Below are 41,399 nucleotides of genomic sequence, written 5' to 3'. Positions count from 1 at the left end.
TGCGTCTGGATGATGACCGGATACCCGCCCGCATTCAGCACAAACATCCGTATCAGACCGTCCGGGCGCTGTTCTCCCGTCAGCCGTCCGTCCGCATCGTGACTAAACCGGTAAAGCGCTCCGTTGCCGTTGCTCAGACTGGCAATCCATCCCTCCGCGGTATAATGCCAGCGCGTCTCCCGTTTCTCTTCATCTACGTGGAGCGCCAGCAGCCCGCGCGGCGTATACTGCCAGGACTGCACACTACCCGTGATGCGACGGTGGCTGCTCAATAACCCCAGCGCGTTCCACGTGTAACGGTCCTGCTGTTTACCGGGATGATTTACCGTCTCCGGCAGTCCCAGACGGTTATAGCGGATACGTACCGTTTTCCCCTCCGCGTCCGTCACCGCCGTCAGGTTGCCGTCTTCATCGTATTCATAACCCGTGGCACGCCCTGAACAGTCGGTGTAACGCCTCAGCTGGCCGCGCGCATCATGCGCCAGCGCAGCCTCGCCGCCCCGCGCATCCGTGCAGCTGACCGCTAGCCCCTGTTCATCATACCCGTAGCGCGTGACGCGCCCTTCCGGGTCCGTCTCCCGTATCACCTGGCCGTGTTCGTTGTAATCCGCCTTCCATACGTGGTCGTCATCCAGTGCCCGGCGCGTGATTTCAGCAAAACTGCCGTTCCACTGTGTATGTGTCACCCGGCCTGCCGCGTCCGTCTCTTTCACCACCCGGCTCAGGGTGTCGTATTCCAGCGTTACCCTGCGTTCGCCGGGGAGTTCCACCGCTACCGGAAAATGGTTTTCGTTGTACGTGAAGCGGTACATTCCGCCGCCCGGCGTCCGATGCGCAGTCACATACGTCTCTTCATCAAACCACCACTGCCACGTCTGCTCCGGCCTGCCGGTTACCACTGTCTGCCCGCCAGCAAAATCATAGTGGAATCGGTAATCCTCGCCGTCGCTGGTTGAGTGTTCCACCACGCGGGGGAAACCTTCAATCCCTTCCCAGCGGTAGGTACAGGTAAAACCCGTCGCGTTGCGGTGCTCTGTCATCAGGCCATTTTCATAGGCAAACTGGCGCACCGTCACACCAGCCCGGTTCACCACGCCAGTCAGTTGCCCGTTATCGTCGTAACGATATTCCACCAGGTTACCGGGACGCCCGCCCTTCACCAGTTCAATATGCGACAGGCGTTCCCCTGCTTGCGTCATCGTGCGGTGCAATAAAAGATGGTGTCCGCTGCTGGAGGCCACCCGTACCAGCCTGCCGTTCTCACGCCCGAAAGCAATACGCTGCAGGTACGGCGTCTCCATAAAAAGTAACGGCGCGACGCCGTGGTCATCAAATTCATCAAACACGTAATAGCTGCGGTCGGTGTAATGCAGCACATAGCGCCCGTCATGCAGACGGCTCAGGTAAAACTGCTCTTCCGGGTCGAATATCTGGTGGCCCGGTATCAGCATCTCTTTCGGATAACTCAGTTCCCGACCCTGTACACCGATGAAGGTGATATATGTTTCATCCTCACGCAGGTTTATCTCCCAGTTCAGCCGCCATCCTCTGCCCAGCAATCCTTCAGTTTCCAGGTGGCTGGCGTAAAAGCGCGAACAGGTGACGGGCAGGCGTCCTGGCAGGGTAAAATCCGTCTCCGGCAGCAAAATTTTTTGCCCAGTGGTGACATCTACCGGATTGCTGAACAACCCCATGACTGTGTCAGAGATGGCCATCCCGACCATTTCGCCACCAATAAATTTTGCCGCACATTTTGTACCAAATTTCGACCCCATCTTTGCCGCCTGACGCCAGGCGCCAGCCAGCCCGCCAAGCATTCCGGCGACCACATACAGCACATCCACCACCTGACGCAGCCAGTCAGGGATTTCCGGGCTGATTTCCAGTACCGTTTGTGTACCACCGCCGAGAAAGACATTGGGGGAGCCGTCCTCAATCACTGCATCACACTCAGTGTGGTCATCCTTGCGGGCAGCTGGCTGGCTGTTGATGTAGATGTTGCAGGAACCCTGGGCGATACGGATTTCCGGAGAATGGTCTTCGCATATCACCGTACTCAGTACGGCGCGGGCGGCCGGGCGACTGTTAGTGCTGACATTATCAGAACCGGTCAGAATTTTTCCCACTGTGGAATGTATCGAGCGCCCAATAGCCTCACCCAGTTGCAGGACTCCGGAAGCTATCTGATCAGCCAGAAAACTCAAAATCAGCCCGGCCAAGAAGCCGCAGGTAAAAAAAGCAAAGCTGGCGACGGCAATAATGGCGATACCTATGATGGCCCCTATCAAAAACCCGGCAAGGGCGCTGGTGTGGTAGATGGGGTCATCCACCCGTGCGGCTTCATACATGACAAAACCTCCCTGTTTTTTTAGCTTTTAGCAGGCTGAAAACTAGTCAACCATGCAGTCCATAGCTGGTCGGTGTGATCATCAAAAGGACGCTGAGTGGTCAGCGTCAACACCAGTACCTTTGCTGGCCCGGTGATAAACCCGGCCTGACGCTGGTACACTTCTGTTTTTCCAGAACGGTGGGTGGCGAGAATCTGCTCACCTGTGATGGCATCTTCGCCAGTTCCTGCCAGTGCCGTTCCCCGCGAAAGTACCCGGTGCTGGCTCAGGTTTTTTTTCATCAAGGCTATCTGGCGGTCAATATAGGTGGTCAGATTTTCATCTGGCCTGAGCGTATCGCGGGAAATATTCAGACTGGGAGTTGCCCTCTCATTGCCCGATGGGACGAAGATATTGACGGTGCGATCAAGAAAAGTTTCAGGCAGGGCAAAGCAGCCCTCCTGAATACGGTAAAGGCTGGTCATAGAAAAATTCCTTTTATATTTTTTTATTCAGAAACGTCCGGGGTAGGTAACGGGGCAATATCATCCGCAGTCATGGCTGTGCCGCCATCTGGATTCATATCAATGCCACTGCCAATGAGTTGCATAACATCGCTGGTGTGCAGTAAAAGTTGTTTTCCACAAAACTCAATCGAGCCATCCTTGTGTAATACAAGCGCTGCATTGCCGCAGCGAAGAGTTAATTGATCGCCAACATCCAGACGATAGGTCGTCCCGACATTGATGGTTTGAGCTAGTTTGACGGAAAGACCATCATTTTTTGTGATGGTGGCATTGCGGTCTTCTCCCACGCTGATGGTTTCATTTTTGACAATGGTTTTTGTGCGATCGACCATGATCGTGTGGGTTTCATTGTTTTTTACCGTAGTATTCAGGTCTTTTTCCGCGTGGAACTTCACTTCTTCCGCACCCGTTTTATCATCGAAGCGCAGCATATTTCCGTTAGCCGGCCCTCCCTGCAATGAGTGGCTGAATATCCCACTCTGCGACGCCATGCCCGGCAGCCCCCACGGCGGCATGGTGTCCTGGTTATAGGTGCGCCCCACGATGATGGGTAAATCCGGGTCGCCGTTTTTGAAATCAACCAGCACTTCCTGACCAATACGCGGGATCTGGATCATGCCGAATCCTTTCCCTGCCCACGGGTAGCTCACTCGGATCCAGCAGGAGCTGTTTTCGTCATTATTACCGTAACGGTCCCAGCCAAACTGCACCTTCACCCGGCCATATTTATCCGTCCAGATTTCCTGCCCTGCCGGGCCGGTGACGATGGCGCTCTGCGGGCCTTTGGTGTGGGGTTTGCTTAGGGTTCGCTGTGGGCGGTAAACTTCGCTGGTGGGGTGCAGTTCAAACGTGGTGACATAGGTAAAATGCTGCTCCTGACCGCTGTGCTGCGCATTATCCCGTAAAAACAGCGTGGTCTGTACCAGTAGGTATTCCTGGTTGACCTCTGCCGTTGGATGATTCATCAGCGTAAAGGTGTAACCCGTCATGAGGGTGCGGATATGACCTGCCCCATGTGCCCGGCTGCCGGGGCTGCGCTGCGCTTCCATACGAATGCGCGTCAGCATCTCGCCTTCGCCCGTAGTGAAGTAATCACCAGGCCATTCGTAATGCTCGTATTCAGCATGACCGGTATCACGCGGACTGGCCACGGTACTTTTCAGCAGCGAACGTGGCTTCATAAAATCAAAATCGTCCATCACCCACTTTCCAGTACGCAGCCTCTCACTGGCCGTAATGGTGTGGATAAATTCCTTGTCCAGTTTCAGCCCTTCCTGGTGCCACTCCACCAGTGGCGAGTCAGGGCACGCTTTATGACCATTGATGGCATCCGCCAGCACCAGCGTATGGCTGTTCTCGCTGTGCTCAAACCACCAGTAAATTCCCCACTCCTGCATCAGGCGCTGGATGAAATCAAAATCCGTTTCACCGTACTGCACCTGCCAGGCGCGGGGCGGATAATTTTCCACCAGCCGCTTTTCCACCGGAAAGGAATATTCATCCAGTACTTCATCGAGAATATCCACCACGGTTTTATTCTGGAACGCTTTGTAGTCGCTGGTATGGGTCAGCAGTTTCAGCCACGGCTCAAGGCGTAATTCATACGTTACCGAGCGGCCCTCATGGCCCACCACCCGCGCCGCTGTCACCAGCCCGCTGATATGCCGTTTGCCGCCGCCGTCCAGTTCGATACTGACGCACAGGTCTTTGCCCACCATCGGCTTGAGCGGCAGGTTGGCTGCGGGGGAGACATATCCGAGGTTCAGGGTATCCGGGGTTTTAAGCTGTACTGTGTAGGAAAACAGGTTTCCAAGCCCTTCCGAACCATTCATGCCTGCAAACAAAAGCAGCTGCGGCGGCACCGCACTACCACTTACTGTGACGCTATGCGCCCCCGGACCACCGGCTGCAAGCGACGCCGCCGAATCCTGAACTGCACCAGCCATATCCGAGATCCCTGCTGCTGCAGCGGCGGCCTGCGCTGCAGCTACCGCCGCTTTCACCAGTCCCGATGGTTCCGGCAGCGCACCAAACAGGTCCGCCGCTGCCTGTTCTGCCATCGGCTCGGCGGCACCAGATACATCGGTTGCGGCTGAACCTGTGCTCATACCGCCACTTTCGCCAGCTATTGGTGGTGTGGTGATGACGGGTCCACCGTTTCCAACTGGTTTATTACCCGTAGATACAAAACTCATGATATTTACTCCTTGTAATACCGGATTAAAATTTAGCCCCTGGTGGCCAAAAAATATAAGTAATAACTCGCCATTGCCCGTCTTTATAATGAAACCAACATGTCAGATTCAAATCTCCCTGCAAATTCCAGAACATTTCCTTAATAGGAATATCCTGAAATTCAGGATCTGTTATGCGATAAGTTTGATTCAATCCGATATAATACTCACCAACAAATTTATATCGTGGCCTCACGAATTCATGAGCAGGCGGTCCATATTTCTTCATAAAAAAGATATCATTACTCCCATCATGTATATCATTTTCTTCATAATATTTTGTGGATTGAGCAACTGCAGAAGGCTTGAAAACATTTACTGTAGTTATGTAACTTATTGAAAGGAGAATCACTATAATACAGAAAAATTTCATTTTGTTACATTCAATAAAGTAAATTTAGTTTCAGGCATTATGACATTCAACGTAATAGTTGCGTTTTTAAGGTATCGTTCCCGAAGTTCCATTCCCACATTCATCAACCCACTAATATCTCCAACATACGGAGACGAAGAATCATAATCATCATCTAAGTAACCAAGTACATGTCCGGCCTCATGAGGTATATTTACTTGCAACGTATTGTTACAGTTAATACATTTCGCTACTTTTTCCAGGTCCGCTGAATCAACATGAACCGTACTGTTTTTAAAATCAACATATGTTCTTAAATCAGCACCAGGCAAAACCTTTGTTGCAATAACCAACCAGTCTTCATTCTGAGATGCAGAAATTATTCTTACATCAAAAGGCAAAGCTTTACCCTGAAATTTTTTAGCGAACTCAGATTCACCGGAAACAGAATAAGTTATTTTCCCATTCCATGCCTGCTGAACAGATACATATATTGCTCGCATAAAAATAGCTTTTTCCCATATGGTCCAGTCATCTGTAACGGTATTATCCTTATACCACTCATACTTCCATCTTATCACAGCCGTAATCGAACCAGTATTTTGATTTAATAAATACGCCCTCCTACCATCCTTATGTATAATGATATCGCCATCAATATTTGTTTTTTCGTAGTATTCGGCCAGAAAACTATTCTCATCATATTTAAGCTTGGTCATTTTACTCTCATTAAATACTAATTGTTTGTATTGGAAATATTTTCGGGAAAAATATAATTTTATATATTATGAGTATTGCCCCATCAGCCGCAGCGCATCCACATTCCGTCCTTCACTGCAGGGCAAGATTACGAAAGCCCGCTCCCCGCAAGGACTGACGCCAGGTAGTTTCTGTCCATGGCTGCTTTTCGCATCTTACGTCTTAACCCTGCCTTGAATACCTTATCATTCGTCAAAATATTAATAGCGATGTGCTGTATCCCTGAGAATAATTCTGCTGCGTTTCCTCTTCTTATTTTGCAGTCGTCTTCATTCATTGCCACGTCCAGACGCCAGTGCATCTTATTCTCCACGTGCCAGTGGTTTCGGATTGCTGTGGCGAACTTCTCTGCGGTTAAATCAGCAGAATTGATATAATATCTGACCGTCATTTCTGGTTCTTTCTTTTGTTCTGCTATTATTGACCGAAAGGAGACTGCCACGCATAATTTCTTCAGCCCTTTCCATTCAAACGTGAAATCAATAAGTTCATCATTGGCATCGCAAACAATGTGAAGACGGATTTCTTCTCTGCCGTGACTCTTTTCACTAATTGCGTCACTGTCATGCTCTGGATTATTTAATTCTTTCAGCGGAAATTTTTCCTCAAAGGCTTTATTTAGCCGCCCCTGGTTTCCTTTTACAGCGAATAAATAATCACCTCCCTGTTTTTGTATCTTCTCTGCAATATCTTTCTGGCAACCCATCGCATCAGTTGTGATATTTTTTCCTTTAATATCCAACATGTTAAGAAGTTCAAGGATAGCTGTAATCTCATTAAATTTCTCATCCTTCTTGATCTGTCCGATGACCAGACTGTGCATTGTTGAGAACGCACTAATGACATGAATCGCTCCCCTGCGACGACTCTTGTCATAAGAGTGCCGGAGTGTTTTTCCATCAATTGCGATGACGCCTTTATCATCTGAAGAATGGCAGTCACGCATCCAGTTAATAAAGCACTCGTGAAATTTTGCAGGACTGATACAGGATACAACTCTGGCAATGGTATCGTGAACAGGAATACCATTTTCAAAATCACCATATTGTTTTAAAAAATCGAGATGTGTTTCCCCAAAATCCCCTATATCTTCCCAACCTTCTGCACCAGAAATAACGGCACAAATAGTCAACAGTAGAATATCTGACAATTTATGTTCCACTTTCAAAGCTTGTCTTTAATCGGGGATAATAGAAATATGCCCCATCAGTTTTTTAAGTTTCATTTTGTTCTCCTTAATTATGTAAGGAATATTTGATCATGTATAAAAAATAGCTTTAGGTAATGAGGAATATCTCAATTATTGAACATAAAATGTGAATTATTTAGTACAAAAAAGCAGCGTTACGTAATCTTTCCCTGCACCGCACTACCACTTACTGTGACGTTATGCGCCCCCGGACCACCGGCTGCAAGCGACGCCGCCGCATCCTGAACTGCACCAGCCATATCCGAGATCTCTGCCGCCACTTTCGCCAGCTATTGGTGGTGTGGTGATGACGGGTCCACCGTTTCCAACTGGTTTATTACCCGTAGATACAAAACTCATGATATTTGCTCCTTTAATACCAGATTAAAATTTGGATCCTGGCGGCCAATAAACTCGGGATATAACTATCCATTTACCATTTTTATAATGAAGCCAACATGTTAAATTTAGATCTTTATTGACATTCCAAAACATCTCCTTAATAGGAACATCTTTAAATTCAGGATTATTTGAAGGGTAAGTCCGTTCTATGCCACCATAATAAATACCCACAAAATCATGCCTTGGGTTTATGAAATAATGTTCAGGAGAACCATATTTTCTCACTAGTGAATCTTCATCATCCCCCCACTGAACATCTTTGTTATGCATCTCACTGGCAAAAATATCTAGAGTTACAAGTAATATCAATAACGTAAAAAATAGAGCAATTTTCTTCTGGATCATTTTATTACACTCGCAACAGAAAACGTAGTTAAGGGATATACTCAATTCAAGTCAATACAGACACCTTCCAGGTAGCGTTCCCGAAGTTCCATCCCAACATTCATTAACGCGGCAGTATCTGTTTTATATTTAGACACAGGCTTACCAAACTTATCAAGTTCATACTCATCTTCCAGATAACGAATCATATGTCCAATTTCATGAACTATATTTACCTGATAAAAACCACATATTGACTGATTCTCTGGAGCACATTTTTCTGATAACGAAGTATCTTTAAAATAAAAATGAGCAAACCGATTTTTCCAGTTAACATAAGGTCTGCCATCATCATTACCAGGAACGGTTCTTAATACGTCTACATTCCAGTGTTCTTTTTGATGGACCGGAATCATATTTATGCTGAAAGGCAATCGTTTACTCTTGAATTTCTCAGCAAAATCAGAGTCCCCTGAGACAGATAAAAATATCTTTTCATTCCATCCATAACAGATTGCAGAAAATGATTCATATATAAAACTAACTTCATCCAGGTATGTCCAGTTACCTCCTACATTGTTCTGATTCACCCAGTTAAATTTCCATCTCATTAATAATGCAATGTCGCCTGTGTCACTATTCAGTGATATATTCGCCATGTTCTGTATTCATCCTGATATACTTCCCATCTTCTACGGTATCAGGGCAAAGTTCATGCATGAGTTTAATCAAGAATTCATGCGATAGATTTATTTTACTCTCTCCAACAACACCATCCACATGTGTTGTGAGCGAACCAGATTTATTCCCTGAAGATACAGAACTCATGCTATTGACTCCTTTAATACTGAGGTAGAGATTTAGCCCACGACAGTCGTATTCCTGTTTTTTCACATCCAACAAAATAGAATATTAATAAATTAGGATAATATTTGTACTTTACTCACTCTACTTTCCATCTGAGTTCTCCGTACAATCGGGTTCTGACATTGAACCATCCTACTGAAATACACCACTTCCCCCTCTATCCAGTCGCAACGCATCCACATACCGCCCCTCGCTGTTCTGCTGCCAGAACCATCCATGCCCCTGCTGCGCCTGCGTTAACATTTTTGCTAGCCAGCACGGTCACGGCAGGCAATTCCATGACATGTACTACTCATCCGTACACCCCAGTCCCCGGCGCTGAACCACTTCACTGGCAAATGTTGCCCCGGTTTTTTTCATTATTCCTTTTTGTATTTTTTGCAGTGCGGGAAATGAGATTCTCCTGCATGAATCCTCTTCCCATATATCACCAGTTACAGGGCTAACTGAAAATAGCCCCCATACATCTGTTGCACCGGCGGAAGGAGAATCATAACCTACCCCAAAACTAAAATACCCAGGATGAAACGGGTTGCCTTGTTTATCTTTCAAATCGCCATCAAGAAAAACCCCAGGCAATTCCACATTGTATTTTTCAATTCTTAGTGAAAAAACTAATAATGACTGAGCCTGTATTACAGTAAGACCTGACTGGTTGACGTTCGTTAAATCAAACTCCGGTACATTCCTGATAAGAATTTCAGCGCAACAATTCACGGACACAACCATGAAAAGCAATGTTGATATTAATTTACAGGACACGTTATTCTCCGCTTAACCATATTAATCACCCCCACTAACTCACTAGCATAACCGGTATGACCGCCATTACTGTTTTTACCTGAATTAAAACCAGAATCAATCAATGCCTGCGCAAATTGCTCCGGGGATTTTTTACTTTTGACCGCATTACCAAATCGGATTGCAAAGGACTTTCCGCTAGTTGAAAAAGAGGTATAAGTGGCAACCCACACTTGATTACTCCCCAGCGGGTGAACCTGTCCTGACTGTAAAGGTGCCGGACCATGCATGGAAAAGTAGTTATTGTATTCTGTCGCGATTCTACCCTGCCCGTAAAAGGACTCCTTTGCAGCAAGCCCCAGGATATTTTCCACAGGCACATCAAGTTGCTTAGCGATTAATTCACATTCTTTCAGATATTGCTGTACAAACCTTACTGCACCAGTGTTATTACAGGCTTTATCATAAGACCCCATGATTCACTACTCCTTGTCTGATTATTTTTAATGCGGCCGGATATCCAGCCGAAGCGCATCCACATACCGCCCTTCACTGTTCTGCTGCCAGAACCAGCCTTGCCCTTGTTGTGCCTGCGTCAGTATTTTCTCTGGCCATCTCGGCCACGGCAGGTGGCGCACACCGGGCAGTTCCACTACTGGTGCGTCCGGCAAGCCGGTGAGTTCCCGGCTACGCTGCGGAACACGTCGTAAGCCGCGTAGCCACTGCGCCCAGCGCGGCCCCGGTCGCCATAGCGCCCACAACTGGTCGGTCTGCTCCACCAGTCGTCCGCAGCGTTCTGTCTGTGGTGAGACATGAGCTGCCGTCAACTGCGCCAGCCAGTACAGCCAGCCCTGTGTGTCATCCAGGCTCTCTTCCAGCCATTCCCGCCCGGCACGCTGGTAAATCACCAGCGGCCACGGTCTGCCCGTGCTGTCACGCGAGGCGGTCAGTACCCCGGTTAACCACTCATCGCGCCCACCAATGGGTAGAAATCCCGGCGACAGCGCAAAACTCCACGGCAATGGGTGGTGCTCCGGTAGTGCCGTTTTCTCACGTGGTGACAGGTGCATCCAGCCGTCATTTGTTCCGGCCTTCTCGGCATCCGCTCCTTCCGGCAGAACAATATGCCGCCCCTGCCCAAGCCACGTCTGCTGGTTCAGCCACGCCTGCCACACCTGCCCTTCGTTCGCGCTCACCCGCCAGCGCACGTAGTCCCGCTGATCCGGTAGTCTGCCAAACATCGCCGGAGCCGATACTGCCGTAGCGCGGCGCATCAGAGAATCCTCGTAGGGCAACTGAAGTTTTGCAGCAGCTCGCGATCCACCGGGTCAAAATCCCGTCCGGCGGTGATTTCCAGCACCACCCGCCGCCCGTCGAAGCTATACTCCACCTGCTGTGTTCCCCGTACCGCCGTTTCTTGCGCTCTCCCCGCATCCAGCAGGTGAAACAGCGCCCACGGTCCGTTAGTCAGTAGCGTCGAGGTATCCTGGCGGATGCGCGGGCTGGCGGTGATTTCTGCCATTGAGCCGTTGCGCGGCCCCGGCCAGTTCACTTTTAGCGGCCTGACCGGGCCATGAGCGTAACGCAGCACCTGACCGTCGATATCAATCACCAGTTCAGTGATGGCGGGGTCCATATCCACGACGCGGACCTGCATCGCCCAGGAAAACTTTTTCCCGCCGTCACCGTTAAAAAAAACGCTGCGGATCTGTTTTGCCTCCTGAAACGGCGTCAGGTCCGGCCCGAGCAATGTCATGTTGCCTTCGGTCGGTTTGTAGCGCCACGGGTTGCTGGCAGTGTCCGCCAGCGGGGCCAATTGTTTCGACCAGAATGCATCCAGCACACCGCCACTGGCAAAGATACGATTAAAATCGTCCGCACTGACTTCCTGCGGGCTGTCGGCAAAGGGGTAGCGCCCGTCAATGGCGTCACGGCATTCATCGCCGATCACCGCTTCCATTTGCGCGTTCAGCACTTCACCAGTTCCCGCGTTGATTTTGCGCGTTCCCTGCTGCGTGAGATCCAGCAGAATATTTTTCAGCGGCGCGGGCAGTTTTGCCGCTTCAAGCTGTAATTTATCCGCCGCCGAAATGCGCCCCGGTAATGTACTCGCCGCCAGCGCGCTGTCGGCGATGGTGAGCTGGGTGTAATACTCATTGAGCATCGTTAGCAGCGAATTAAGCTGCGGCGCGCTACCACCCTGCCCACTGTCTGTCCGCCCGGAAACCACTTCCCGTAGGGCGGCAAAACGGTCATCCACCAGCGATTTTTCCAGCCGCTCTTCCGGGTGGATGTCCTGCAGCAACTTTGCCGTCTGCACCGCTTTTCCTGCATTGCCAGAGAGCCGATCCTGCGCGCGCTGGGCCATCTGCTTTTGTCTGGCCTGCGCATCCAGCGGTGGCACCAACGTAGTCTGCTCCACCACCGCTTTACTCAGGCGCATCAGAGGTGAGTCAGGCGAGGCCAGTGTACGAAGCACCTGAAGGTCATACGCCAGTCCGGGGCTACCGTCTTCCCCGGCACTGTTGATGCTGTGAATACTGGCCAGAAAATCCTGCCAGCGGCGGGCATATTCAGCCAGGTACAGGCGGCGTACCTCACGGGTAACCGGGAGTTCCTGTCCCGGCAACTGGCTCATCACAATATCAGTCGTTTTTTTTTGCACGTTTTCCCGGCCCATTACCCAGGCGTCGTCAGTTGATGCAGCTGCCACAAACTCCGACAGCCGTTTGTCGAACAGTTCCCGGTAGCCTTCACGGGTAAAGATGCCGGGCACGCCCCTATCCAGCGGCGCGCCATCCGTGCGGACAAAAACCGTTCCCGCATCTGCGCCTACCGCACGAACCAGCGAAAACTCCTGCGGCGCTTCGCTCTCCATAGAAGCCAGTGCACGAGTGTAGATACGCTCAGTGCTGGTATGGCCGTCAAGGAAAGCCCGTGCCAGGCGGATCAGCCCCTCATCTTTTTCATAAGGCGAATGCACTACGCGGCTGCCGTCAAACAGGGCGTCGATATGTTCCAGCACCGCTGCGCGACCGCCGAACTCCGCCACGCTATCGCGGTTGTCCAGATCGCTCAGTACCCAGGAGTGGATCTCCGCTGCGTTGTATTTGCCCTCGTGGTCTTTATCGAGATTTAGCAGCAGATAAACATGCAGGGCGTCATAGGCGGCTTTACTGTCCTGACGGGCAATGGCATCCGAAAGCACATATTCCATGCGCTTCACCAGCGGCGGTAACAGGAGTTGGTCCAGCAGGCGGTCATACAGGGATGCCACGCTCTCCATCACTGGCGGAAGACTGTAAAGACCATAACGCCAGGCCAGCGGCGGTGAGTCCGGGTCCAGCCCCGGCCAGGCAGAGAGCGCCCGCGCCTGGTTCAGCAGGGCCGGAACAGGCTGCATAGCGGGCTTTCCGGTATAGGCTTTGACGTCACCATCCAGTTGAGTCGTACGGCTGGCGATTTCATTCAGATAACCGCTGTTGCCTTGCTGGCTGCCCTGCATTCCCTGCCACAACCAGAAAGCCAGCGCCAGTACCAGCAGATGCCCGCCAGTACGCAGCAGGCGATAACGCCAGGCCCATTGAAGATTCGGCTCCACCAGGTGTGCTTCACGGAAGATAAACTGGGTCAGCAGGTCATGAAGAAAATAGCTGCGATTGCCGTCCGGTAAGGTATGAGACGGTGAATCAGCCTTCCCTTTTATCGCCCGGACAAAACGCTGCCAGATGCCCGCCTGATCGGCCACGGCATCAGCCTGCGCCTGCGCGGCGCTGGTGAAAAATACGCCGCGCAGCGTGTTGTTAAGCTGGGTGGCGTCAAATTTTGAATCGAGAAAAATTTGTTCAATGGCTTCCAGTAGCGGTGCGCCCAGCGCGGCAAATTCACGCGGGAAGCGGTAGAGCCGTTGGCGGCTTTTAAGGTCGTACTCTTCCTGCAACCGGGTATCCAGCCCTTGATCCAGCCGGAGCGTCAGATTTGCCAGTTCCTGGCCACAGAGCGCATGCAGCGACTGCGGATCGCTGGCGTGACGCCTGCGGTTGTAGGGCAGGGTGAAGCCCCAGACCTGAGCGCGCAGGTGACTGGTCAGCCCACGGAAATACTCCGTAAAGCCCGGCAGCAGATCCATCTTAGTGACAACCAGATAGACCGGGAAACGAATGCCCAGCGTCTCACGCAATTCAGCCAACCGTGCACGCAGAGCCGCACAGGCGGCCAGCCGTTCCGCCGGGGACTGCGCGGTCAGATCTGCCACGTTTAGCGTCAGGATCACGCCGTTCAGCGGCGCGCCTGGCCGATGTTTACGCAGCAGCCCCAGAAACCCCTGCCATTCTCCGGCGTTACGTTGGGTCGTACTGCTTTCGCCACCGTCATCGTGACGGGCATAGCGCCCGGCGGTATCAATGAGCACCGCCTCATTTGTGAACCACCAGTCGCAATGCAGTGTGCCGCCACCTGGCACGGTGAGGATATGCGCGGTTTGCTCCATCTGCTCCGCCAGCGGAAACTGTAGCCCGGTATTAAGCAGCGCGGTGGTTTTACCATCGCCGGGGCTGCCGATAACCATAAACCACGGTAGCTCGTACAGAAAACGCTTTCCTTCCAGAACATTACGCCATCCAGGTAGGTCTACGCGCAGTTGCTTCAGTTGCCGTATAGCACGAGTGACAATATGACTGACGGTGCGCAGGTCAGCTTTAATTTCCCCTGCAACCGGCACGTCTTCCCCGCGCGGATGCAGGAAACGGCGCAGCAGTTGTTCATCCAGACGCAGCGCCCGCCACAGCCGGTACAGGCCATAAAGCGCATAAGACAGAAGGATCAGGCCGATAAGCGTCAGACGCAGCCACAGCGGCGCAAATGGATGAACATCACCGAAGGCCAGCAACGGTGAGACAAAGCCGATAACCAGGCACAGAACCGTAACGCCAATAATGCTCATCGACCAGTTAACCAGCCACAATACAAGGAACATCAGTAACAGAACGATAGTGACTACCCGGCTACCCACGGACGCAAGCGGATGCAAGGTGTCAAACGCCACCAACGGCCCGATAAACCAGACCAGCAACGCCAGCAGCACCACGCCGACAACGCACAGTGCGCGGCGGGAAAATAGCAGACTGAGAAATTTTTGCATTATATTTCGATTCGCCATCCTGTAATCAATAACAGCGGAATATTCGGACCAGAAGATAATTTTCCACTAAACTTTTCTAAAACTAAAAATATTCTTAATTACATGGCATTGCGATTGATATTATTTATCAATAATGCTGTAAAAAAATGCTTCATATTCAGCGCAGCTCCCAGAACCAGATCTCTTTACAATTGAAAGAACAGTGTGAATGACATACTGGTCCGGCACTGGTCGGCTCAATGAGATCGATATGACTGCCACTACCGCCGTTGTACCCATCAATTTTCCAGAAGAATACTACGCCTCTTTTGCCACCCAGTTCTGCCTGGAACTTAGCAGGATCGCGCCAAATCTGTGGTTTACCGAAAACGGATGCACGCGAAAGTTCATCTGCCAGATTTTTAGCCCCCGTTTCAAGACGCTTGCCTTTCCATTTCCCTTCTTTTATAGGAAGGAGACGCCCGTGAAATTTTATTCCTGATTTAATAAGTGCCACGCTCATTCGGGCAGCACAGGTATTCTCAAATTGCCCTCCAAGTTTTCCTTGATCGTAACCAATACCTGCATAAAAATCTTTAGACTCAACAAAGTCAGGGTTACTAAAATCTGCTGAGTTATGATTTGCCTTTAGCGTTGAGAATGAGGGTTTCATTTTCTTGTTCCTGCATCACACGGATATTCCATTAATTTTTCCACAATAACATCTGCTGCACGGACATTAAGTTCCTCACGCGTTTTATTTTTGAGAAAGGAGTATATGATTTCATTTAATGTCAGAGACTTAAACAAATCATACCCGCACCATAGTTTATTTTCCGTTGCATCTTCGATGCCGAGCAAATAGATCCCAGCCCTGAGCTTATCCTGTTTATTACTCGATACCCAAAACCGGAAAAATTCATTACCGGAAAGGTTGTACGTCTCTGGTGTCAGAGATAAAACCGGAGATACTGTGGAAATATCTTTTGTTGAGGTTTGTTTTCTCTGGCAGGGATATTTTTTAGCTAATGCCTCCTCAATCAGAGTTGAGGCTCTTACATTAGCCTTTGCCATAGACTGCTGCTCAATCCAGTCAAAAATAGTCTGATTTATTGTTACACGATCAACCTGCTCATAACGACACCATGTTTTACCTTCAGTTGCCTCCTGTACTCCCAACGCATACATCAGGGTATTTTCTTTTTCCTGTGAGTTATTAATGGCATAAAACCGCAGAAAATCATGAACATTCAAGTTAACGTTGTCAGGGGATATTAATCCAGCAACAAACCGGGATTCAGCAAAAGAACCATCTGAGAACAAACAACATAAAATAGTCAAAAATATATGCAAAGGCTGTTTTACATTACATCGTTCTAACATTGAGTAATTAAATCTGATCATTTTACGTATTGATGAATGATCAGGTGAATTGCACTCCAGACTTTTCATTTTTCTCACTCCACCACCAGAATTTCCACACGACGATTCTGCGCCCGTCCAGTTTTAGTGCTGTTATCGGCCACCGGTACGGTATCTCCTTTCCCAACGACCCGAATTCGGCTGGCCGGAACACCACCGGATGTCAGCAGCGAAGCTACTTCTGCCGCACGTTTTTCCGACAACACCTGGTTGGACGGGAACTCAGCGGAGTGGATCGGTTGGCTGTCGGTGTGACCGGTCACCGTCACAGCACCTCCCACACGCGCAATCTCCCGCGCGGCCTTATCAATCACCGGGCGCAATGTGTCATTCACGGTTTTCTGCCCCGGTACAAACATCGTGTCGCCACGGAAAACCACCCGGCTGTGGTGGTCATCTTCCTCAACCGTTAGCAGGCCATGCGCGATTTCGTTCGCCAGCAGGATTTTCAGCCGCAGTTTGTGCACCGGAACGGGCGGCGGCGGCAGATGTTTACCGATGGCGTCGATACGCTGCTGTACAGTTTCGGTGACGAGATTCATCCGGTGGCTATAAAGGCCAAACACCGTCAGCATCACCAGCAGCGCTATCCCGGCACTCAGCCAGACCGGCACCCGGCGCATCCGCCGCATCCGTCCGCTGACGGCACCGGTAAACCCCGGTGAGAGCGTCGGCGTTATCGGATCGCGGCGCTGGACCAATTGGGTCAACAGTTGCTGACGGATATCGTCCAGTTGCTTACGCCCGTCGGGCCGAACGCTATAGCGGCCTTCAAAACCCAGCCCCAGGATGTGGTATATGATTTCCAGCACATCGCTGTGCTCCTGGAAGCTGGCGGCGAGTCGGCCAATTATCTGAAACAGTTTGATGCCGCCTTCACTTTCACCATGAAAAGTGACCAGCAGGCTTTTTCCGGCCCAGACACCACGTCGCCCCCAGGTGGTGTTGTTGGCGGCTTCGTCAAGCGACGTACACAGGCAATAGCGCACCGCCAGCACATGTTCGCGGCGCAGGTTTGCCTGATCACACAACGTCTGGTATCGACGAACTTCACGCTCCAGTAGAACACGGTAATGTTCGACAAAGCCTGGGGAAAGTTCGCGGGGCATTTGTGCCAGTGCACATAGCAACGGACTGGCCGCCGCCAGTAAAGGATTCACAGCAGCAGTAATTTCGGCCAGACGAAGCTTCATATCCGGGCCATCTTCAACCACCACCTTTATATCTTCCCTGCGAAGGCTGTCCTGGATGTCATTATCAGGCGGCTTTATGCCACCCATTGAGGGCTGGAATGACTGGGTATTCACCGCAGGTGGCGTCAGAATCTCGTCGGTCATTTATCGCGAACTCCCCACAACTCCAACTCCAGCCCCGGAAATTCTCCGGCGGTATGCATCGCCATGCCACCATAGCGGGCGATATGTTCCCACAGCACACCGTCGCGGCGGATATCGTAATAGATGTAACCAGCCTGGAACGGGATCTGACGCGGCGGCACCGGCAATACCTGTAAAGCAAGACCCGGCAGGTGCGAGCGAATCAATTCCGGCAGGCGTTCGGACGGCCCTATTTTGGTCTGGGCCGAAAAATGTTGCAGTAAGGTGTCTGCGGACATATGCGCCTTCACCGCCAACACTAATGAGCTGAAATCTGACAGTTCGGAAGGCTCAACCACCGCATTGAGAATGCCGTACGTTCCCTCTTCCAGAGTGATTCGCTGCGCTCCGCGGATCAGCACAGCATTCAGCAGGTACTGCACCTCATCCACTACCGATTTCAGCCCGGCGTAGGGCGTCAGGTGCTTATATTCTTTATATTCTTCCGGACGGCGCGTCTGTGGCCGCACGTAGGTAGAGAGTTCCCCAGCCAGTTCACACAGGTTCCGATAGAGCACTTCCGGCGACAGCGGCGTTCTCGCCATATGTATCAGTAAGGGTCCAAAACGATTGAGAACTTGCAGGAGCAGGTAATCCGACACCTCTGCCGCCTCATGGCCGTGTTTATCACTGCCCGTCAACCGTTGCGCCAGTGAATCTGCGCGCATTTTGATCAGATCGTTGATCCACGATAGCCAGGTGCATATCAGCGCGCTTGCCTGGTAGTTCGCCACTGGGGGGATCAAATCGTTGTCAAGTTCGATTCGTCCATCAGGATGGAGCGTCGTAATGCGTGTCAGGGGCAAACCTATCCACGCGTCTGTCACCGCCTTTTCCGGCAACAGTCGCAGGCGCAGGTGGCTAAGTTGCAACAGCTGTGCGCCGCGCCCCAGCGAGTTGGCATCACGGATTTCATTTTCATGTACCGAAAAGCGTGCCAGTGATTCCGGATTATTGTCGAAGCTGGTTTCTTCACTGTTCGGCGTACGTATTGGCACTGCCAGGTAAATCAACTGGTTAAGGTGCTCTGGTAGGATGGTCAGAGGCGGCGGGAGTGGTGTGTGACCCGGCGCATTAAACGGCGTACCGTCGGCAAATACTCCGGAAGCCTTTGTGAGTACCAGCTTTCCAATGTTCAGCGCCTCACTGTCAATGCCGTATTCACTGAAGCCCCAGAAAAAGGGTGAAAGAGGCAAACTGCGATAATGAATGACATGTTCCAGATAGCGTTCCTGCTGCTGAAACATCTGTGGCAGCAAAAATTGTCCTTCACTCCAGACCACCCGGTTATTCCAACTCATAATTTACTCATCCCGTTCTTTAATCACTATGGCGCTTTGCTCTATACCGGCATCCAGTTCGACTTTTTTCTTTGGCATAAAGCGGCTGTACCAGCTTTTTTCCGGGGGATCAGGAATTTTATACGTGACCCGCCAGACTGATTTTCCCAGATTGCGATAGCCGGCGAGGATCCCCAGTGCCGTGGTTTCTTTATTGAGAGCGCGACGCAGTTTTTTCTCCTCGCCCGGGCGCAAGATAAAGCTGTCGCGGTGGAGTAAATCATCGGCGAGAACAGCTTTGTCATTGTCCTGAAGGGACCACCAGTCCGCCGCCGTGAAAGCTGCATCATTTTTCAGTTCATAAACGCGTATCTCTATGGGCGCGGCTTTTTTCTGATTGTCAGGATTCACCTTATCGGAAGCATTAATCACCAGATCGAGCCGCTGTGACATCAGGTCCGGCACATCGTCACTGTCAATGCTGCACCCGGAAAGCAGGCAGACAAAAGACAAAGCTACCGCACATAACCACCCGCCGGGGTTACGCCATTTATTCACTCTAATTTCCTTTAAAATCAAACAATAAAAACCGGCCAGGCTATTTACCTGGCCGGGAAAGTACCGCTTAAATTTCTTTATTGGCCTTGAAGTCGTAGCCTGCGGTGATGGTGCCGCCGCTGCCACCCTGCTGGTTTTGCACCACGTATTCCTGCTTCACGGTGCTGAAAGAGAGTTCGACTGTTTCACGGGAAGCAATTTCACCTTCTTTACTACCGCTGGGCGAAACAACAGCCACAATCAGGTCTGTGAAGGTATATTTGAGGTATTCCAGCGGATTGCCGCCTGCTTTACGCATGGTCAGCACGGCTTTAGGAATATGTTTGCCGGAGGCGCAGTATTTGAACAGGTTAGGGCTGGCGCGATCGATATAGTGATCAAAGTCCAGGTTAGTCACGGAGACTTTACCGGATCCCAGACCGCTACCTGCGTGCATGGTGGACTCCTGGTGGATATTCCAGCGCCAGCTCAGCACCTCAATTTCATTTTTATGCTTGTCATCCATTGACTCACCGTCAATGCCGTCAATTTTCAGAAAAATGTCATAAGCCATTTTCATTTCCTTATTAAGAATTACTTAAAAATAATCTCTGATTTATCTGTACATCTGGATACAGGTAAATCATTGCCGTACAGCCCCCCTCTCCTTAATTTCAGAAGAACAGAAGACTATATAATTTCCGGTAATAAGATACCGGCACGTCATTAATTTACGAACTGAATGTATTACATCTATTTACACATCACAGATACCGATGACTCTCCGGGTGCCCACTGACCCGGCAAAGAATATACCTGACACTTTGTCGCCAATGCAGGGACCGGTTGTGATAACCAAACCTGTCCATGGTTATAAATACAGGAAACCCAGTAACGTTCACTATTCTGATTACTGGTCATTGTGGTATCCCATTTTTGCCTGGTTTCACCCTTTATTGTCTCTGTCTCTGGTTTTAGATCCACCCGGTTTTCAGGTTTTCCCTGCGACATCCCTACACCGTCCAACCACAGACGGGGTTCATAGCGGGAAGATCTCTGCCACGATGCAGATATATCTGACTCCAGTACTGTTGTTGAGGATTTTATATTGATAAACACGGGGCAACTGACTTCCCACGCTGCAACAAATTGTGAATAAAACAATATAAAACCCAATGACAGAGAAAAAATAAAACGTGTTACCATTGAATCTATCCTCTACTCAATAATATAAAAAGCTTCCACATTATTACTGGCATCAGGATATGTTCCATCGCTGCGCATTCCACCTTTTCGGGAAATAGGGCGTGCAGAGACTTTCGTGGTTTTACCTGTCCACTGGTCCATAACATAAATATACTGACTATCCTGTTCCAGATAGAAAGCGGCATGCTTATGCTCATTCTGCCTCGAGGGATACTTTCCGTTAACAAAAGTGGCAATTGCTGTTCCTCTGGGAATAGATTTATCCCCAAGAACCTTTCGCCCCTGCTTCCAGGCTCCAGTATTCCCCACATGTGCATATACCTGAACTAAGAACCCACATTCCTTTCTGTCTCCTGCCCCGCCATTCCCACCATGTCAGTGCCCTGCAATGAATCTACCAGTCCATAAACATATGCCATATATCCCCCTGAGTATTACCCGGCATCATTCATTAAAATATCCATAAAAATCAGGCATTAACCTGTTTTACCGACGGCAGTTTTGTGACCAGACGCAGTGATCCTGTTAACCCTTCAAGCTGAAAATGCGGGCGCAGGAAGAATTTGGCATCGTAATAACCCGGATTACCTTCCACCTCTTCCACCACCACTTCAGCAGCTGCCAGTGGGCGACGAGCTTTGGTTTCCTGTGAGGAGTTCACCGGATCGGCGTCAACGTAGTTCATGATCCATTCATTGAGCCAGCGCTGCATATCTTCACGCTCTTTGAACGAGCCGATCTTGTCGCGCACGATACATTTGAGGAAGTGCGCAAACCGCGAACAGGCGAACAGATATGGTAAACGAGCTGAGAGATTGGCGTTGGCCGTGGCGTCCGGATCGTAATATTCCTGCGGTTTTTGCAGCGACTGTGCGCCAATAAAGGCGGCGTAATCGGAGTTTTTTCGGTGGATAAGCGGGATAAAACCATTTTTCGCCAGTTCCGCTTCACGACGGTCTGAGATGGCAATTTCTGTCGGGCATTTCATATCCACGCCGCCGTCATCGGTCGGGAAGGTATGACAGGGAAGATTTTCCACCGCCCCACCAGATTCCACACCACGGATCAACGTACACCAGCCGTAATGTTTGAAAGAACGGTTGATATTTACACCCATTGCATAGGCGGCATTGCTCCAGACATATTTGCTGTGGTCAGCGCCATCAGCATCTTCTTCAAAATCAAACTCATCGACAGGGTTTGTTTTCGCACCATAAGGCAAACGGGAGAGAAAACGTGGCATCGTCAGGCCAATGTAGCGAGAATCCTCACTTTTTCGCAGCGAGTTCCACGGTGCGTATTCGAGGTTTTGGGTCACAATTTTGGTCAGATCACGCGGGTTAGCCAGTTCCTGCCAGGAGTCCATCTGCAACACCGATGGAGAGGCCCCGGCAATAAACGGCGCATGGGCAGAGGCTGCCACTTTGGCAATGGAGCCGAGCAGATCCACATCCGGCGGAGTGTGATCAAAATAATAATCCGCAATGATACAACCGTAAGGTTCTCCGCCTAACTGTCCATATTCGGCTTCATACAGCTTTTTGAACATGGGGCTTTGATCCCACGCGATCCCTTTGTAACGTTTCATATTTTTCCGCAATTCATCCTTCGAAAGGTTCATAAAGCGGATTTTTAATTTTTCATCGGTTTCAGTGTTGTAAACCAAATGTTCCATCCCACGCCAGGAGGACTCCAGTTTCTGAAATTCCGGATGACTCAGGATTAGTTTGATCTGCTCGGTTAATTTGAAATCGATCTGCTCAATAATCGCAGCAATACTTTTATAAGCATCATCACTAACAGTGACGGTATTTGTCAGAGCCTGTTGGGCCAGCGTCTGAACTGCCGCCTCAACAGCCTTTGCAGCCTGAGGTGTCTTGGGACGGAAGGCTTTATCCAACAGCGAATCAAATTCAGTGTCCTGATAGGCAGTGGTTTGCGCAGCAGTAAGATCGCCTGTCGCCAGAAGAGTATCGTTTACCATGAAAGTTCCTTAATAAAATCGCAGTTAGTCTGCTGTTCCCGTTTCACCTGATAAGACACTTTCCTGTTGAGCGACAGGTTTTGGCGCGCTGGCCAGAGCTTTCAGTAACGTCGGGTCTTGTAATAGTTTGTTGATCAGATTTTCAGCTCCCGCTTTACCATCCATGTAGGTTTGCAGGTTGGCAAGCTGAGTACGCGCTTCCAGCAACTGGTTCAGGGCATCCACCTTACGAGCAATCTGCGCAGGCGAGAAATCGTCCATATTCTCCAGCGTGATATCGACCATTAACTGCCCTTCGCCCGTCAGCGTATTGGGGACAGCAAATGCCACGCGCGGCGCAATGGCTTTCATCCGCTCGTTGAAGTTATCGATATCAATATCAAGGAATTTACGGTCGGTGACCGGTGGCAGTTCTTCGCGTGGTTTACCGGCCAGATCGGCCAGTACCGCCATGACAAACGGCAGTTCGATTTTTTTCTCGGAGCCGTAAATCTCAACGTCATACTCAATCTGTACACGGGGCGCGCGGTTGCGGGCAATAAACTTCTGCGCGCTATTGTTGATAGCCATAATCCTTCATTTCCTTATCAGTCAGCCGACGACACCAGGGGAGTGGTCCGACGGTACAGTTTAAAAATCATACGCAGAGAGTATTTTTATAATCTCCTTGTTTTCTTTGTACTTTTCCCGCAGCACAGGGAGTGATTTCTTCGCCAGGGGACACCAGGTATCAACCCCCTTTTCGATGTCCGTTTTATCCTTCTCTGGTAAAGAACTGTCCCATTCACCAGCAAGATGCTGGCACATTTCCGCATTACTCAGAAAATGCTGTACATCCTGTGGTAAAGGCTGTTCCCCCTGAACACAGAAAGCGAACATCATTAACAGGAATGTCAACAACATCGGATAACGAAATGTCATACTTAATGTCCGTCAATTGACCAGTGCATGAGATATGCTCTAGCGGGAGGGCGATATGTTGCAGAGATACTGACCCTTGCACGCGCAAAAAATTATCTACCGATGCACGAAAAGTCCCCTGCAAATCATTAGTGGAAGAACTTCCAGGAAAGCGACTGACCCACAGTGCGCCACTTAATTCTTTTGCCACAAGGATGCTCCATTAATCCGTTTCAAAAATAACCTGTTCATCGTCATCAACACGAATGCGGATTTGCGTGATGGCCGTTTTCTCTGTCATCGCCTGCAACCAGTAACGGGACAGTTGTGGGAGGATATGTTGTTCGATATAGCCGATGAGCAAACGAGCGCCGGTTTCGTGCATCGGGCAGCGCGACACAATGTGCGTAATGAGTTCGTCGCCATACACCAGTGAAACACCATGCTGTTCCGCCATCCGAACCTTCAGCCTATCGAGATGCAGACGGGCAATAACGCCACGCGCCTTTTCATCCAACGGCAAATAGGGGATAACAGTGACTCTCCCCAAAAAAGCGGCTGGGAAGTGTTTGCGTAGCTCTGGCATTAACGCCTCTTTCAACCCTGCCGAATCGGGCATCAGCGCCGGATCCTCACAGAGCTGGCTGATAAGCTCCGCACCCGCATTAGTGGTCAACAACAGCGTGGTATTTTTGAAATCGATATGGACACCTTCGCCATCCTCCATCGCGCCTTTATCGAATACCTGGTAGAACAACTCGTGGACGTCGTGATGGGCTTTTTCAATTTCATCCAGCAGCACCACACTCCAGGGGTGACGGCGTACGGCTTCCGTCAACACACCGCCTTCGCCATAGCCGACGTAGCCGGGCGGCGCGCCTTTCAGCGTGGAGACGGTGTGAGACTCCTGAAACTCGCTCATGTTGATGGTGATCAGGTTCTGCTCACCACCGTAAATAGATTCCGCCAGCGCCAGCGCGGTCTCGGTCTTGCCGACACCGGACGGCCCGGCCAGCAGAAAGACGCCCACCGGTTTACGCGGATCGCCTAAACCCGCCCGCGCGGTCTGGATACGCTCGCCAATCTGTGCCAGCGCATCCATCTGCCCGGTAACACGCTGCGCCAGACGGGCGGGCAGTTCCAGAATCTGGCTGGCTTCATCTTTCACCATGCGGCCGGCGGGAATACCGGTCCAGTCGGAGACAATGGCGGCCACTACTGCCGCATTGACTTCCGGGAAAACGACGGGGTTTTCGCCCTGCCAGCCTCTTAATACCGCTTCTGCCTGTTGCAGCGCGGTTTCGTCACGCTCGCCGGGCTCTGCGCCGCGTTGCTCCTGTAAACTGCGAACCAACTCCAGTTCCTGCTGCCATTGCGCTTCGGTGTCAGAAAGATCGGCATTTAGCGATGTAATCCGCGCCGCCAGTGCATCGCCCCGCTCTGCGCGTATACCCATTTTTTCCTGCTTTAATAACAACTCCCGCTCCAGTTCGGCAGCGTTGAGCTGCTGACGCAAATACTGGACTTTCGCTGGCGGGGTATGGAGCGACAGCGCCACACGGGCCGCCGCCGTATCCAGCAGACTAATGGCCTTATCCGGTAGTTGCCGGGCAGGAATGTAACGGTGAGAAAGCTGTACAGCGGCACGCACGGCCTCATCAAGGATCAGGACGTCATGGTGTTTTTCCAGCGTGTTGACTAACCCGCGCACCATCTCAACAGCAGCAACCTCTTCCGGCTCTGCGATCTGTAACACCTGAAAACGCCGGGTCAATGCTGGATCTTTCTCAATATGCCGTTTGTACTCACTCCAGGTGGTTGCGCCGATGGTGCGCAGGCTGCCGCGCGCCAGCGCCGGTTTCAGCAGGTTGGCGGCGTCACCTGTACCGGATGAACCACCAGCACCCACCAGGGTGTGAACTTCATCGACAAACAAAATGACCGGCTGCGGTGAGCGCGCAGCTTCTTCCAGCAGCGCCTTCAGACGGGATTCAAATTCGCCCTTCATGGACGCCCCGGCTAGCAGCGCCCCGACATCCAGCGACAGCAGTCGTACATTACGCAATGAAGGCGGCACTTCACTCTTAACAATCGCCAGCGCGAAACCTTCCACCACTGCCGTTTTCCCAACGCCGGCCTCGCCGGTTAGCAGCGGATTGTTCTGGCGACGACGCAGCAGAATATCCGTCATGGTACGGATCTCATGCCCGCGACCGGTGACCGGATCGATACCACCTTCACGGGCCAGGGCTGTCATGTCCTGACAATATTTCGCCAATGCGGATTTGCTCCCAGCTGATTCGCTCGGAAATACCTGGCTAGCTTCCCCTGGAACAGCAGAATTCAAATCCGAACCATCATATGGCATTTCTGTTATTTCAGGAGATGATGTGATTAAAGACGGAAGAATATCTAACAGTTCATCTACTGGCAGCGCAGCTAGTGGCGCACAGATATTTTTTAACACTCGATATAATTCTGGCGTGGTCAACCAGGCAAGTAGTAACCAACCACTACGAATTTTTTGATCACCAAAGCGGATACTTGCCAACATCCAGGCTTTCTCAACAGAAAGATCGATGTGGTGGGAAAAATCGCTAATTACACTCGCGCCGGCAGGTAATATATCCAGTTGCTGAATTAACGCCTTCTCAACATCAGCAGATGTTATTTGGTAATGTCGAAGCACATTGTGAATATCATTCTCTGGTTGTTGTATTAGCTGATGCAACCAATGTGTCAGTTCGACATAAGGATTAGCGCGCAATTTACAGAACGTTGTCGCAGATTCCAAAGACCGAAATAAAGGTCTTGTTAGCTTTCCATATAGCGCGCTGCGTGAAACAGGAGTATCCATCTGTTACACCTAATGATGTAAAAACATATAAATGATACATAAATATAAATGTACCGATTAAGATTTCTAATTAATAGAATTATCAAAATCCCAGATTAAAACAATGATGCATATCACAGAATGCAATGTAATATAGCGGTTAGTATCTTTTTTATGGTGGTTTTCAATACACAAAGTCAATTACATTTATATCATGAATATATATTAGCAAAAACCATCATTATATATTTACGAGAAAATTAATATTGATAAAGCAAATTAATCAAAGTTGCTTATCTAAAAAATCAAAATAATTCTTCTATTAAAAAAACACTCTATACAGTGATACGTAATGAAACAAAATATTACCTGGGGGCTGCAAAAAATACAGGAGCACGGGGTTACCGATGGCACCATTTACACCACTGCAGGAACACAGATTATCTTCACCACCAAAGCACCATGGCGCCCTGTTTTTGATGTGGATGAGGATACAAAGATTGCTCTCAGCCTGACTCGCCACGAAGAGGCATGGTGGATAATCAATCTGTCCGATGAATATTGTTGCACAGTAAATGACCTGATTGTGGAGCCACATCACCGTATGCGCCTGAATGAAGGGGACCTGATTGAATGGGGGTTATCTTCCTGGTGTCTTGTCCGGGACAATCCGATGTCTCTTGAGAGTTGCGAGGAAAAGACAGCGCTGCAACCTGTCATTTCGCCAGAAACAATAACCGAATATCTCGATCTCGACTGGTTTCGACAACAACAGCAGCAGCCGCAAAATCCGTTCGATATTATTCCGGTTCATGGCGCAGTTGCTACTGAAGGCACCCCAGATTCGGATACCCCACTAACCTTGCTTTATCAGGAATACCGTCAGGCGTTGTTGTCTCCTGAACAAGATATTCATCGTCATGCCGATCCTTTCCCCCTTAATGGAGAGGGAGCCACGCAGGAGTTGTCTTCATTGCGTGATCTGGTCACTGAAGCCGATACATTGCAGGATATGGTCACTGGCGGGTTAAGCATTGACGCTATTCTCGATGTACTGGATGCCACCGGTGAAGGGGAAACTACCTGGCCTACCAAAAAGACGCCTCCTGATATCCTGCATCTGCTTTCTCCTGAATACAAACCTGAGGCGGTACATACCGCCATTCTGCCCGATCTGACGCAGCGAGAGCACCGTGTCATCGGCATTGACAGCCATTACCGGATAAACCCGGCACAACACGGAGATATCACTCATGACAAACAATAACGTGCTACCGGCTACCTTGTCGGCGCTGCTGCGAGACTATTCCGTGGCAGAGGGCATTCAACTGGCGGAACACCAGGTAAAGATGCACCCTGCACAAGCTTCACGTCGGCACAGCCTGTTTCAGTTATTGTGCGCAATCGGTGACTGGTCGCGGGCGCTGCAACAAATTCAACTGTGCGCCCGAATGGACGCAAATTATACTCGCGAGGCACAGGTATTTGGCGAGCTGATCCGATGTGAAATATACCGCCACTCCTGCTTTCAGGGCGAACAGCACCCCGGTTTTATTCTCCCACCGCCCGCCTGGATGGAGGATTTACTGGCTGCTCTCGCCTGTAACGCCCGCGGCGAAGCGCAGGAAGCCGATGCCTACCGCAGCCACGCGCTTGAAGCTATAACAGACACCACCGGGCAGTGGAATAGCGGCGTTTTCGACTGGATAAGCGACAGTGACTCGCGTACCGGCCCGGTGCTGGAACTGGTCGCTGGTGGTGTGTATATCTGGCTGCCATTTTCGCAAATTCGTTCACTGAAATCCCCCCTGCCCGCTAATCTGACAGATCTAATCTGGAAACCCGTCAATATCACACTTCACAACGGCGACACACACAGCGCCTGGCTGTTTCCTCGCTACAGCGGTTCTGAAAGGGCTGCTGACACTTTGCGTCTGTGCCGGGAAACCACCTGGCAGGATGGGCCTGGAGAAACTCTGGTTACGGCGTTAGGACAAAAAATTTGGCTCACCAGCCACGGCGATATCAGCCTGTTGGATATGACCGCTTGTACCTTTAATACACCCGAAGGCAGTGACGTATGAGCGCCTCTCGCTTGCGCCAAAGCAACCACCTGATGCCTACATTGTTTGATCGACTGTGTGACGATGTCCCACAGCAGAAACGCGATCACGATATCAGCGTCAGTTCAGTGCAGCTCAAGGAGATCATCCGCCGGGATTTGTCATTTTTACTCAATACCGTCAGTCATGAAGATGATATTGATGCCGCTCGTTACCCAGAGGCGGCAGCTTCCGTTCTGAACTACGGCCTGCCTCCACTGGCAGGCAGCTTTCTGTATGAACACAAGTGGGACGATATCCGCAGGGTTATTTTGCGCACGATTACCCGATTTGAACCCCGGCTGAAAGCATCCACCCTGCAAATCATTCCGCTACATGATGAGCAACGCCAGAGTGGTCATAACACATTACAGTTTGAAATTCTTGGCGAAATCCTTACGCAGCCGTATCCAACAGCATTCCGGGTACGCAGCGCGCTGGATATGGAACAGAGCCGCATTACGTTCTTTTAATATAGAGGGTGACCGATGGATCCACGGCTACTGGAATACTACAACCGCGAACTAAGCTACCTGCGCGAAACGGGAGCCGAATTTGCCGCACGTCATCCCAAAGTCGCCGCCCGGCTGGGAATGCAGGGAACGGATATTGCCGATCCGTATGTGGAGAGGATGGTTGAGGCCTTCAGCTTCCTGACCGCCCGTACACAGCTTAAAATTGACGCTGAATTTCCGCGTTTCACCCAGCGCCTGCTGGAGGTCGTCAGCCCCAATTATGTTACTCCCACGCCCTCAATGAGCGTGGCACAGCTGCATCCCGATCCGGAGGAAGGCGATCTGGCGAAGGGATTCACCGTCCCACGCGACACCGCTTTTTTTTCCGCCATTCAGGAGGGTGAGAGCACCGCCTGCCAGTTTCGCAGCAGCCAAAATGTGACGCTGTGGCCGCTCACCATTGAAGAGGTGCGCCTGACTGCCGCTCCGCCGGATATGCCCGCTCTGCATCGCTACCTACCGACCAACATTCATGTCGCTGGTGCACTGCGTATTACCCTGCGCACCTTCGGTGAACTGACGTTTAGCCAACTTGCCGGGCTGGACAGGCTACCGCTATATCTCTGCGGCGAGGAACGCACAGCCTCTCATCTGTTCGAACTTCTGCATACCAGTGCCATTGCCACACTGGCAGGCGTTCCGGGTCATTTTGACGGCGTACTAGATGTGAACCTGAAACAGCCAGTTACCTACGAGGGGCTGGAGCCGGATCAGGGGCTGCTGCCACTGACCTGGAACGTATTTCACGGTCATAACCTGCTGCATGAATATTTCGCCTGCCCGGAACGCTTTTATTTTTTCACCCCGACAGGCCTGTCTGCCGGGTTACAGAAAATTGACGGTGGCGTGGCGGAGATTGTGATCTTACTAAACCGCCTGCCGCCGGACTGGCTGATCCACCAGACAAATGCATCACAGTTCAGCCTGTTCTGTACCCCGGTTGTTAACCTTTTTCCCCGCGTCACCGCCCGAATCGACGTCACCCACAGCTCGACAGAACAGCACCTTGTGGTGGACAGGACCCATCCACTGGATTATGAGGTGTTCTCAGTCCAGGAAGTGGAAGGGCTGGACACCGACACTACACGGAAAATGACCTTTCGCCCTCTCTACCACACCCGCAATAACGATGAAGGCAACCACGGGCGCTATTTCTCCCTGCGCCGGGAGCCGCGTCGGTTGTCGGAAAACGCCCGCCGCTACGGCACCCGCACCCCCTATACGGGATCGGAAGTGTTTCTGTCACTGGTTGACCAATATGAAGCGCCGTACCCGGAAAATCTGCGCCATATCACCATCACGGCCATGGTTACCAACCGCGATCTCCCCTGCCTTATTGCACGCAATGGCCGGGACGATCTGACCGTGGATGCGGCCATCCCGGTGGCGGGCGTGGGGCTTATTCGTCCGCCTCGTCCGCCGCAGCATCCACTAGCGGAACGAGAAATGGCCTGGCGGTTGATCCGTCAGTTATCCTTTAATTATCTGCCGCTGGCCGATCTGGATCACCGTACCGGCGGTCAGGCGCTACGCGATCTGCTTAACCTGTTTATTCCTGCGCATGACAGTCCGCAATCACGTCAGGTACGCAGCCTGATTGGCTGCAAAACAACTCCGATCACCCGCCGTCTGCCGGGTTCAGGGCTGCTGGTCTATGGTCGCGGCGTCTGTTGTGAGCTGACGGTGGATGAAGAAGGGTTTTCCGGCATTAGCCCATATCTGTTCGGCCTGGTGCTGGAACACTATATCGCCCGCCATGTTTCCATTAATACCTTCTCGCAGATGACACTGCACAGTATGCAGCGCGGCAAAATTATGACCTGGCCGGTCAGGGCTGGACAGCGGGGAAGTGTATGAACGGCGATTTCACTCAGGCACTGGGAATGCCCTGGCGTTACGGTTTTCTGAACCTGATGCGCCGCGTGAATGTACAGTTGTGTACCGTCCCTGCAGGTAGTTCCTGGCAGCCACGAATGGAAAAATTTCGCCTCGGGCAAACACCTGCGCTGACTTTTGCACCACGGGAAATCGCCAGCGTAAGCTGGCAGGAAGGGCGTCTGCATGTCAGTCTGTACAGCCTCGGGCTGTGGGGGCCGAATGGCCCGCTCCCGCTGCACTACACCGAACTGGCGCGTAACCGGACCGAAAGCTTCCGCGATCCGACGCTGACCCGTTTTACTGACCTTTTTCATCACCGCTGGCTGACCCAGTTTTATCAGGCCTGGCGCAGCGCCCAGTCCGCTGGAGGTGGTCTGGATAAACCGGAATATGACCGATTTGCCTTTTATATCGCCAGCCTCAGCGGGCAGGATTTGCGAGAAAGTGTAGACAGCCCGCTACCGGATCACGTTCGCCTGTCGGCATCGGCCCATCTGGCGCGCGAATCACGCAATCCAGACGGGCTAGCTGCCACGCTGGCGCACTATTTCGGCGTGCCTTTTCGGATACATGAATATGTCCTGCACTGGATACCCGTGGCAGATGATGAAATTACCCGGTTGGGGACACCAGCCCTTTCTTCCGTCATTGGCAACGGCGCACTCATCGGTCAGGCCGTTCCGGACATGCAGTATAAGTTCCGACTGGTGATTGGCCCATTGACGCTGGCCGATTATCAACGCTTCCTGCCTGGCGGCAATAACCTGCCCGTATTGACCGAACTGGTTCGCGCCTTTACCGGGTTTGAATACTGCTGGGAAATTGAACTACAGCTAAAACCACACGCCGCACCTCCTGCCGTTACCGGCGGCCCATATCAGTTGGGCTGGACCGCCTGGGCTGGAAAAGCCATGCACGACAATCCGGTGACGGGCATGATTTTCGAACCTGAGCACTATCTGGCGCACTAAGGATAATTTAATGGATACATCTCTGTCAGACCCTATTTCGGTCGAATGCCCCTGTGGGCCGGATCTGGAATATGATCCGGAATACCTGCTGCTGTTCACCCGCGCGGCACCGCGTGAAGAAGCGCAATATGGCGATTTTGTCAGTACGCCGGAAACCATTAACTGGGCAGAACTCGAGCGAGACGCTCGCCGCCTGCTGACACGAAGCAAAGATATCCGAATCCTGGTGATTCTACTGCGCTGCCGTATCCAGCAGGCCGGAGCCAGAGGACTGGCAGAGGTATTCACGCAACTAGAAACGCTGTGCAGCTTGTACCCGGATACCATCCATCCGCAACTGCTTGCAACTGAAGATATCACCCCCGAAGATGCGGCAGTGGCGCGCAGCAACGCACTGTCAGCATTGCTGGACCACGAAGGCGTAATGGCGGATATCCGAGGCATTACGCTGTCAAATAATGCCGCTTTGCGCCTCCAGGTACGAGATGTGGAGCGCTCGTTGTCTGCATCACGTCCGGCGGATGCCCTGGCGCCGGAATCGGTACGCCAGCAATTGGCCGATCTGGAAGCTCGCGGTGCACTGCCGCTGGACGCTTTTCGCCAGGCAACTGAAACTACTGAGCGACTGCAACGCCATGCGCGTGAAACGCTGAATGACCAGGCTCCGGACTTTTCGCGACTTACGCAACTGCTGGCCCTGTTGCCGGGAGCAGTGCAGAGCACCACGCCGGAGATCCTGCCACAACCACAGGTTGAACAGCCGGAGAATACCACCATCGATCATACTGAACAGATGCAGGCAGAGCAGATTGCGCTAGCGGTGCATATCGCGGAGGAAATATCACCGATGTCCGGCGCAGAACCCCGGCAGATCCGCGACCGGAACGATGCGCTGGAACGCCTGCGTGTCATCCGTCGCTGGTTTGAGCACAGCGAACCGAGCAGCCCGACCATTCCTTTGCTGCTCCAGGCAGAACGCCTGGTCGGAAAACGCTTCTCTGAGGTAATAAATGAAATTCCAGTAGAACTGCTGGAGAAATGGGATGCGCTGGAGTAACAGAAGTGGTCAGAATTTATAATGTCTGGCCATTTTTAAATCATATCGTTTTACTTCCGGAGTGAAAAATTCTCACTTCCACCAAAACGACGAAAGCCTGAATCATTACTGACTCAGGCTTTCTGAATATTGGCGGAACGGACGGGACTCGAACCCGCGACCCCCTGCGTGACAGGCAGGTATTCTAACCGACTGAACTACCGCTCCGCGTTGTGTTCCATTGGGAACGAGGCGAATATTACGGATTGCCTCGTCCTTCGTCAACGGTTTTTCTCTTCTTTTGAATCGTTTGCTGCAAAAATCGCCCAACCTGCTATTTTTAGCGCCTTAAATGGTTAATTAAGCCCGCCAAAGGCAGCTTCCGCCCTTCTTCTGCACCAGATCGAGACGGGCCTCATGCGCTGCAAGCTCTTCATCTGTCGCAAAAACAACGCGTAACTTACTTGCCTGGCGCACTATACGCTGAATTGTTGCTTCACCTTGTTGCTGCTGTGTCTCTCCTTCCATCGCAAAAGCCATCGACGTTTGACCACCAGTCATCGCCAGATGAACTTCAGCAAGGATCTGGGCATCGAGTAATGCCCCGTGCAGCGTACGTTTACTGTTATCTATTTCGTAGCGAGCGCATAACGCATCGAGGCTGTTGCGCTTACCAGGAAACATTTTCCTCGCCACTGCAAGGCTATCGGTGACCTTACAGAAGGTATTGGTCTTCGGTATATCGCGCTTGAGCAGCGAAAATTCATAGTCCATAAAGCCGATATCGAACGCGGCGTTATGGATCACCAACTCCGCGCCACGGATATAGTCCATGAACTCATCAGCCACATCGGCAAACGTGGGCTTATCGAGCAAAAACTCATCGGCAATACCATGTACGCCAAAGGCTTCCGGATCCACCAGCCGATCGGGTTTGAGATAAACATGAAAGTTATTGCCCGTCAGACGACGGTTCACCACTTCAACGGCACCAATCTCAATGATCTTGTGGCCTTCATAGTGCGCGCCAATCTGGTTCATACCGGTGGTTTCGGTATCGAGAACGATCTGGCGTGTAATTGCAGTGCTCATAGCGGTCATTTATGTCAGACTTGTCGTTTTACAGTTCGATTCAATTACAGGAAGTCTACCAGAGATGCTTAAACAGGTAGAAATTTTCACCGATGGTTCGTGTCTGGGCAATCCCGGACCAGGGGGGTACGGCGCTATTTTACGCTATCGCGGACGCGAGAAAACCTTTAGCGCTGGCTACACCCGCACCACTAACAACCGTATGGAGTTGATGGCCGCTATTGTCGCGCTGGAGGCGTTAAAAGAACATTGCGAAGTCATTTTGAGTACCGACAGCCAGTATGTCCGCCAGGGTATCACCCAGTGGATCCATAACTGGAAAAAACGTGGCTGGAAAACAGCAGACAAAAAACCAGTAAAAAATGTCGATCTCTGGCAACGTCTTGATGCTGCGCTGGGGCAGCATCAAATTCAATGGATGTGGGTCAAAGGCCATGCTGGGCATCCGGAAAACGAACGCTGCGATGAGCTGGCACGGGCCGCAGCGATGAATCCCACACTGGAAGATACGGGCTATCAAGTCGAAGCTTAAGCCTGTGGTTTACGGCATTGCCGGGTGGCACCAACCGCCTGGCGAATTCGCGGTTTGTTTTTGCTCTGTTTCATCGGATTTAGCGTTAAAGGAATAGTCCGTTTCCGGGCAACAATAAGTTGTAAGCAACCAAGCGCAGGAATATGCGCATTCAATAGTTTTCCACCGTGTTTGTTCCACGGGAGAACGTGGAAACGGCTGGCGTGTAGGACTTCAAAATTCAACAAAGAGAGCCAGTCCAGCTGTCGCATCAGGGTAAACATCCGGCTGTTATAAGGGGATGTTTTTCGCAAGACCGGCACAAGTTTACGTAATCCCATTAAACTGATGGGATTGAAGCCACTAATGACCAGCCAGCCATCATCAATCAATACCCGATCGGCTTCACGCAATAAACGATGCGGATCAGTGCACCACGGCAATGTATGTGCCAGTAGACAAACATCAACGGATTTATCGGCAAAAGGAAGATGAAGTGGGTCCGCCTGCACCTGGACGGGCATTCCTTGCGCAGAAACATTCACTTGATGAGAAACCGCGCACGCTTCGCAATTGATTTCTGCGCTTAAATTGCCAATCTTAAGCAGATGAAAACCATACATTTTAGTGAACCATGGGTTGAGCTGGCGCTCCAGCGCCTTGCGATAAAGCTCTCCCCAGGGCAAATCGCCCCAGCAATCAGGAGCCACGACAGTTTGAGGGACTCTTGCCGGTTTCATCACAACCTTCCGTTTCACACTGAGAGGTAATCTATGAATCTTAACAGTATTCCCGCCTTTGATGACAATTACATCTGGGTTTTGAATGATGAAGCAGGTCGCTGCCTGATTGTCGATCCCGGAGAAGCGGAGCCGGTAATAAAGGCCATTGCTGCCCACAACTGGCAACCGGAGGCAATATTTCTCACACACCACCATCACGATCACGTTGGCGGCGTGAAAGAACTGGTGGAAAAGTTTCCGCAAATTGTGGTCTACGGCCCACACGAGACACAAGATAAGGGAACAACGCAGGTAGTCAAAGATGGCGATACTGCCTTCGTTTTGGGGCATGAATTTAGTGTAATTGCTACACCTGGTCACACTTTAGGACATATCTGTTACTTCAATAATCCTTATCTATTTTGCGGGGATACTCTTTTTTCTGGTGGCTGTGGGCGATTATTTGAAGGCACTGCTTCTCAAATGTATCAATCACTTAAAAAATTAAGTGCTCTACCTGACGATACACTGGTATGTTGTGCTCATGAATATACTTTTTCAAATATGAAGTTTGCCTTGAGTATTCTTCCGCACGATTTGTCCATAAATGATTATTATCGTAAAGTTATTGAGTTACGGGCAAAAAATCAAACAACACTCCCCGTAATTCTGAAAAATGAGCGGAAAATTAATGTTTTTTTAAGAACAGAAGATATTGATTTGGTTAAAGTAATTAATAAAGAAACATTATTGCAACAACCTGAAGAGCGTTTTGCCTGGTTAAGGTCAAAGAAAGATAGATTCTGATAAAACTTTCTTGTCATCGGCTTCGTTCGCCGTTATGATCGGTCGTCTTTTAAGCAACTATTGACACACACATGAAGGCAAAAGCGATATTACTCGCCTCTGTCCTGCTCGTGGGTTGCCAAAGTACCGGCAACGTTCAACAGCACGCACAGAGCCTTTCTGCAGCTGGTCAAGGGGAAGCAGCAAAGTTTACAAGTCAGGCTCGATGGATGGACGATGGGACGTCTATCGCGCCAGATGGTGACTTGTGGGCTTTCATTGGCGACGAGCTAAAGATGGGAATTCCGGAAAATGACCGGATTCGCGAACAGAAACAGAAATATTTACGCAATAAGAGCTATCTCCACGATGTAACTTTACGGGCAGAGCCGTATATGTACTGGATAGCCGGGCAAGTTAAAAAACGTAACATGCCTATGGAACTGGTACTACTACCCATAGTGGAGAGCGCTTTTGATCCTCACGCAACGTCTGGCGCCAATGCCGCAGGCATCTGGCAGATCATTCCGAGCACGGGGCGCAATTATGGTTTGAAACAGACCCGCAATTATGACGCGCGTCGCGATGTTGTTGCTTCAACAACTGCCGCGCTGAACATGATGCAGCGTCTGAACAAGATGTTTGACGGCGACTGGCTTTTGACCGTAGCGGCTTATAACAGCGGCGAAGGTCGGGTTATGAAGGCAATTAAAACGAACAAAGCGCGTGGGAAATCCACGGACTTCTGGTCGTTACCGTTGCCGCAGGAAACGAAGCAGTACGTGCCTAAAATGCTGGCATTGAGCGATATTCTCAAAAACAGCAAACGTTATGGCGTACGTCTGCCGACGACCGATGAAAGCCGTGCTCTGGCGCGTGTACACCTGAGCAGCCCGGTTGATATGGCGAAGGTTGCAGATATGGCGGGAATTTCCGTCAGCAAGCTGAAGACATTCAACGCTGGCGTGAAAGGCTCCACGCTGGGCGCAAGTGGCCCGCAGTACGTGATGGTGCCAAAGAAGCATGCAGATCAACTGCGTGAATCTCTGGCTTCCGGCGAAATTGCTGCCGTTCAGTCGACACTGGTTGCCGACAATACACCGCTTAACAGCCGTGTTTACACCGTACGCTCTGGCGACACGCTTTCAAGCATCGCTTCACGTCTCGGCGTAAGCACCAAAGATTTGCAGCAGTGGAACAAACTGCGCGGCTCTAAGCTGAAACCAGGCCAAAGTCTGACGATTGGCGCAGGTAGTAGCGCACAGCGACTGGCAAACAATAGCGATAGCATTACGTATCGTGTACGCAAAGGCGATTCGCTTTCAAGCATTGCTAAACGCCACGGCGTGAACATCAAAGATGTGATGCGCTGGAACAGCGACACTGCGAATCTGCAACCAGGCGATAAGCTGACGTTGTTTGTAAAAAACAACAGCATGCCAGACTCCTGACAAACCAGATAATAGAAAGGCACCGATTCCCCCGGTGCCTTTTTTATTTATGCCGCTTTATGTGCTTCTACCATGATGATATCACTGGTGAAAGAGCCATCATTCTGCAAGGCAAAATACGTTTTCACCTCTGTCGATGCGCTCTGTTGGTAAACGCGAATAGCGTCCACTAACGCTTCTGGCGTGCGCATTCTCGCGACCCATGAAGAAAATTCCAGGGGCAATTTATCAGTGATTAAATTATCAACAACCAAATTGGCTTCATTGATTAACGCCAACCACTCACCACTGGCGTAGTTTCGTACGTGAGAGGTATCGCGTAATGCTTCTACCGTCTGTAACCAGATGTCGCGCACTGGGTGACCCGGAGACATTACGTCCATCACAATCAGCCTACCGCCGGGCTTCAATACCCGATTAACTTCGCGCAGTGCTGCGCCGACATCATGCCAGTGATGAGCAGAATAACGGCTGATCACAATATCAAAAGCGTTATCGGCAAATGGCAGGCTTTCGGCATAACCATGACGAGTAGTGATATTTTTCAGTTGTCGGGTATCGGCAGCTTGCGCGACGACATCCAGCATTTGGGCAGATAAGTCATACGCCACCACTGCCTGAACGTTTTGCGCAGCGACAAAGCTGGCATGCCCTGCTCCACAGCCCATATCAAGTACACTTGCGTCAGGATACTCGGCCAGACGCGCCGCCAGGCGCTGTAAGTCTTGCCCGGTGACATGTACGGCACTGGTCAAATATTCAGTGGCCTGCGAGCTAAACTGCTTTTCTACGTGGTCATGGTGGGATTGTGTTGTCATTACGCTGTCCTTTTGTTGTTTGAGTATAAAAGGGCAGCGCCAAACGTTGGTCTGCCCTGTGGCAGACCTGACATACCTTATTTATCAGGCTTGCCGGGACTGAATTCAACGAGTAGCGGATTGTGATCGGAAGCGCGCGTAACCAGTACAGAAGCTTCGTTGACGTTCAGACCACGGTAGAAGACAAAATCGAGCGGGCGACCAAACGCACGTCGACGCTGATCATCAGTAAAACGCACCTGGCGCAGCGACATTTCCCGCGCAAAGCGATATAACGCGTTCATCCTTCTACGGCTCCAGGCATTGAAATCTCCCGCCATAATGACCGGGCCACTGTGATGGGCAATCTGATCGCCAATAGGAAGTAACTGCTTACTATAGACATCCACGCCCAAACTGAAGTTGACGGCGTGTATATTAACCACCATCAACAGGCGGGTGTCAGGTAATGGATAGACCGTCACCAGTGCCGACTTCGCCAGACGCAAAATGGGTTCTCGTTCACGTAACGGACAGCAATAAATGGGATGTGCCGCCGAAAGGGTCATTACACCGGAAGGATGTTGTGGCAGCACGAAAGCAGGCACCTGATCGGCGGCAAGATAGTTAGCGGTCGCAAACTGCACCAACTCTGGCGTTGTTTGCGCTTCCTGCAATAACACCAGATGCGCATCTTTGCCGTAGTTCTTTAATACCGACAACCATTCAGCGCGTTGCTGTTTGTAAATGTTCCACACCAGGATCCGAATACGCTCTTCGGTACTTAACGGTTCTCCGGGCGGTAATGCCTGGCCGATGCTCGCAAAAGACCCCGGCGGTAAGATCCTCTCCGCAGGTTGTCCGGCAACATAGCGCATGGCATAGGTGTTTTTTCGCACTTTTGACTTTGAAACCTCTATTACGTCAACCCTTCCGCACTCGGGAGGGTTCTACTGTTATAGGGATTTTAGCTCACTCTTTCAACGAGCAATTGTATATTGTTATGTAAGCAAGTGCTTACACCGGTCAGAATTTTGCTCATTATTGAGAACATTAAATCGGATGACATATCACACATCCTGATGGTTTAATGACAAATAAATTCAAAATATCTCTTCTATTTTGCAACAGGAGCAAAAATGAAAGCCACGTCGGAAGAACTCGCCATTTTTGTTTCGGTCGTCGAAAGCGGCAGCTTTAGCCGGGCAGCGGAACAATTAGGGCAAGCAAACTCAGCGGTAAGCCGGGCGGTGAAAAAGCTGGAGATGAAACTTGGCGTTAGCCTGCTTAATCGGACCACGCGACAACTTAGCCTGACGGAAGAAGGCGAGCGTTATTTTCGTCGCGTACAGTCAATTTTGCAGGAGATGGCTGCGGCAGAATCAGAAATTATGGAGACGCGTAATACGCCACGCGGACTGTTACGGATCGATGCCGCAACCCCTGTGGTGCTGCACTTCCTGATGCCGTTGATTAAGCCTTTCCGTGAACGCTATCCGGAAGTCACTTTATCGCTAGTCTCCTCCGAAACGATTATTAATTTGATCGAAAGAAAAGTGGATGTCGCGATACGCGCTGGTACGTTAACGGATTCCAGCTTACGTGCCAGGCCGTTATTTAACAGTTATCGAAAAATTATCGCCTCCCCCGATTATATTTCCCGCTACGGGAAGCCAGAAACGATCGACGATTTAAAGCAACATGTTTGCCTGGGATTCACTGAACCCGCTTCCCTCAATACCTGGCCGATAGCCTGTAGTGATGGACAATTACATGAGGTGAAGTACTGTTTGTCATCCAATAGTGGAGAAACACTGAAACAGCTTTGCCTGAGTGGCAACGGGATTGCGTGTTTGTCCGACTACATGATCGACAGAGAAATCGCTCGCGGAGAATTGGTGGAGTTAATGGCAGATAAAGTGTTGCCAGTGGAAATGCCATTCAGTGCCGTCTATTACAGCGACCGTGCGGTAAGTACGCGCATCCGGGCTTTTATCGATTTCCTTAGCGAGCATGTAAAAACAGCTCCCGGAGGAGCTGTCAGAGAGGCTTAATCCCATTCAGGAGCCAGACCTTCCGGGCTAACCAGGCGGTCGTTGCAATCCAGTGCGGCGATCGCTTTTTTATCTTCGGCATCAAGCTGTAAATTTTGTGCCTTAAGATTACTTTCCAGGTTTTTACGTTTAGTAGAAGAAGGAATTACTGAGTAACCTTCCCCCATAGCCCACGCCAGAATCACTTGTGCCGGAGTCGCATTGTGTTTAGCTGCGATACGAGCAATAACCTCATCTTTCAGGGCCTTACCATACGCCAGCGTCATATAGGAAGTAATATGGATGCCGTGCTGTTTAGCCCAGGCAACCACTTTACGGTTTTGCAGATAAGGAGAGAGTTCAATCTGGTTAGTAGCGATGTTTTCAGCGCCAACAGCAGCAATCGCCTTTTCCATCAATGGGATCGTGAAGTTGGAAATACCGATCTCACGCGTCAGCCCTTGTTTTTTGGCTTCCAGCAGCGCCTGCATAAACTCTTCAACAGAGACTTCATCGTTTGGTGACGGCCAGTGGATTAGCGTCAGATCAACATAATCGGTACGCAGCTTTTGCAGGCTCTCTTCCAGGCTCGGGATCAGTTTGTCTTTACTGAGGTTTTCAATCCAGATTTTAGTGGTGATGTAAAGTTCATTACGTGGCACGCCGCTTTCTGCAATCGCCTGACCTACTGCTGCTTCGTTATCATAGATTTGTGCGGTATCAATTGCACGATAGCCAAGTTCAAGCGCCGTTTTCACTGATGTGATAACAACGTCGTCTTTGAGACGGAAAGTACCTAAACCAAATGCAGGGATAGCCATAATATGCCTCTTTTAATGCTATTTTCGTTAACTGAGGTGATTATGGGTTTTAGACTGTTGAGGAAAAAGGGCGTAAAACGCAGAGGATTTTTGCGATTTTAGCAATAATAGAAATGTAGACGAAAAAAAACCTCGAGCGATAACTCGAGGCTTCTTAATAAGTGGCGGAACGGACGGGACTCGAACCCGCGACCCCCTGCGTGACAGGCAGGTATTCTAACCGACTGAACTACCGCTCCACCGAATTCTTTTACAACCACCGGTTTTATGACCGGCTTACTGCTTTATTTGATGCCTGGCAG

Annotated in this window: 41 protein-coding genes, 2 tRNA genes and 1 pseudogene; 10 read left to right on the top strand and 34 right to left on the bottom strand. The window is 50.7% G+C overall.

The window, feature by feature from the left end; all coding sequences use genetic code 11:
- The 27 genes and pseudogenes from D9742_RS21390 to tssH form a co-directional block, all read right to left on the bottom strand.
- On the bottom strand, window positions 1-2,348 hold a 2,348-nt coding region (locus D9742_RS21390), incomplete at its 3' end, for a DUF6531 domain-containing protein (RefSeq protein ID WP_205712970.1).
- A gap of 20 nt (window positions 2,349-2,368) precedes the next feature.
- Entirely contained in the window at window positions 2,369-2,812 is a 444-nt protein-coding gene (locus tag D9742_RS21385; RefSeq protein ID WP_130238179.1) for a DcrB-related protein, read from the bottom strand.
- Window positions 2,813-2,835: 23 nt separating this feature from the next.
- Window positions 2,836-5,049: a type VI secretion system tip protein TssI/VgrG gene (gene tssI / locus D9742_RS21380; RefSeq protein ID WP_130238178.1), complete on the bottom strand. Its 2,214-nt coding sequence runs from the start codon at window positions 5,047-5,049 to the stop codon at window positions 2,836-2,838.
- A 25-nt stretch (window positions 5,050-5,074) separates the two neighbouring features.
- Window positions 5,075-5,461 (bottom strand): hypothetical protein, encoded by a 387-nt coding sequence (locus D9742_RS21375; protein WP_130238177.1) that lies wholly within the window; start codon window positions 5,459-5,461, stop codon window positions 5,075-5,077.
- Complete coding sequence (locus D9742_RS21370) at window positions 5,458-6,159, bottom strand: hypothetical protein (RefSeq protein WP_205712880.1); 702 nt, start codon at window positions 6,157-6,159, stop codon at window positions 5,458-5,460. Before D9742_RS21370 ends, D9742_RS21375 begins: the two co-directional genes overlap by 4 nt.
- A 128-nt stretch (window positions 6,160-6,287) precedes the next feature.
- Window positions 6,288-7,367, bottom strand: a complete 1,080-nt coding sequence (locus tag D9742_RS21365) for an ISAs1 family transposase (protein WP_240780476.1) — start codon at window positions 7,365-7,367, stop codon at window positions 6,288-6,290.
- Window positions 7,368-7,772: 405 nt separating this feature from the next.
- Window positions 7,773-8,135, bottom strand: coding sequence for a hypothetical protein (locus D9742_RS21355; protein WP_223424462.1), 363 nt, complete (start codon window positions 8,133-8,135; stop codon window positions 7,773-7,775).
- Window positions 8,136-8,176: 41 nt separating this feature from the next.
- Window positions 8,177-8,773 (bottom strand): hypothetical protein, encoded by a 597-nt coding sequence (locus D9742_RS21350; RefSeq protein WP_130238176.1) that lies wholly within the window; start codon window positions 8,771-8,773, stop codon window positions 8,177-8,179.
- Window positions 8,751-8,942: a hypothetical protein gene (locus tag D9742_RS21345; RefSeq protein WP_130238175.1), complete on the bottom strand. Its 192-nt coding sequence runs from the start codon at window positions 8,940-8,942 to the stop codon at window positions 8,751-8,753. Before D9742_RS21345 ends, D9742_RS21350 begins: the two co-directional genes overlap by 23 nt.
- Window positions 8,943-9,113: 171 nt before the next feature.
- Window positions 9,114-9,227, bottom strand: a pseudogene (locus D9742_RS23590) (hypothetical protein); the annotation flags it as partial.
- A gap of 42 nt (window positions 9,228-9,269) precedes the next feature.
- Window positions 9,270-9,743 carry a hypothetical protein gene (locus D9742_RS21340; RefSeq protein WP_130238174.1) on the bottom strand — a complete coding sequence of 158 codons (474 nt, stop codon included), beginning with the start codon at window positions 9,741-9,743 and terminating at the stop codon, window positions 9,270-9,272.
- Complete coding sequence (locus D9742_RS21335) at window positions 9,728-10,198, bottom strand: glucosaminidase domain-containing protein (RefSeq protein ID WP_130238173.1); 471 nt, start codon at window positions 10,196-10,198, stop codon at window positions 9,728-9,730. Before D9742_RS21335 ends, D9742_RS21340 begins: the two co-directional genes overlap by 16 nt.
- Before the next feature lie 27 nt (window positions 10,199-10,225).
- A complete protein-coding gene (locus D9742_RS21330) occupies window positions 10,226-10,996 on the bottom strand; it encodes a TagF domain-containing protein (RefSeq protein ID WP_130238172.1) in 771 nt (256 codons plus the stop codon).
- Entirely contained in the window at window positions 10,996-14,862 is a 3,867-nt protein-coding gene (gene tssM, locus D9742_RS21325; protein WP_130238171.1) for a type VI secretion system membrane subunit TssM, read from the bottom strand. The genes D9742_RS21330 and tssM overlap by 1 nt, the downstream gene beginning before the upstream one ends.
- A gap of 157 nt (window positions 14,863-15,019) precedes the next feature.
- Window positions 15,020-15,514, bottom strand: a complete 495-nt coding sequence (locus tag D9742_RS21320) for a T6SS effector amidase Tae4 family protein (RefSeq protein ID WP_130238170.1) — start codon at window positions 15,512-15,514, stop codon at window positions 15,020-15,022.
- Window positions 15,511-16,245 carry a Rap1a/Tai family immunity protein gene (locus D9742_RS21315; RefSeq protein WP_240780479.1) on the bottom strand — a complete coding sequence of 245 codons (735 nt, stop codon included), beginning with the start codon at window positions 16,243-16,245 and terminating at the stop codon, window positions 15,511-15,513. The genes D9742_RS21320 and D9742_RS21315 overlap by 4 nt, the downstream gene beginning before the upstream one ends.
- 53 nt (window positions 16,246-16,298) lie before the next feature.
- A complete protein-coding gene (gene tssL, locus D9742_RS21310; protein ID WP_130238169.1) occupies window positions 16,299-17,600 on the bottom strand; it encodes a type VI secretion system protein TssL, long form in 1,302 nt (433 codons plus the stop codon).
- Window positions 17,597-18,940 carry a type VI secretion system baseplate subunit TssK gene (tssK, locus tag D9742_RS21305; protein ID WP_130238168.1) on the bottom strand — a complete coding sequence of 448 codons (1,344 nt, stop codon included), beginning with the start codon at window positions 18,938-18,940 and terminating at the stop codon, window positions 17,597-17,599. The genes tssL and tssK overlap by 4 nt, the downstream gene beginning before the upstream one ends.
- Window positions 18,941-18,943: 3 nt before the next feature.
- Window positions 18,944-19,477: a type VI secretion system lipoprotein TssJ gene (tssJ, locus tag D9742_RS21300; protein ID WP_130238167.1), complete on the bottom strand. Its 534-nt coding sequence runs from the start codon at window positions 19,475-19,477 to the stop codon at window positions 18,944-18,946.
- 67 nt (window positions 19,478-19,544) lie between these two features.
- Window positions 19,545-20,030 (bottom strand): Hcp family type VI secretion system effector, encoded by a 486-nt coding sequence (locus D9742_RS21295; RefSeq protein WP_103253949.1) that lies wholly within the window; start codon window positions 20,028-20,030, stop codon window positions 19,545-19,547.
- Window positions 20,031-20,209: 179 nt separating this feature from the next.
- Window positions 20,210-20,662: an STY0301 family protein gene (locus tag D9742_RS23820; protein WP_130238166.1), complete on the bottom strand. Its 453-nt coding sequence runs from the start codon at window positions 20,660-20,662 to the stop codon at window positions 20,210-20,212.
- Window positions 20,663-20,674: 12 nt separating this feature from the next.
- The gene (locus D9742_RS21285) at window positions 20,675-20,971 is read right to left on the bottom strand and encodes a BPSL0067 family protein (protein ID WP_240780477.1); all 297 of its coding nucleotides are present in this window, start codon (window positions 20,969-20,971) and stop codon (window positions 20,675-20,677) included.
- 160 nt (window positions 20,972-21,131) lie between these two features.
- Entirely contained in the window at window positions 21,132-22,646 is a 1,515-nt protein-coding gene (gene tssC / locus D9742_RS21280; RefSeq protein WP_165382795.1) for a type VI secretion system contractile sheath large subunit, read from the bottom strand.
- A gap of 24 nt (window positions 22,647-22,670) precedes the next feature.
- Window positions 22,671-23,216 carry a type VI secretion system contractile sheath small subunit gene (tssB, locus tag D9742_RS21275; RefSeq protein WP_000996814.1) on the bottom strand — a complete coding sequence of 182 codons (546 nt, stop codon included), beginning with the start codon at window positions 23,214-23,216 and terminating at the stop codon, window positions 22,671-22,673.
- A gap of 60 nt (window positions 23,217-23,276) precedes the next feature.
- Window positions 23,277-23,567 (bottom strand): hypothetical protein, encoded by a 291-nt coding sequence (locus D9742_RS23815; RefSeq protein WP_130238165.1) that lies wholly within the window; start codon window positions 23,565-23,567, stop codon window positions 23,277-23,279.
- Entirely contained in the window at window positions 23,461-23,757 is a 297-nt protein-coding gene (locus D9742_RS23585) for a hypothetical protein (RefSeq protein ID WP_240780478.1), read from the bottom strand. The genes D9742_RS23815 and D9742_RS23585 overlap by 107 nt, the downstream gene beginning before the upstream one ends.
- A gap of 12 nt (window positions 23,758-23,769) precedes the next feature.
- The gene (gene tssH, locus D9742_RS21260; protein WP_130238164.1) at window positions 23,770-26,403 is read right to left on the bottom strand and encodes a type VI secretion system ATPase TssH; all 2,634 of its coding nucleotides are present in this window, start codon (window positions 26,401-26,403) and stop codon (window positions 23,770-23,772) included.
- 331 nt (window positions 26,404-26,734) lie between these two features.
- Here tssH and tagK point away from each other — a divergent pair, with 331 nt between their 5' ends.
- From tagK to D9742_RS21230, 6 genes are read left to right on the top strand one after another with little or no spacing between them, the layout of a single operon-like run.
- Entirely contained in the window at window positions 26,735-27,649 is a 915-nt protein-coding gene (tagK, locus tag D9742_RS21255) for a type VI secretion system-associated protein TagK (protein ID WP_130238163.1), read from the top strand.
- On the top strand, window positions 27,636-28,466 hold the full coding sequence (locus D9742_RS21250) for a type VI secretion system accessory protein TagJ (RefSeq protein ID WP_130238162.1): 831 nt from the start codon (window positions 27,636-27,638) through the stop codon (window positions 28,464-28,466). Before tagK ends, D9742_RS21250 begins: the two co-directional genes overlap by 14 nt.
- On the top strand, window positions 28,463-28,957 hold the full coding sequence (tssE, locus tag D9742_RS21245) for a type VI secretion system baseplate subunit TssE (protein WP_130238161.1): 495 nt from the start codon (window positions 28,463-28,465) through the stop codon (window positions 28,955-28,957). Before D9742_RS21250 ends, tssE begins: the two co-directional genes overlap by 4 nt.
- 15 nt (window positions 28,958-28,972) lie before the next feature.
- Complete coding sequence (gene tssF / locus D9742_RS21240) at window positions 28,973-30,856, top strand: type VI secretion system baseplate subunit TssF (protein WP_130238160.1); 1,884 nt, start codon at window positions 28,973-28,975, stop codon at window positions 30,854-30,856.
- Window positions 30,853-31,848, top strand: coding sequence for a type VI secretion system baseplate subunit TssG (gene tssG, locus D9742_RS21235; protein ID WP_130238159.1), 996 nt, complete (start codon window positions 30,853-30,855; stop codon window positions 31,846-31,848). The genes tssF and tssG overlap by 4 nt, the downstream gene beginning before the upstream one ends.
- 10 nt (window positions 31,849-31,858) lie before the next feature.
- Window positions 31,859-32,905 (top strand): type VI secretion system ImpA family N-terminal domain-containing protein, encoded by a 1,047-nt coding sequence (locus D9742_RS21230; protein ID WP_130238158.1) that lies wholly within the window; start codon window positions 31,859-31,861, stop codon window positions 32,903-32,905.
- A 130-nt stretch (window positions 32,906-33,035) separates the two neighbouring features.
- On the opposite strand, the gene D9742_RS21225 is transcribed toward D9742_RS21230, so the two are convergent.
- Window positions 33,036-33,112: transfer RNA gene (locus D9742_RS21225), tRNA-Asp, on the bottom strand.
- Between the two features lie 132 nt (window positions 33,113-33,244).
- Window positions 33,245-33,976 (bottom strand): DNA polymerase III subunit epsilon, encoded by a 732-nt coding sequence (gene dnaQ / locus D9742_RS21220; RefSeq protein WP_130238157.1) that lies wholly within the window; start codon window positions 33,974-33,976, stop codon window positions 33,245-33,247.
- A gap of 64 nt (window positions 33,977-34,040) precedes the next feature.
- On the opposite strand from dnaQ, the gene rnhA reads away from it, so the two are divergent.
- Window positions 34,041-34,508, top strand: a complete 468-nt coding sequence (gene rnhA / locus D9742_RS21215) for a ribonuclease HI (RefSeq protein ID WP_130238156.1) — start codon at window positions 34,041-34,043, stop codon at window positions 34,506-34,508.
- On the opposite strand, the gene D9742_RS21210 is transcribed toward rnhA, so the two are convergent.
- The gene (locus D9742_RS21210; RefSeq protein WP_001295200.1) at window positions 34,505-35,227 is read right to left on the bottom strand and encodes a class I SAM-dependent methyltransferase; all 723 of its coding nucleotides are present in this window, start codon (window positions 35,225-35,227) and stop codon (window positions 34,505-34,507) included. The genes rnhA and D9742_RS21210 overlap by 4 nt on opposite strands.
- A gap of 33 nt (window positions 35,228-35,260) precedes the next feature.
- Between D9742_RS21210 and gloB the strand changes: the two genes are divergently transcribed.
- Together gloB and mltD are read left to right on the top strand one after the other, a co-directional pair.
- Window positions 35,261-36,016, top strand: coding sequence for a hydroxyacylglutathione hydrolase (gene gloB / locus D9742_RS21205; protein WP_130238155.1), 756 nt, complete (start codon window positions 35,261-35,263; stop codon window positions 36,014-36,016).
- 71 nt (window positions 36,017-36,087) lie between these two features.
- Window positions 36,088-37,446: a murein transglycosylase D gene (gene mltD, locus D9742_RS21200; protein ID WP_130238154.1), complete on the top strand. Its 1,359-nt coding sequence runs from the start codon at window positions 36,088-36,090 to the stop codon at window positions 37,444-37,446.
- Between the two features lie 47 nt (window positions 37,447-37,493).
- Here mltD and D9742_RS21195 read toward each other — a convergent pair whose 3' ends face one another.
- A complete protein-coding gene (locus D9742_RS21195) occupies window positions 37,494-38,264 on the bottom strand; it encodes a class I SAM-dependent methyltransferase (RefSeq protein ID WP_130238153.1) in 771 nt (256 codons plus the stop codon).
- Between the two features lie 77 nt (window positions 38,265-38,341).
- Window positions 38,342-39,142, bottom strand: coding sequence for an endonuclease/exonuclease/phosphatase family protein (locus D9742_RS21190; protein ID WP_085007981.1), 801 nt, complete (start codon window positions 39,140-39,142; stop codon window positions 38,342-38,344).
- Between the two features lie 240 nt (window positions 39,143-39,382).
- Here D9742_RS21190 and yafC point away from each other — a divergent pair, with 240 nt between their 5' ends.
- On the top strand, window positions 39,383-40,297 hold the full coding sequence (yafC, locus tag D9742_RS21185) for a DNA-binding transcriptional regulator YafC (protein WP_130238152.1): 915 nt from the start codon (window positions 39,383-39,385) through the stop codon (window positions 40,295-40,297).
- On the opposite strand, the gene dkgB is transcribed toward yafC, so the two are convergent.
- Both dkgB and D9742_RS21175 read right to left on the bottom strand, forming a co-directional pair.
- Window positions 40,294-41,097 (bottom strand): 2,5-didehydrogluconate reductase DkgB, encoded by an 804-nt coding sequence (gene dkgB, locus D9742_RS21180; RefSeq protein ID WP_130238151.1) that lies wholly within the window; start codon window positions 41,095-41,097, stop codon window positions 40,294-40,296. The two genes, yafC and dkgB, sit on opposite strands and share 4 nt — an antisense overlap.
- A gap of 162 nt (window positions 41,098-41,259) precedes the next feature.
- Window positions 41,260-41,336: transfer RNA gene (locus D9742_RS21175), tRNA-Asp, on the bottom strand.
- Window positions 41,337-41,399 lie beyond the last annotated feature (63 nt).

Source organism: Escherichia sp. E1V33 (assembly GCF_004211955.1).
GTDB lineage: Bacteria > Pseudomonadota > Gammaproteobacteria > Enterobacterales > Enterobacteriaceae > Escherichia.
The sequence above is the reverse complement of the archived record's forward strand: the minus strand, read 5'-3'. Positions and strand labels throughout refer to the sequence as shown.

Bases quoted from the DNA above. Each gene is read 5' to 3' on its own strand.
- tssI (WP_130238178.1), bottom strand. From the start codon at position 5,049: ATGAGTTTTGTATCTACGGGTAATAAACCAGTTGGAAACGGTGGACCC.
- yafC (WP_130238152.1), top strand. From the start codon at position 39,383: ATGAAAGCCACGTCGGAAGAACTCGCCATTTTTGTTTCGGTCGTCGAA.
- D9742_RS21210 (WP_001295200.1), bottom strand. From the start codon at position 35,227: ATGAAACCGGCAAGAGTCCCTCAAACTGTCGTGGCTCCTGATTGCTGG.
- dnaQ (WP_130238157.1), bottom strand. From the start codon at position 33,976: ATGAGCACTGCAATTACACGCCAGATCGTTCTCGATACCGAAACCACC.
- tssF (WP_130238160.1), top strand. From the start codon at position 28,973: ATGGATCCACGGCTACTGGAATACTACAACCGCGAACTAAGCTACCTG.
- D9742_RS21355 (WP_223424462.1), bottom strand. From the start codon at position 8,135: ATGATCCAGAAGAAAATTGCTCTATTTTTTACGTTATTGATATTACTT.
- rnhA (WP_130238156.1), top strand. From the start codon at position 34,041: ATGCTTAAACAGGTAGAAATTTTCACCGATGGTTCGTGTCTGGGCAAT.
- D9742_RS21330 (WP_130238172.1), bottom strand. From the start codon at position 10,996: ATGCGCCGCGCTACGGCAGTATCGGCTCCGGCGATGTTTGGCAGACTA.
- tssE (WP_130238161.1), top strand. From the start codon at position 28,463: ATGAGCGCCTCTCGCTTGCGCCAAAGCAACCACCTGATGCCTACATTG.
- tssB (WP_000996814.1), bottom strand. From the start codon at position 23,216: ATGGCTATCAACAATAGCGCGCAGAAGTTTATTGCCCGCAACCGCGCG.
- gloB (WP_130238155.1), top strand. From the start codon at position 35,261: ATGAATCTTAACAGTATTCCCGCCTTTGATGACAATTACATCTGGGTT.
- tssM (WP_130238171.1), bottom strand. From the start codon at position 14,862: ATGCAAAAATTTCTCAGTCTGCTATTTTCCCGCCGCGCACTGTGCGTT.
- D9742_RS21375 (WP_130238177.1), bottom strand. From the start codon at position 5,461: ATGAAATTTTTCTGTATTATAGTGATTCTCCTTTCAATAAGTTACATA.
- D9742_RS21320 (WP_130238170.1), bottom strand. From the start codon at position 15,514: ATGAAACCCTCATTCTCAACGCTAAAGGCAAATCATAACTCAGCAGAT.
- D9742_RS21230 (WP_130238158.1), top strand. From the start codon at position 31,859: ATGGATACATCTCTGTCAGACCCTATTTCGGTCGAATGCCCCTGTGGG.
- mltD (WP_130238154.1), top strand. From the start codon at position 36,088: ATGAAGGCAAAAGCGATATTACTCGCCTCTGTCCTGCTCGTGGGTTGC.
- tssC (WP_165382795.1), bottom strand. From the start codon at position 22,646: ATGGTAAACGATACTCTTCTGGCGACAGGCGATCTTACTGCTGCGCAA.
- tssH (WP_130238164.1), bottom strand. From the start codon at position 26,403: ATGGATACTCCTGTTTCACGCAGCGCGCTATATGGAAAGCTAACAAGA.
- dkgB (WP_130238151.1), bottom strand. From the start codon at position 41,097: ATGGCTATCCCTGCATTTGGTTTAGGTACTTTCCGTCTCAAAGACGAC.
- D9742_RS21250 (WP_130238162.1), top strand. From the start codon at position 27,636: ATGACAAACAATAACGTGCTACCGGCTACCTTGTCGGCGCTGCTGCGA.
- tagK (WP_130238163.1), top strand. From the start codon at position 26,735: ATGAAACAAAATATTACCTGGGGGCTGCAAAAAATACAGGAGCACGGG.
- D9742_RS21335 (WP_130238173.1), bottom strand. From the start codon at position 10,198: ATGGGGTCTTATGATAAAGCCTGTAATAACACTGGTGCAGTAAGGTTT.
- D9742_RS21370 (WP_205712880.1), bottom strand. From the start codon at position 6,159: ATGACCAAGCTTAAATATGATGAGAATAGTTTTCTGGCCGAATACTAC.
- D9742_RS23815 (WP_130238165.1), bottom strand. From the start codon at position 23,567: ATGACATTTCGTTATCCGATGTTGTTGACATTCCTGTTAATGATGTTC.
- tssK (WP_130238168.1), bottom strand. From the start codon at position 18,940: ATGAGTTGGAATAACCGGGTGGTCTGGAGTGAAGGACAATTTTTGCTG.
- D9742_RS23820 (WP_130238166.1), bottom strand. From the start codon at position 20,662: ATGGTAACACGTTTTATTTTTTCTCTGTCATTGGGTTTTATATTGTTT.
- D9742_RS21385 (WP_130238179.1), bottom strand. From the start codon at position 2,812: ATGACCAGCCTTTACCGTATTCAGGAGGGCTGCTTTGCCCTGCCTGAA.
- D9742_RS21350 (WP_130238176.1), bottom strand. From the start codon at position 8,773: ATGGCGAATATATCACTGAATAGTGACACAGGCGACATTGCATTATTA.
- D9742_RS21345 (WP_130238175.1), bottom strand. From the start codon at position 8,942: ATGAGTTCTGTATCTTCAGGGAATAAATCTGGTTCGCTCACAACACAT.
- tssG (WP_130238159.1), top strand. From the start codon at position 30,853: ATGAACGGCGATTTCACTCAGGCACTGGGAATGCCCTGGCGTTACGGT.
- D9742_RS21295 (WP_103253949.1), bottom strand. From the start codon at position 20,030: ATGGCTTATGACATTTTTCTGAAAATTGACGGCATTGACGGTGAGTCA.
- tssL (WP_130238169.1), bottom strand. From the start codon at position 17,600: ATGACCGACGAGATTCTGACGCCACCTGCGGTGAATACCCAGTCATTC.
- D9742_RS21195 (WP_130238153.1), bottom strand. From the start codon at position 38,264: ATGACAACACAATCCCACCATGACCACGTAGAAAAGCAGTTTAGCTCG.
- D9742_RS21315 (WP_240780479.1), bottom strand. From the start codon at position 16,245: ATGATCAGATTTAATTACTCAATGTTAGAACGATGTAATGTAAAACAG.